At 57.0% G+C, this 57,671-nt stretch carries 46 protein-coding genes, 2 tRNA genes, 1 other RNA gene and 1 pseudogene (2 of these 50 running past the window's edge); 22 read left to right on the forward strand and 28 right to left on the reverse strand.

The genetic code is table 11. The annotated features are described in order from the left end of the window. From ssrA to AC3B5A_RS04310, 6 genes are all read left to right on the forward strand, one after another. Nucleotides 1-49: a transfer-messenger RNA gene (gene ssrA / locus AC3B5A_RS04285) on the forward strand (it extends 346 nt beyond the left edge of the window). A gap of 340 nt (nt 50-389) precedes the next feature. Next, on the forward strand, nt 390-1,301 hold the full coding sequence (locus tag AC3B5A_RS04290) for a hypothetical protein (protein WP_489799129.1): 912 nt from the start codon (nt 390-392) through the stop codon (nt 1,299-1,301). A 287-nt stretch (nt 1,302-1,588) separates the two neighbouring features. Continuing rightward, the gene (locus tag AC3B5A_RS04295; protein WP_489799131.1) at nt 1,589-1,963 is read left to right on the forward strand and encodes a hypothetical protein; all 375 of its coding nucleotides are present in this window, start codon (nt 1,589-1,591) and stop codon (nt 1,961-1,963) included. 306 nt (nt 1,964-2,269) lie between these two features. Beyond that, a complete protein-coding gene (locus AC3B5A_RS04300) occupies nt 2,270-3,436 on the forward strand; it encodes a LacI family DNA-binding transcriptional regulator (RefSeq protein WP_489799133.1) in 1,167 nt (388 codons plus the stop codon). A gap of 315 nt (nt 3,437-3,751) precedes the next feature. Continuing rightward, a complete protein-coding gene (locus AC3B5A_RS04305; protein ID WP_489799135.1) occupies nt 3,752-5,071 on the forward strand; it encodes an MFS transporter in 1,320 nt (439 codons plus the stop codon). A gap of 157 nt (nt 5,072-5,228) precedes the next feature. After that, nucleotides 5,229-6,770, forward strand: a complete 1,542-nt coding sequence (locus AC3B5A_RS04310) for a glycoside hydrolase family 32 protein (RefSeq protein ID WP_489799137.1) — start codon at nt 5,229-5,231, stop codon at nt 6,768-6,770. Nucleotides 6,771-7,060: 290 nt separating this feature from the next. Here the strand turns inward: AC3B5A_RS04310 and AC3B5A_RS04315 are convergent, their stop codons facing one another. The 6 genes from AC3B5A_RS04315 to AC3B5A_RS04340 all read right to left on the reverse strand — a co-directional run bounded on the left by AC3B5A_RS04315 (nt 7,061) and on the right by AC3B5A_RS04340 (nt 15,757). Next, complete coding sequence (locus tag AC3B5A_RS04315; RefSeq protein ID WP_489799139.1) at nt 7,061-8,116, reverse strand: Abi family protein; 1,056 nt, start codon at nt 8,114-8,116, stop codon at nt 7,061-7,063. A 392-nt stretch (nt 8,117-8,508) separates the two neighbouring features. Further along, the gene (locus AC3B5A_RS04320) at nt 8,509-9,357 is read right to left on the reverse strand and encodes a type 1 glutamine amidotransferase (protein WP_489799141.1); all 849 of its coding nucleotides are present in this window, start codon (nt 9,355-9,357) and stop codon (nt 8,509-8,511) included. After that, nucleotides 9,354-10,787 (reverse strand): MurT ligase domain-containing protein, encoded by a 1,434-nt coding sequence (locus AC3B5A_RS04325; RefSeq protein WP_489799143.1) that lies wholly within the window; start codon nt 10,785-10,787, stop codon nt 9,354-9,356. Before AC3B5A_RS04325 ends, AC3B5A_RS04320 begins: the two co-directional genes overlap by 4 nt. A 1-nt stretch (nt 10,788) precedes the next feature. Next, a complete protein-coding gene (dnaB, locus tag AC3B5A_RS04330; RefSeq protein ID WP_489799145.1) occupies nt 10,789-12,234 on the reverse strand; it encodes a replicative DNA helicase in 1,446 nt (481 codons plus the stop codon). 234 nt (nt 12,235-12,468) lie between these two features. Continuing rightward, a complete protein-coding gene (locus AC3B5A_RS04335) occupies nt 12,469-13,812 on the reverse strand; it encodes an MATE family efflux transporter (RefSeq protein ID WP_489799147.1) in 1,344 nt (447 codons plus the stop codon). 37 nt (nt 13,813-13,849) lie between these two features. After that, entirely contained in the window at nt 13,850-15,757 is a 1,908-nt protein-coding gene (locus AC3B5A_RS04340; RefSeq protein ID WP_489799149.1) for a DUF6541 family protein, read from the reverse strand. Nucleotides 15,758-15,886: 129 nt separating this feature from the next. On the opposite strand from AC3B5A_RS04340, the gene AC3B5A_RS04345 reads away from it, so the two are divergent. Then, nucleotides 15,887-17,242: an FtsX-like permease family protein gene (locus AC3B5A_RS04345; protein ID WP_489799151.1), complete on the forward strand. Its 1,356-nt coding sequence runs from the start codon at nt 15,887-15,889 to the stop codon at nt 17,240-17,242. A gap of 1 nt (nt 17,243) precedes the next feature. Beyond that, a complete protein-coding gene (locus AC3B5A_RS04350; RefSeq protein ID WP_489799153.1) occupies nt 17,244-18,299 on the forward strand; it encodes an ATP-binding cassette domain-containing protein in 1,056 nt (351 codons plus the stop codon). A gap of 61 nt (nt 18,300-18,360) precedes the next feature. On the opposite strand, the gene AC3B5A_RS04355 is transcribed toward AC3B5A_RS04350, so the two are convergent. From AC3B5A_RS04355 to AC3B5A_RS04375, 5 genes are all read right to left on the reverse strand, one after another. Continuing rightward, entirely contained in the window at nt 18,361-18,816 is a 456-nt protein-coding gene (locus tag AC3B5A_RS04355) for a helix-turn-helix domain-containing protein (RefSeq protein WP_489799155.1), read from the reverse strand. Between the two features lie 52 nt (nt 18,817-18,868). Beyond that, nucleotides 18,869-19,396 carry a hypothetical protein gene (locus AC3B5A_RS04360; RefSeq protein ID WP_489799157.1) on the reverse strand — a complete coding sequence of 176 codons (528 nt, stop codon included), beginning with the start codon at nt 19,394-19,396 and terminating at the stop codon, nt 18,869-18,871. 82 nt (nt 19,397-19,478) lie between these two features. Beyond that, nucleotides 19,479-20,195, reverse strand: coding sequence for an HD domain-containing protein (locus AC3B5A_RS04365; RefSeq protein WP_489799159.1), 717 nt, complete (start codon nt 20,193-20,195; stop codon nt 19,479-19,481). Nucleotides 20,196-20,353: 158 nt separating this feature from the next. Continuing rightward, entirely contained in the window at nt 20,354-20,545 is a 192-nt protein-coding gene (locus tag AC3B5A_RS04370) for a hypothetical protein (RefSeq protein ID WP_489799161.1), read from the reverse strand. Then, nucleotides 20,542-20,712, reverse strand: coding sequence for a hypothetical protein (locus AC3B5A_RS04375; protein WP_489799163.1), 171 nt, complete (start codon nt 20,710-20,712; stop codon nt 20,542-20,544). The genes AC3B5A_RS04370 and AC3B5A_RS04375 overlap by 4 nt, the downstream gene beginning before the upstream one ends. A 578-nt stretch (nt 20,713-21,290) precedes the next feature. On the opposite strand from AC3B5A_RS04375, the gene AC3B5A_RS04380 reads away from it, so the two are divergent. The 7 genes from AC3B5A_RS04380 (at nt 21,291) to AC3B5A_RS04410 (ending at nt 27,884) form a co-directional block, all read left to right on the forward strand. Further along, nucleotides 21,291-22,259, forward strand: coding sequence for an SIS domain-containing protein (locus AC3B5A_RS04380; RefSeq protein WP_489799165.1), 969 nt, complete (start codon nt 21,291-21,293; stop codon nt 22,257-22,259). Between the two features lie 2 nt (nt 22,260-22,261). Next, nucleotides 22,262-23,089, forward strand: a complete 828-nt coding sequence (locus tag AC3B5A_RS04385; protein ID WP_489799166.1) for a PfkB family carbohydrate kinase — start codon at nt 22,262-22,264, stop codon at nt 23,087-23,089. Nucleotides 23,090-23,176: 87 nt separating this feature from the next. Then, nucleotides 23,177-23,890 (forward strand): GntR family transcriptional regulator, encoded by a 714-nt coding sequence (locus AC3B5A_RS04390; RefSeq protein WP_489799168.1) that lies wholly within the window; start codon nt 23,177-23,179, stop codon nt 23,888-23,890. Between the two features lie 75 nt (nt 23,891-23,965). Beyond that, a complete protein-coding gene (locus AC3B5A_RS04395; protein WP_489799170.1) occupies nt 23,966-25,441 on the forward strand; it encodes an amidohydrolase family protein in 1,476 nt (491 codons plus the stop codon). A 164-nt stretch (nt 25,442-25,605) separates the two neighbouring features. Then, a complete protein-coding gene (locus AC3B5A_RS04400; RefSeq protein ID WP_489799172.1) occupies nt 25,606-27,141 on the forward strand; it encodes a YfcC family protein in 1,536 nt (511 codons plus the stop codon). 204 nt (nt 27,142-27,345) lie between these two features. Next, nucleotides 27,346-27,615: a hypothetical protein gene (locus AC3B5A_RS04405; protein WP_489799174.1), complete on the forward strand. Its 270-nt coding sequence runs from the start codon at nt 27,346-27,348 to the stop codon at nt 27,613-27,615. After that, a complete protein-coding gene (locus AC3B5A_RS04410; protein ID WP_489799176.1) occupies nt 27,612-27,884 on the forward strand; it encodes a hypothetical protein in 273 nt (90 codons plus the stop codon). Before AC3B5A_RS04405 ends, AC3B5A_RS04410 begins: the two co-directional genes overlap by 4 nt. A gap of 74 nt (nt 27,885-27,958) precedes the next feature. On the opposite strand, the gene AC3B5A_RS04415 is transcribed toward AC3B5A_RS04410, so the two are convergent. From AC3B5A_RS04415 to AC3B5A_RS04440, 6 genes are all read right to left on the reverse strand, one after another. After that, nucleotides 27,959-28,032 (reverse strand) — tRNA-Gly (locus AC3B5A_RS04415). 107 nt (nt 28,033-28,139) lie between these two features. Beyond that, nucleotides 28,140-30,395 carry an exo-alpha-(1->6)-L-arabinopyranosidase gene (locus tag AC3B5A_RS04420; protein WP_489799177.1) on the reverse strand — a complete coding sequence of 752 codons (2,256 nt, stop codon included), beginning with the start codon at nt 30,393-30,395 and terminating at the stop codon, nt 28,140-28,142. Between the two features lie 290 nt (nt 30,396-30,685). Next, nucleotides 30,686-30,767, reverse strand: a tRNA-Leu gene (locus AC3B5A_RS04425). A 118-nt stretch (nt 30,768-30,885) separates the two neighbouring features. Beyond that, nucleotides 30,886-31,629, reverse strand: a complete 744-nt coding sequence (locus AC3B5A_RS04430; RefSeq protein ID WP_489799179.1) for a non-canonical purine NTP pyrophosphatase — start codon at nt 31,627-31,629, stop codon at nt 30,886-30,888. A gap of 80 nt (nt 31,630-31,709) precedes the next feature. After that, a complete protein-coding gene (rph, locus tag AC3B5A_RS04435; RefSeq protein ID WP_489799181.1) occupies nt 31,710-32,450 on the reverse strand; it encodes a ribonuclease PH in 741 nt (246 codons plus the stop codon). 91 nt (nt 32,451-32,541) lie between these two features. Further along, the gene (locus AC3B5A_RS04440; RefSeq protein ID WP_489760615.1) at nt 32,542-33,201 is read right to left on the reverse strand and encodes a Pr6Pr family membrane protein; all 660 of its coding nucleotides are present in this window, start codon (nt 33,199-33,201) and stop codon (nt 32,542-32,544) included. Between the two features lie 163 nt (nt 33,202-33,364). On the opposite strand from AC3B5A_RS04440, the gene AC3B5A_RS04445 reads away from it, so the two are divergent. Continuing rightward, a complete protein-coding gene (locus tag AC3B5A_RS04445; protein WP_489799183.1) occupies nt 33,365-34,684 on the forward strand; it encodes a nicotinate phosphoribosyltransferase in 1,320 nt (439 codons plus the stop codon). Here AC3B5A_RS04445 and AC3B5A_RS04450 read toward each other — a convergent pair. The 6 genes and pseudogenes from AC3B5A_RS04450 to dnaK all read right to left on the reverse strand — a co-directional run bounded on the left by AC3B5A_RS04450 (nt 34,668) and on the right by dnaK (nt 40,636). Continuing rightward, entirely contained in the window at nt 34,668-35,351 is a 684-nt protein-coding gene (locus tag AC3B5A_RS04450; protein ID WP_489799185.1) for an HAD family hydrolase, read from the reverse strand. The two genes, AC3B5A_RS04445 and AC3B5A_RS04450, sit on opposite strands and share 17 nt — an antisense overlap. A gap of 58 nt (nt 35,352-35,409) precedes the next feature. After that, the gene (locus AC3B5A_RS04455; RefSeq protein WP_489799187.1) at nt 35,410-35,772 is read right to left on the reverse strand and encodes a thiamine-binding protein; all 363 of its coding nucleotides are present in this window, start codon (nt 35,770-35,772) and stop codon (nt 35,410-35,412) included. 496 nt (nt 35,773-36,268) lie between these two features. Continuing rightward, a pseudogene (locus AC3B5A_RS04460) lies at nt 36,269-36,766 on the reverse strand (heat shock protein transcriptional repressor HspR); the annotation flags it as partial. A 72-nt stretch (nt 36,767-36,838) separates the two neighbouring features. Next, on the reverse strand, nt 36,839-37,870 hold the full coding sequence (locus AC3B5A_RS04465) for a DnaJ C-terminal domain-containing protein (protein ID WP_489799188.1): 1,032 nt from the start codon (nt 37,868-37,870) through the stop codon (nt 36,839-36,841). 127 nt (nt 37,871-37,997) lie between these two features. Next, nucleotides 37,998-38,759: a nucleotide exchange factor GrpE gene (gene grpE, locus AC3B5A_RS04470; protein WP_489760610.1), complete on the reverse strand. Its 762-nt coding sequence runs from the start codon at nt 38,757-38,759 to the stop codon at nt 37,998-38,000. 2 nt (nt 38,760-38,761) lie between these two features. Beyond that, complete coding sequence (gene dnaK, locus AC3B5A_RS04475; protein WP_489760609.1) at nt 38,762-40,636, reverse strand: molecular chaperone DnaK; 1,875 nt, start codon at nt 40,634-40,636, stop codon at nt 38,762-38,764. 517 nt (nt 40,637-41,153) lie between these two features. Between dnaK and AC3B5A_RS04480 the strand changes: the two genes are divergently transcribed. After that, nucleotides 41,154-42,668, forward strand: a complete 1,515-nt coding sequence (locus AC3B5A_RS04480) for a glycoside-pentoside-hexuronide (GPH):cation symporter (RefSeq protein WP_489799190.1) — start codon at nt 41,154-41,156, stop codon at nt 42,666-42,668. Between the two features lie 219 nt (nt 42,669-42,887). On the opposite strand, the gene AC3B5A_RS04485 is transcribed toward AC3B5A_RS04480, so the two are convergent. The 5 genes from AC3B5A_RS04485 to AC3B5A_RS04505 all read right to left on the reverse strand — a co-directional run bounded on the left by AC3B5A_RS04485 (nt 42,888) and on the right by AC3B5A_RS04505 (nt 47,928). Further along, a complete protein-coding gene (locus AC3B5A_RS04485) occupies nt 42,888-43,667 on the reverse strand; it encodes a hypothetical protein (RefSeq protein ID WP_489760607.1) in 780 nt (259 codons plus the stop codon). Further along, a complete protein-coding gene (locus AC3B5A_RS04490; RefSeq protein ID WP_489799192.1) occupies nt 43,664-44,470 on the reverse strand; it encodes an ATP-binding cassette domain-containing protein in 807 nt (268 codons plus the stop codon). Before AC3B5A_RS04490 ends, AC3B5A_RS04485 begins: the two co-directional genes overlap by 4 nt. A 58-nt stretch (nt 44,471-44,528) precedes the next feature. After that, nucleotides 44,529-45,458, reverse strand: a complete 930-nt coding sequence (locus tag AC3B5A_RS04495) for an HAAS signaling domain-containing protein (RefSeq protein WP_489760605.1) — start codon at nt 45,456-45,458, stop codon at nt 44,529-44,531. Nucleotides 45,459-45,516: 58 nt separating this feature from the next. Next, entirely contained in the window at nt 45,517-45,957 is a 441-nt protein-coding gene (locus tag AC3B5A_RS04500) for a PadR family transcriptional regulator (protein WP_489799194.1), read from the reverse strand. A gap of 228 nt (nt 45,958-46,185) precedes the next feature. Then, entirely contained in the window at nt 46,186-47,928 is a 1,743-nt protein-coding gene (locus tag AC3B5A_RS04505) for an MFS transporter (protein WP_489799196.1), read from the reverse strand. 375 nt (nt 47,929-48,303) lie between these two features. Between AC3B5A_RS04505 and AC3B5A_RS04510 the strand changes: the two genes are divergently transcribed. The 5 genes from AC3B5A_RS04510 to AC3B5A_RS04530 form a co-directional block, all read left to right on the forward strand. Continuing rightward, the gene (locus tag AC3B5A_RS04510) at nt 48,304-48,579 is read left to right on the forward strand and encodes a glutaredoxin domain-containing protein (RefSeq protein WP_489799197.1); all 276 of its coding nucleotides are present in this window, start codon (nt 48,304-48,306) and stop codon (nt 48,577-48,579) included. Between the two features lies 1 nt (nt 48,580). Continuing rightward, nucleotides 48,581-49,108: a class Ib ribonucleoside-diphosphate reductase assembly flavoprotein NrdI gene (gene nrdI, locus AC3B5A_RS04515; protein WP_489760601.1), complete on the forward strand. Its 528-nt coding sequence runs from the start codon at nt 48,581-48,583 to the stop codon at nt 49,106-49,108. Between the two features lie 239 nt (nt 49,109-49,347). Continuing rightward, nucleotides 49,348-51,507 (forward strand): class 1b ribonucleoside-diphosphate reductase subunit alpha, encoded by a 2,160-nt coding sequence (nrdE, locus tag AC3B5A_RS04520; RefSeq protein ID WP_489799276.1) that lies wholly within the window; start codon nt 49,348-49,350, stop codon nt 51,505-51,507. A gap of 1,388 nt (nt 51,508-52,895) precedes the next feature. Further along, nucleotides 52,896-55,499 (forward strand): YhgE/Pip domain-containing protein, encoded by a 2,604-nt coding sequence (locus tag AC3B5A_RS04525; RefSeq protein WP_489799199.1) that lies wholly within the window; start codon nt 52,896-52,898, stop codon nt 55,497-55,499. Then, nucleotides 55,496-57,671: the 5' portion of a YhgE/Pip family protein gene (locus tag AC3B5A_RS04530; protein ID WP_489799201.1), read on the forward strand. Its footprint extends 113 nt past the window's final position; 2,176 of the gene's 2,289 nt are visible here — the first part of the coding sequence; it begins with the start codon at nt 55,496-55,498; its stop codon lies off the right edge, out of view. Before AC3B5A_RS04525 ends, AC3B5A_RS04530 begins: the two co-directional genes overlap by 4 nt.

Here is a 57,671-nt window from a genome sequence, read left to right on the forward strand (position 1 = left end):
CTGCAGGTTCGGTTATCGGACCGGGGTTCGATTCCCCGCAGCTCCACAATAATGCAATCGCCACTTCGTAAGAGGTGGCGATTTTTCGTTGGTATTGCAAGAATTTTGTGCCTTTCTTTCGCAGCTTTTATAGCCCTGATTTTGTATTTTCTGTTGAGTTGCCTCATTGAGGGGGATTCTATTGTTTTTACTTCTTGAATCATGTAGTGTGATGTAGGTCACTTGATGTGGCAGAGCCAACTACAACAAACAGTGAGGCCATAAGGACTGTCTTTGAACTGATGAGGATTGTTGCTCTGTGATGGTGCGGCGGCGGTGCGTGATAATGCGTGGTGTCGCCGCATGGTCTTGACCGGTAAGGATGCTCCATGCCTATATGTGCTCGTCGTATGCCGCGGATTGTTCTCATTGTGGTTGCCGCCATCGGGCTGGTATGCATGTCTGGCTGTTCGTCGGCCAACTCTCCGGAACGGTCCGGCAACGAGCCGAAAGACGGCATCGGTCAGGCTGAAAGACGCGACGACGCCGAATCACGTGCCCAAAAGTTACAGGCAGGGCAAACGTATCGTTCGTTGTTCGCTGATCGTCAGCTCGCCGCTTGTGTTGCCAACAAACTCGATGTGGGCCTCGATGACACCGTGGATGAACAGCTCCTGGACTCGGTGAAATACCTGACCATAGACGACACCTGCGCGTCGGAGACGAACGACCGGGACTCCCGACCGGACGATGACGCGGCATCAGCGGAGCCCAAACTGCAAACAGACCCGGCACCACGACCGGAACCGTCCGCACCACCATCAACGGTTCCTATCGCCTCACTTGACGGCATCGAACACTTGCATAACGTTACCAATCTGAGCATGCACTCTGCGCAGGTTAGTGATATCAGGGTGCTGTCTAAGCTGCGTCTGCTGCGTTCGTTGGATTTGAGCGGTACGAGTGTGCGCGACGTGACCAGTTTGGCGGGTTTGCCGATAGGTGAGTTGCGGCTGCCCGACACGGTTGTTGATGTGTTGCCTGTGCTTCGACTGCCGAATTTGCACGCTTTGTATGTTGCTAATCCGCGTGCTGATATCTCGGTGTTGCGCGATTATCGTCCGGCTACGGTGGGGCATCGGGGTGGTGCATACGAGGCTGATGAGGGTGAGGGGCTTGTGGTTGAGATGCCCGAGGGTACCGCTCCATCGTTGGCGTCTCAGGCGGCCGGCGCGCATGTTGCGGTCAAAGTCTTCAAGCCCGCTGATGCCGTGTCTGCGTATGCTCAACCCGATGAGGCGTACGACTGGTATCGCCAGTAATCGTGCGTGCGTAGGTTTGGTGAAGGTTTTCTGCGATTCATAGTGGCGGCGGGTTTGGGCTTGTAAGCTGGCGGTAGCTTTGAGAGGCAGGCCCTTTATGTCCGCACTCAATATTGAACGTCACTATCACCTAGCTCGTGTCATCGTGGCATGGACGGCGTTGTCATTTTCTCCGTTTATTCGGTAGGAGGATTTTATCTTGTAAGTAGTCTCAATTTGAGTCACACTGGTTCATTGCATTGTGCGACTGTTTACCGTGCGTGATGAGTGAGAACAGAGGGAAGATTATGATTGATGAGGATAAAGCGGCGAATACGGTACCGCGCGGTTTCTTGGCGCGGCATCAGTATGCTGTTCGCCGTGTGTTGTGGTGGGCGGGGTTGATATTGCAGTTACCGGCACTGGCAATATGGCTCGACGGTGGTACTACTGTTCTGTATTTATTTGCTGAGTTCCCGACTCACGCTACAGACATCGATGATTCTGCTTCGAGAACAGGTCTTGTCCTGAAAATAGGACTTATATGCTGGTTTGTCGTGCTCACTTTGCGGGCAAAATTTGAGAATCCTGACGAGCTTGCTGACAATAGACAGGTATTTGTCATACTACTAACTGCTGCGACGGTATTTTCCACGTGCGTTGCATTATTTATTGCGTCCTAGATCTATCGCGATAAAGCGAGCGATGCGCGCCAATGTTGCTTGGCGCGCATCGCTGAGGTAGAGTCTAGACACCGTCACACACGAGGATTATTTAGGAATGCGGCGTATGCACGTGCCAACTGATCTGCCTCGCCTCTAGTGGGAAGGCGATCGGCTTTCGACGCTTTTGCTAATAGCTCTTTTAGAAAAGGAATTTGCTTGAATGAGCCGATGTTGACACCTTCAACAAGAGTTTGAAAAGCAGTAACGACGTTATCAGAGGTTATACAGCACCATTGACCACCACATTTATATAATTGAACTAGTATGACTACCATCAAAGAAGTGGCCAGAGCGGCCGGAGCATCAGTGACCGCAGTTTCCATGGTGCTCAATCATCGTGAAGCCGGACATGTCAAAACCGAGGTCGCCGAGAAAATTCGCGAGACCGCACAACAGATGGGATACAAGCCAAATCCCCTGGCCAGGTCTCTGCGTACCAGCAGAACGCGCACCATTGGATTTGTGAGCGAAGAGATTGCCACCACACCATACGCCGGCGAAATTGTGCTCGGTGCACAGGATGCCGCCAGCGAACGCAGTTACATGCTCCTTCTGGTAAACACTGACGGCAAAGCAGACGAAGACGACGAGCTCGCCGGACTGAAACGCTATGGCGTGGATGGCTACCTGTACGCCAAGATGTACGATCGATCCACACAGCTGCCATCTGCCCTCGAAGGCAACCCTTCGGTTATCATCAACGCGAACGACAAGAGCCACACTGTCCCCAGCATCACACCGGACGAGGTGCTCATCGGTCTCGACGCCACCCGTCGGCTCATCGACGCAGGGTGCCAGCGCATCGCCTACATCGGCTGCTCCGACCCACTGCTCGCCGAACCATTGCGCCGCCAAGGCTACGAGCAAGCACTACATGAAGCCGGCATGGAAGTAAACCCCGCACTGGAGATCGCAGTCCCCAACAAAACCCCGTCCTTAAAGGCAGTGACCGCGTTATATGAGCAAGAGAAACCGGATGCGTTCTTCTGCTTCAATGACGCTCGCGCCTGGTCGGTATACGAGTGCGCCGCACGTCACGGTCTGACCATCGGCAAAGATATCGCCGTAGTGGGCGTGGATAATCATCGTGTCTTTGCCGAAACCTTGTCTCCCAAACTCACCACCATCGCCCTACCGCACTACGAGATGGGCTACTGGGGAGCATGCAAGCTCATCTCGTTGATCGAAGGACGCGAATCGACCGGCGCAGGCACCGATGCCAGCGGGAGCAGAGACGACAACGCCAAAACCGCAGATAGCGCGAACAGCAACGATGGTTCAGTCACCGATAGCGACGGCGACAACGCTACCAACAACGGCGAAGTCAGCGGCATCCGTCGTGTGCATCACATCATTCCGCCGATTGACGCGCCCGACCCGGTACGCATTCATTGCCCCCTCATCGAGAACGATTCCGTACCACGCCACTGATTCGGTGCCGATTCGAGCCGTCTTCGACGGTAATTCATGTTAGAGAATGGCCATATTCTGCGGATTTCATATCCCACCAAACCACCGACACCAACAAAGTACTCACAGAACGCGCAAACATGGTGATTGTGCCGCACAAACGTGATATTTCGAGCGTTGCGGCAGACTTGACGACACGTGAAACGTTTCCAGCTTGACGTAAAACGTTTCTCCTCATATGATTAACCCAGCAGTCACGAATGCAGCAGCGCCGCACTTCGTAAACCGCATTTCCTACACGCCGCGCCGAGGCGCCGTGAAACGAAAGGGTACATAATGGCAATCAACGCAGCCAAAACATACCGGAATCCCTCGTACCTCGAGAGTTCTTCCGGAATTTTCATGTTCTTCTGCTCCTGGGGCATCTGGTGGTCCTTCCTCTCCCGGTGGCTCACCGATCCGGTTCACGGACTTGGCATGACCGGCGCTGAACAGGGGCAGATCTATTCCATCAACTCATTCGTCGCCCTGTTCATCATGTTCGGATATGGCGTCATCCAAGACAACCTCGGCCTCAAGCGCCGCCTGGTCGTCATCATCTCCTGCATCGCCGCGTTCATCGGCCCCTTCGCCCAGTTCATCTACGGCCCCATGCTCGCCGCCGGCGGCACCACACGCTTCATCGGCGCGCTGCTCGGTTCCCTGGTGCTCTCTGCAGGCTTCATCGCCGGCTGCTCTTTGGTCGAGGCACTCACCGAACGGTACAGCCGCAACTTCGGCTTTGAGTACGGCCAGGCACGCGCTTGGGGATCCTTCGGCTATGCCATCGTGGCGGCCATCGCAGGCCCGCTGTTCAACATCAACATGTACCTGAACTTCTGGCTCGGGTCACTCTTCGCCATCGGCATGCTGTGCATCTACCTGTTCTGGCGCCCGGCCGAGCAGAAGGAAGCCCTCAAGAAGGAAGCCGATCCAAACGCGCCGCGAACCAACCCCACCGTCAAGGAAATGATTTCCGTGCTGGGCATGGGTTCACTGTGGGCACTCATCGTCTTCATGTTCTTCACCAACACGTTCTACACCATCTTTGACCAACAGATGTTCCCGAACTACTTCACCTCGCTCTTCTCCACACCCGAGACCGGCAACACCACATACGGCGCATTGAACGCCATCGAAGTGTTCCTTGAGTCGGTGTGCATGGGCATCGTCCCGGTCATCATGGACCACATCGGCGTGCGCAACTCACTGCTACTCGGTGCTTTGGTGATGTGCGTGCGCATCGGCCTGTGCGGTCTGGCCACCGAGCCAGTTCTCATCTCCGTGGTCAAGCTCTTCCATGCCATCGAGACCCCGCTCTTCAGCCTGCCCGCGTTCCGCTACTTCACCCTGCACTACAACACGAAGCTTTCGGCCACACTTTACATGGTCGGCCTGCAGATTGCCTCTCAGCTGGGACAGGTCATCATGTCCGGCCCGCTGGGCAAGCTGCACGACGTCATCGGCCCGCAGAGGACGTTCTTCGCCATCTCCGGCATTGTGTTCGCAGCCCTTGTCTACGGTTTCTTCATCATCAAGAAGGACGATCAACAGGTGGGCGGCGATCCGTTCATTCGGGTCAAGGACCGCAAGAAGGCCGAAGCGGCACAAGTCTGAGACCAGCCACCGCACCATGCGACCCTAAGCAACGCCTTTGCACCGCACCCCCAGTGCCGGTGCAGGGCGTTTGCCGTCTCAACATCGCCGTTCACAACAGCACAATCCGCCGTCAGTCACCGATACGCGTGACCGTCATCAACACGAAGGAAACATCATGAGCAACCCTGTGTTCCACCAAATCCACGACCACGACCAGGAACTCGCCAAAGCAGAGGCGAGCGTCGAAGAACTCGCTCTGGAGCGTAACGACCGCTGGTACCCCAAGTTCCACATCGCCTCCAACGGCGGCTGGATCAACGATCCGAACGGCCTGTGCTATTACAAGGGACGTTGGCACGTCTACTACCAGCTGCACCCCTACGGCACCCAGTGGGGCCCGATGCACTGGGGCCACGTCTCCAGCACCGACATGGTCACCTGGCGCCGCGACCCGATCGCCATGGCACCCAGCCTCGAAGAGGAGAAGGACGGCGTGTTCTCCGGCTCTGCAGTCGAGGACGACGAGGGCAATCTGAAGTTCTACTACACCGGCCACCGTTGGACCAACGGCCGCGACGACACTGACGGCCAATGGCAGGTCCAACTGCTCGCCGAAGCAGCCGACGACGATGCCACCAAGCTGGACAAGAAGGGCATGGTCATCGACTGCCCACGCGACAAGGTGGATTCCCACTTCCGCGACCCCAAGGTGTGGAAGCAGGACGGCGTATGGACCATGATTCACGGCGTGAGCACTTCGGACAAGAAGGGTCAGATCTGGGTCTACACCTCCGAGGACATGATTGATTGGAAGTTCTCGAACGTGCTCTACGAAAACCCCGATCCGGACGTGTTCATGCTTGAATGCCCCGACTTCTTCCCCCTCACCGCCCCCGACGGCTCCGAGAAATGGGTAATCTGCTTCTCCGCACAGGGAGCCCGTCCCAACGGCTATATGAACCGCAACAAGGACAACGCCGGGTACATGATCGGCACATGGAAGCCGGGTGAGGCCTTCCAGCCCGAAACCGAGTTCCGCCTGTGGGATGCCGGCGCCAACTACTACGCGCCGCAGTCGTTCGAGGCAAACGGCCGGCGCATTATGTACGGCTGGATGAGCCCGTTCGACGGCAATGCACCCATGCAGTCCGACGGCTGGTGCGGGCAGATGACACTGCCGCGCGAGGTGTTCCTCGGGGAAGACGGCGATGTGCACACCGTGCCGGTGCCCGAGATTGAGCGCCTGCGCATCAACACGTTCAACCACGTACCGCGCACCATCGAGACCAACGAAGAGGCTTTGGTGGACGAGGACAAGGAGGCCGTGGAGATTGAACTGAACATTGACCTGAAGCACTCCACTGCCGAGCGCGCCGGACTGAAGGTGCACGCCACCGACGACGGCTCGTACACCTATGTGGCGTTCGACGCGCAGGCCGGCACTGTGGTGATCGACCGCGCTGCAGCCGCACGTGGAGACCGCGGCTACCGCGCCACCAAGCTGACTGAAGAGGAGCTGAATGCTGACGAGCTGAAGCTGCGCGTGTTCGTGGATCGCGGCTCGGTTGAGGTATACGTCAACGACGGCCACTACACGCTAAGCTCCTACTCCTACCCAAGCGAAGGCCCCCGCGCCATCAAGCTCACCAGCGAGTCCGGCGTGCTGGCGGTCAACCAGCTCACCGTGCACGATCTGCGCAGCATCGGCCTGGAGTAAGGGTTGACACGTTGTCTTGTGTCGTCCGGGGTTGTAGGAACTAAACGTGATGTTTAAGTTCCTATAACCCTGCTAGCTCGCGTTGTAAGCAGTACGAGACAGTACGAGACTGGTTTAAACAAGCTGCTGGACTTGTGTAAGCTTTGCTGTTGCTTTGTCTTCGCAAGGCAGAGCGGCGTAAAACTAACTCAACACCATACAATCCGCCCAGCTGTCGCTGACTTTTAGTAGAACAGCGCCGGCTGGGCGGATTTGTAATTACTAACTAAGACAGTTTTGCCTATATTCTTCTAACCTCTATATGCATATGCCAATACCGTCCATACTGCCCAGCTACGGTATGAAGTGTAGGGTGCCATTCTGATGAGGGGTATATCTTGCTCCTCATCAACATATTGTACAAATCTTTGTGAAAGCTGAACCAAGCACCCGAGCGTATTACGAAGATAAAGGCAACTGGCATTGCTTGCGTAGTGCGTTTTGTAATTGCGAAGTATTCTGGTTGCAATAATTCCCACTTTGCTTGCAGCTTCCCTACGAACTGGTATGCTTTCACAGACAATCAGGAAAATCGACAGTAGGCCTGCGTAGTCATATACTAGTTGTGATTTACTCGCTGTACTAGGAATCGGCTTAGGAACGTCACCGCCGAATAAGTCACGCAAACACGATTGCACAAAATCTTTTGGATCTGAGCGATTCCGTCTTAGTGTGCCAACTAGCAAAGGCATGCTGTGAGAAGAAGCATTGCGGAGTCTACGAAAATTACCAAAGAGTTTGGTAATTTTGTCCTCACGCTTTGACTGCTTTAGATACATCTCATACGCGTCCATAAGCTCAGCAAGGCTAAACACTTCCCACAAATTCCATATTTCCGGCTCTCTAAAGTACCGTTCAATCAGTGCATCTGAGTATGGGGAATATCGTAGACCGCCTCCTTTATCAGTAGCACGATTGCTGTACGACCCATTAAACACAAACTTATGCTTTGCATCTACGAGTTCAGCAACGTCACGACCGTCATCGACACCATCTCGCATCAGCATATTATTGAATCGCATTTTCAATCCGTGTTCAACATTGCTCGCTATATAACTGATTGCAAGACGAAGCTCGTAATCAATGACGGCCAAATCTTTGATAACAGCAAAGTCTAAATCGTTATACAATCCATCATCATCTTTAGAGAAATTTGATGCGTACCGTTTAATCCGAAACAAATAGGTATTCGTAATGAGGTATTGACGAGCTTCAGTCTCATCACACATTTTGAATGTTACGCCATCGTCTTTGAGGTTGCGTATCTGTGCATCTAGAGCAGTTTCAATTGGAACCATCGCACTCATTGCAACCTCCTCCAAATAAACTAATAGGGCATCCGTCAGAGGCAATTACAGTCTCCGACGCTGCCCTATTAGTGGAAATCACAAACAGTGTTCACAATTTCTTTTTTTCGTTGTAGGAGCATATTATCAAATATTTCATCACTACACGCCCAAATTCGCAATGCCATAGCAGATTCTAAGGTAACACATTTAGTTCCTATAGGCCGACAATCTTACTTTCTCAGCGCGCAATAATTAGGAGTTATCCACTTTGGTGTGTATCCTCTTAAATACGGATTGGGAGTACCCGGTCGGCAAGAGGATTCAACAGTTAGCACGTTGAATCCTCTTGCTTTTGGTAATTACCCTCGTTGCAGCTGAAACCATTTTGTGAATATGTATCCACACAGCCCTCACCTCGGCCGGGCGGCGGCTGTGGTGCGGGCTTGGGCGGCGGTGCGGTCTAAGTGCGCCAGCTCGGTGCGTTGCGATTCGCTTTGGGTGGGGACGAACGCGCCATAACGATGTTCGGCGGCGGTGCGGATGAGAAAGTCGGCTACGGCTGGGTTTTTGGGCAGCATGGAGCCGTGGAGATAGGTACCGATGACGTTGTTGACGCGAGCGCCTTCGGTGTGGTCCTCACCATTGTTACCTGTACCTTCGGCATCCACATGGCCCAGCGGCGTGGTATCCGTCCCCTTGCTGAGGAACGTTTGACCGGAATGGTTCTCGTAGCCGATGATGTCGCCGAACTGGTCGGAATGGTCTACCAAGTTGCCAATCATGCGCTGCTCGCGGCCTTGTGAATACACTCCCAGAATGCCGATACCATCCAGCTTGGTGCCGTCGACGGTTTCGAAATAGTCACCGAACAGCTGGTAGAGGCCGCAAATCATGAGCATGGGAACGCCGTCTGCTGCCAGCGAGCGCAACGTATCTGCTCGTTTGAACAGGTCGTCCGAAATGTTTTTCTGCCCGGTGTCTTGCCCGCCTCCGCCTAGGACCAAGTCCACCTGCTCGGGCCAGGTGTCGCCTTGATTGTAGTGGTGTATGCGCGGCTCGTAGCTGTACAATGCCAGCCGGCGCTGAACGGTGAGCAGGTTGCCCCAGTCACCATAGATGTTCATGTCGTTGGGGTAGAGGGAAACCACGTCGATAGGGCGAGGCGACGAATGCAGCGACTGCTGCCGCCCGTCGACAGCACTGCTATCAACGTTCCTGTCGCCACTCTTGACCGAGTTCGCATCTTGCACATCGCTCATTTCCCTACCCCCGCGTCACTCACATCTGCCATGGTCGCCAATTCGGCTCGCACCCGCAGCATAGCGGTGTACGTGCAGTACACGCGTTTCGGCTTGCCTAAGCCGTCGGTAACGAACCGGCGCACCGCGCCTTCCAGATCGGTATCGACGCCGTTCACCGGCACCTGGTCATATTCCAGTCTCAACGCCATATCCCAGGCGCGCACGCCCGACACCGACTCCACGCCGCTCGGCCGCAACGCGGTGAAATCCACATCCCACAGCCAGCTCATGTCGCGCCCGTCGGCGTATTCGTCATTGATGGCGATCATGGTTTGCGTATTATCCGCTACGGCAGCGGCTCCGGCCAAAGACATGCGGAAGCCCATCGGATTTTTGACCAGCAGCAACTCGACCGGAGCTCCGTTCACCTCAATGACTTCGCCACGCCCGAATGCCGGGGTGACGTGCGACAGCACCTGCATCAGACGTTCGTCTTGCGCTCTGGGTTCGCTTTTCACCTCGCGCCCCGCGTTCACGTCGGCCATTACGGCCCGCACCACAGCGAGCGCCGCAGCAGCGTTGAAGAGATTGTGCAGCCCTTCAAGCCGCACGTCGGTGTCGAAGAGTGCGTCGTCCATGACGAATTCGGCGTGATGATCCCCCACTGCTTTGAGCACTACGTCAGCAGTGCAGCGGGACTGTGCTTCGCTTTGTTCTGCGCTGACTTCCCCGCGCGCCACATCAGCAATGTTGGGAGGCGTACCAGCATCCGCACCCTCACTAGAGGCATGCATGTCGTCGTCCGTAGGGAACTGTGCCCGCAACGAGTTGTCTAAGCCGAAATACCGAGTCTGTGTGCCTGACGGAGCATGCTCGGCGAGCGCTGAGATGCGCCGGTCTTCCCGGTTGAGCACGAGCGTGTCGGTGGTGGCCTGCGCCACTTTGCCCAGCAGCCGCGCAGTGTTGTCGATTTCGCCGAACCGGTCCAGCTGGTCGCGCATCACGTTGAGCAGCAGGGCGTAACGCGGTTTGCATTGACGTACAAAATGTACGGCATACGCTTCGTCCAGTTCAAGCACGGCGATGTCGGCGTTGAGTTTACCGTCCAAGCCCACCTCGGTGAGCAGCGCGGAGACCACGCCTCTGGTGAAGTTCGACCCGGTGGGATTGGTGAATACCCTGAGCCCCAGGTCGGAGAGCATGGAGGCAACCATGCGGGTAGTGGTGGTTTTGCCGTTGGTTCCCGAGACAAGCACAACACCGTAGGGCAACGTTCCGAGTGTACGAGCCAAGAACCCAGGATCAATCCGTTCCACCACTTTGCCAGGGAAGGCGCTGCCACCATGTTTGAGCAGTCTGGAGGCTGCACGGACGGCTTTGCCGATGGCCGGGGTGGCGAAGGAGTTCCACTGGCGTTCCCCTGTCTGCTGGTTAGCCGTAGTGTTCATCTCACACCCCCTGCTGGTAGTCCTGCGGCATGTCCTTGAACTTCGAACTGGCGCCGAGGAATGCCAGATTGAAGGTGTCGGTGGGGCCGTTACGATGCTTGGCCATGATGATGTCCGCCTCGCCCGGCCTGTCTTCCTGGTCGTAGAAGTCTGGGCGATGAACCAGAAACACCACGTCGGCGTCCTGCTCGATGGAACCGGATTCTCGCAAGTCGGAAAGCTGGGGTTTGCGGTCGTTGCGCATCTCGGGGCCACGGTTGAGCTGGGAGAGGGCCACCACGGGCACTTCGAGCTCTTTGGCAAGCAGCTTGAGCGCGCGGGAGAACCCGGACACCTCTTGCTGGCGGCTTTCCTCGCGCTTGCCTGAGCTCATAAGCTGCAGGTAGTCGATGACCACGAGTTTCAAATCGTTGGTTTGCTTGAGACGACGACATTTTGCGCGAATTTCCATCAGGCTCATGTTTGGGCTGTCGTCGATGAAGAGCGGCGCCTCCTGCATTTTGCTCCAGAAGTTGTTGAGCGTGTTCCACCGGTCGGGAGTGATGTCTTCGGCGCGACGCATGGCGGTGAGCGGAATGTTGGTTTCTGCGGAGATAATGCGCTGCGCCAGTTCCACTTTGCTCATCTCCAAGGAGAAGATGACAGAGGTCATGTTGTTGTGGAGCGCGGCACTGCGTGCAAAGTCCACGCCCAGTGTGGATTTGCCCATGGCCGGGCGTCCTGCGACCACGATCATCTGGCCAGGCTGCAAGCCTTGGGTCACATCGTCAATGTCTCTGAATCCAGTGGGTACGCCTTTTTCCAGCTCACCGTTCTGCAGCTTGTCAAGCTGTTCGAGCGTATCTTGAACTACCGGGCCGATGGCGCTGTAGTCCTGCCGCACCTTGCCGACGCTCATCTCGTAGATCTCAGACTGCGCCAAGTTGACCACATCTTCGGCCTGCGAGCCTTCGGCCGAGTAGCCCAGCTGGGCGATTTTCGTGCCAGCTGCAATCACGTTGCGCAGCACGGCACGCTGATGCACGATTTCGGCATAATAAGTAGCGTTGGCGGCGGTAGGCACCGAGGCGACCAAGCTATGCAGATAATCTGCGCCACCTACCTTCTCCAAGTCGCCGGACTTGAGCAGCTCGTTGGCCACGAGCACGGCATCCACCGGTTGAGATGCGGAGAAGAGGGTGATGATCGCTTCATAAATGGTCTGATGCATGGGCTGGTAGAAGTCGGCCACATCGATGGTCTGCGAGACCTCGCCGATGGCATCCTTGCTCATGAGCATGCCGCCGAGCACCGCCATTTCCGCGTCGTCGTCGTGCGGAGGGATACGGTCGAACAGCGGCGAGCCGGCGCCGATGCCTGCGGCGTCCGCATGCGAACGATTCGCGTTCGACGTATATCCGTTCGAACCCGATGCCGAGCCTTCATCCCAAGAATTTCCATCTGCCATGCCTCAAGTATAAGAAGAGCTACGAAACTTGGGCTGCAGGAGGAGGACACGCACGGGCTGCGCAATGTGGACAGAAAAATAAGTTATCCACATTTAGGCGCAGACAGCGGGGATAACCGCGCAAGTTATCCACAACATGGGTATAACTCTGTGCACAACTTGGGGATAGTTTCCACACCATCATCTTTTGGTTGCGCAATGCGCTTCGATATGCTACAGAGCGGAACAAGCGACTCAGAGATGCATCCACTGCTCGCCGCGCGCACGCAACCCGTTGAACAACGAACGCCCGCCGATAAACACCACGCCAAACACCGCCCACAGCAATACCATCGCCACACTGTCCCCGATGTGTACGGTCTTGCACAATGCATCCAACGCAAACAGCAACGGCAGATACGCCACGGTGACCACCGAACAGGTCACGGCCAAATACATGTAGTCTCCAGCACCGATGAGAATGCCATCAAGCGCCCACATCCAGCCGGCAAGCGGCAGCGCTAAAGCAACAACCACCATGCCGACACGGATAAGCGACTGCACACCTGGCACCGAACTGAACATAGGTGCAGCCAACTCACCGAACAGGGCAGTCGCCACGCCGATGGCCACACCACCCACCAGACCGGCCTTCGCGGCAATATCAGTCAGCGCGCGTGCCCGGGCGCGCTGCCCTGCCCCAAGTTCAATCGCCACAAGCGCCTGCCCGGCAATGCCGATGGCATCGAGCATGTTGAGCACGAAATTCCATGTGGAATTAACAGCCTGATAGGCGGCAAGCACTTCGGTACCCATGTGCGTGGCAAGCACCACCGTGGCCACCAAGCAGATACGCAACGCCAACGTGCGGATAAACAAGGGCAGTCCGTCGCTGGCCGTATGCATGATGCCCGCCACACGAGGCGCCAAACGTGCCCCCGACTGACGCGCCCACACCAAAGCCGGCACAGCCAAGAACAATCCCATGAACCATTGCGCCACAAACGTAGCCAAACCCGAACCGGCCACGCCCCAGTGGAACACGAAAATGAAAAGCACATCAAGCACAGTATTCACCACGGCTCCGCTCACCGCCGCCACGAGGGTGATACGAACCTTTTTCAAACCACGGAAAATACCGTTCGCCGCATAGACCAACAGCATGCCCGGCAACCCTAAAATAACCGCTCGCAAATAACTCACTGCATTGATCAGCACCTCCCCGCCGGCACCCATGGCCTGGCACAGCGGAGTAGCAAACCCGAACAGCAACGCCGAAACCACCACACCGATGACCAACGCCAGCCACATGCCGTCCACACCGGTTTCGAAGCCCTCGCGATTGCGCCCGGCCCCCATGAGCTTGCCCACACTGGACGTAGTGCCATAGGCCAAAAAATTGCACAGACCTGCTGCGGTGAGCATGATGGTGCTGCCGATGGACAGACCCGCAAGAGCCGCCGTACCGATATGACCGACCAACGACGTGTCGATGAGTACGAATAGAGGATCGGCAATAAGCTGGCCGAACGTGGGCACCGCCAAGGCGATGATCTGCCGGTTGATGCTGCTGCGTTCTGCGGCGTCTATGGTCTGCATGGCCTCAACCATAGCGCATCAGCCAAGATTGAGACGGTTAATTTCCACAGGTGAAACGGTACAGTGCCCAACCTTCGGATTCGGGTGCCACATTACCGAAGTCCTTCACTTTGACCAGCGTGCCATCCTCCACATACCGGTCTATGAGCCGTTGATCATGGAACACGTCGTACTGCTGCTTGAAGGTAAACAACCCCAAGCTCGGCGCTTGAGGCCCCATGGAGAGGAAGTAGACCGGACCGTGCGCAGACTTTCCCAAATCGGTACGACTCCCTGAGCCGTCAAGACCGACAGGGCACACCGCACCCAGCGCCTCAGCGCCCTTGCCCGAGCCAAAGGCATCCTCAACCCGGCCGAACACCGCACCATTCTGCTCGTGCATAGCGTTGTAGATGGGGTACAGCATATTCGCGCCATACATTGCCTGAGCGTACATCGAACCATTCATGGGATCGGAAATGATGAGCGCGTCTGTGCCGGCGATATCTACGGTCTGGCGCAACACCTTCACCTTGGCCGAAGTGAGCTGGTCATCCGGAGCCTTACGATCCAACTGCATGTTGTAGCCCACCGATTCGCTCAGCTGCGTGCGTGTGACGTTACCGAACTGGACTACCAGCGTCAGCGCCACCAGCAGCACGGCAGGAATGGTCATGCCCCACGAACGCTCGCGAGTACGCACGCCCCGCACAGCAGGCACGAACCGTTCCCAATCCAGCTTGGCAAGCGCACTGACAGCGAAGACCAGCAACGGCACCAGTGCGATCGGCAGCATGGTGAGCGGACGGGTCTCGGCGCGGTACCAGGCGGCCGCCACAATGTTGGGGAACCATCCAGTGAGTGCAGCCGAGCACACGTACACCAGGCACACCAGAGCTACGTCCATCAGCATAGCGAGAGCATCCTTACGCACGCGCACAGTTGAGGCAGATGAAGCAGAGGTGGAGGCGCCAGAGGCGGAAGTAGGCCGCACCATCACCTGCGGTCGAACCACCAGCATCAGCACCACCGCCAGTGCCACCACCACTGCCACAGCCATGGCCCCTCCGGCAAACCCGGGAATGTTGTCGGAGACAAAGACTTTCAACGCCTCACCGAGGCTGCGCGAAGGCGTATACGTGTGGAACCAGCTGGAGGGGTCAAGGTAGCGCGTCGACGTGTAGTGCGAAGTCATGTAGCCGTAGAATGCCACCGCCAGCACCGCCACCGCCGCCACCGCACCTGCGATGAGCTTCCACGGCAGACGCAGCAGAATATATGGCGCCATGAGAAGCAGCCAAGTGAAGGCAATGCGCGGGTGGGCGAAGATGTCCAGCGCACCCAACGCCACTACTGCAGCAATCCAGCGCACGCGATTGCGTCGCTCGGCAATTGCGTCAAAACAGCGCAATGACACATACAGCCAGAAGGGCAGCAGTGTGGTGGCCAGACCGTAGGAAATCAAAGGCCCCTGCGCCAACATATAAAAGGGATGACTCGCGGAACTCACCGCCAGCACCGGCACGGCGAGCATCATCACACACGAGAACGGCCGCCAGTCGCGCGCTTGCCCGTCAACTTTCCTCGTCCAGTATGAGGCCAACAGACTCATGCCGACAGGCCACAGCACACCTGAAGTGAACAGCCATACCACGTTGAACGCTGCATAGATGCTGATGTGGGCGCCGAATAGGTTACCAAGCTCGATCAGTCCCGCCGCCGCAAGATGGAACATGGGCGGGTAGTAGGCATCGTTGGGCCACAGGTGCAGCGCCGCAGCAGGACCGAACTTCAGAATCTTGCGAATAAAGTAGTAGTGAGCCGGCGCGTCAATCTGCTGCAACGGTTCGTTCCATGCACCGGAGGCGTTGGGAAACCATGCGATAACGATGCACAACGCGATGCCCACGCCCAGCACGGCGCTCAACGGCAAGGAAAGGGATTTGAGACGACGGGTCAGCTTCATACCGCATATCCTAGCCGAAACGAGGCACACGCGCCTTCCCAGCGAGCGCTCACCCAATTCCAAGAATTTCTTCTTATACTGGCCAGCAGGCACAATAGAGGTTTTGAAAGCACACGAGAAGGAGCCCGCATGTTTGTTGTCAGCAACGCTTGGGAAGCCTTGAAGCGCCACCCTTGGCGCAACCTGTTCACCGCAGTGCTGGCCGCTCTGGCCATGTTCACTGGTGTATTCGCACAATCGACGCACGCCGCCGACGCGCAGGTGCATGGCGACGAATACAACGCTCAGCAGACCACGGCGGTCGTCCGACCCTCGGCACAGACCTTGGCTAAACGTGACGATGCCGACCCGAACACCACGAAAAGCTATCTGACGTACAAGAAATACTCCACGTACGCCTCGGCACTCGACCAGGCAGGAGTACAGGCACAGTACAGTTTCGCGGAATCGATGCCAGTGCGCCAGAACGGCAGTGTCAAGGCCGTGTCCGGCACCGCAGACCAGCCGTCTGATCGCACCGGAGGCGAGTTCACGCTTACCGCTCTGTACGACAAATCCGGCATCTCCATCAACAAGCTCGGCCGGTTCACCATCAAGCAAGGCAAACAGCTCGATTTCCAGTCCGCAGGCAAATCTGACGCGCTCGTGTCCACTGCGCTGGCCGAGCGCAACCATTTGAAAGTCGGCTCCACCTTCACCGTGGGCGCCCCCAGCGATGCCGGAACATCGTATGATGTCAAGGTGGTAGGCATCTACCAGTACACCGATCCTGCGCCGGCAGGACGTGACGATTCAGCGAAGCTCGCCAAGAACAATCGCGACAATGCCATTTACACGTCCGGCACCTTCCCGATTTTCGCCACCTCCAACGACTCGGTCGACGATTCCACAGCCAAAGGCTGGGACGTCCCTGAATTCGATATCGCGTTCACCATGCAAAGTGCCGACCTGTACCCCACGTTCGAGAAGACGGTGAAGCAGCTGGGCATGCCCAAGGGCTATGAGGTCAGCTCCCCCACGCTGGAGCGCTACAACGAGTCAGTGGCGCCATTCACCAAGTTCGCCGTCAACGTGCGTTCTGCATCCACTGCAATATATGTGCTGGCCGGACTCGCGATGCTGGCGTTGCTGGCTTGGAACTTAAGTGGGCGACGAGACGAAATCGGCATGGACATGGTCATCGGCGTAACCCGCCTGCGTATCGGCTCGCAACTGGCGCTTGAAACATTGCTGCCAACACTGCTGGGCATGATCGTAGGCGGCGTGGCAGGTGCGCTGAGCGTCAAACCTCTTGGAGGCGCACTGCGAGCCGGACATGACATCACACTCACCGGTGATTGCTGGATGGCGATGTGGTACGGCCTTGGGTTCGTTGCCATCGTTGCCATCATCGCTTTTGCCAGAGGGTTGGCGGCACGCACCGACCGTCTGTTTGATACAAGAACGACACCCGACGCAGCACAAGACGACAACGAGGAGGCCTGATATGAGCGACGATACCAAGGACAACATCGAACCGACCTCCGCCGAACACGAAAGCGAAGAAACCCGTAAGGACGAAGGCTCGGTCAACAACGAAGGCTCAGCTAAGAACGAGGATGCAGCCACGAACGAAGCCAAGGGTGCGAGCACCAGCGAGCAAGCGAGCAGCGAAACCACCACGCCGAAGGCTCCCGCATTCACCGTTGACGACGACTACGAGGACGACCCCTACACTGTTGTCGAAGAGACGAACGACAGCAGTCTTGACAGCTTTGCGCAGGAAGCCTCGGCACTGTTCAGAGCAGCTCCAGCGTTTACGTTTGACCACGTGACCATTACCGACAAGAAAACCGGTCGCAGCCCGCTAAGTAATGTGTACTGGCGGTTTGAAACTGGCAAACTGGTGGCGCTCACCGGTGCTGCCGACGATCAGCGACGCGCATTCATGGCTGCGGCCGGCGGATTCATCCGGCCGAACCAGGGCCAGGTCATGCTCAAAAGTGCCAGCCTTGCCGACCTGGAAATCAACGAAATTCGTGGGCATCGGCTTGCGCTCATTCCACAACAGTACGCGGTGTGGGATGAGCTCGATGCGCTGAGCAACGTCACCCGAACCATGAAGGCGTCCGGCCGCACGTTCCTCAACCCCATTCCCCAGATTGCGCGTCAACTGTTGAAAACGGTGGGGTTTGACGAGGCAGTGACCGGTGTGCCGCTGATCAAGGTCAGCGAACTTAACAGACGGCGCGTGGCTGTGGCCCGTGCTATCTCGTGCGATGCCACGGTGATCATCGCCGACGATCCGTTGCACGGTTTGGAGCGCGAGGATCAGAAGACGCTGTTGGCGCTGCTCAAGCGTTTGGCTCATCAAAAAGATCCGCGCCGCTGTGTCATCGTTCTGGACGAAATGCAATCTGATGATGTGGCGCAGACGGACACCAACAGCGACGGCTCCTCCGAGTCTGACGCAGACACCACCGCAGACCGCAGCACAGCACAAAACCGGCCGACCAGCCTGCTCGCCGACAACTGTGATCAAACGTTCGCCTTCGACAACTAGCAACTCCTTCCCACCAGCACGCGGTCAGCCTGAAGCACCACCCGCAAAGAGGCACCACACTTCAGGCTGGCTGCGCAACTGGCAAAACACGAGATTCAACTACCTCGTTCCCTGCCAATGGTGAACGCGCAGGCTCATCTACGTTCAACTTATGCACATCGCCCTCACTCCCTACTGCACCGCTCACAGACTTTCGCTTTGACGCATGCTGACGATATCTACTACCCTCAACCATGGTAGCTCGGCTTCCGCGAGATTGTTCTTCGGCCGGGTGCAACGCATATTCGATACGTACCCCTACCTCAAGCGCATAATCGGTCAGTAACGATACCAGCCCAGTTTTGCCCGTTTCAATTTGCGATATGGCAGACTGAGTCACACCCATTTCCTCAGCCAAATCAGCTTGCGTCATGCCGCGCTGTTTACGCATCGCCACCAAGTCGCGTAACAGGTCGTCGCCCGCCTGATACAAGTCATACGCCAGCTCACGATAGTCATAATCGGTCTCGAGAGTCATCTCTACCCCTCCCCAATATTAGTTATTCTTATAAATCTACCACAACCTCATATCACCGCACCTCCGCACACTTTATATACCGTTCACACACCCGCATAGCGACATCGATTTCAGCATTCTGCCTCGCACGAATCACCGCATCATCGCCACGCACATCTTTGATATGCATATGCAATCCCACAACTTGCGCTGGCATTGGAAGCGGCTCGTACACATAGTGCCTGATTTGCTCCGACACAGCACCACGCAACAGTCTCATGTCACGGTAGAACCTCAACTCAAACATGGAAATTCCGTCATATGCTCTCACAAGCGAGCAAACCTCGTTACCTGGGACCACCCCGCCTCTTACCACACTATCGAGCTTCGCCTCAATAAACGCTTCGGTTCTCAAACGATACTTATCAAACCACTTCGTCCCCAGCCGCCCCCATGCAAATTCTTGATTAGCAGCCTTCAAGGCAAACCATACAGCTAGAGCATGCTGCCAGCTCTCGCCCAAACTGCGAGATACCGGCTGACCTGCCCAAACATAGCGCACCGGCTTACCGCCTGAACAACGACAACCAAACTTCTCCATACGTCCTCCCGTCTTACATCAGTACAAGCCGAGCCTAACCTGCATAATCAAGACCTTGGGCGGACAGGTGCAATATAAGTAATCACTGTTCTAGTTGCATGTTGAAGCGTGCTGCGAGCGCCGGAATATCTGGGGTACCGTATTGACGAACTAGGTCAAGCCACTGGCGCTCGTTCGCCTCGCCAAACCTGGCAGCTTTACGTGCGTAGGCCTGCGCGGTCAGGAAGCGCGGCGGTATGGATTTGCTGTTGTATTTATCGGCCACCATTACCACCTCCTGCTCGAGGTTCATCGGCACATAATCATCCACCGGCAGCGGCAAGCCCTGCGCTTCCACCTGCTCGCGAGTAAGCCCCACGCCAGTATGGTTGCGTGCAAACTGCGCTACTGATTCATCCACACCCTGCTCGAGCAGCCACCGGTAGCCTCGCAAACCATGCAGCACATAGTTTGGCCCGTCGAACTTGAGCTCTTGCCCGTCGGTACCGTCGTTCGCCAGCACCAGATAGGTGCCGATGTCATGCAGCATTGCTCCCACCACAGCAAGCGACTCATCCAGCAAGCGCGGCGGCATCTGACCGCCACTCACCCCGTCCGTTGCCGGCACGGCATCGCCTTGTGCGCCGGCCGGCAACGTGCAGCGCCGCACAAACAGCGCGTTCTGCCGCTGCACCAGCTGCCTGGTAATCGTGGCCACCACCACACAATGGCCATGAATCAGATTATACGCAGCCTGTGAAGGAGCGATGCGATGGTGCAGTTCATCAGCCTGCGCCAATGTAGGAACGAAATCAGTCATGCTGTTTATTGTAGGCACACTGCTCGCGCATATCACGCGCGTCAATCAACCATACGCCCGACAACACACCAACAACAATATCGAGTGACAGCCATCCGCAGAACGACACAACTTGATTCTCCCTGCAGCAGCGCTGTCACTCGTGAACATCACAGCGATTACTCATCACTGTTCTTATGTTGATCTGCGATATGCTCCAATGCCATGACGATAATCATAAGTAACCACACAACCGGGTAAGCAAATGCTCCCCAGAACTGCGAACCGGTAAGCCACGACACGACGTGAGCACTCACCAACGCCAAGCCGAAGAAGCCAACAGCAATATAGATTGTTGCATTATTTTTCATAGGAGGCACCCAGCAACATCGGCACCATGCTGAGCAGTTTTTGCAATGACTTCAGCCTCATCCATGGAATTCACTGTCGAGGCAGCGGCCGTACCTGTGCAAAGCGCAGGGATAGTTAAGACTGCAACCGCAGTCGCGATTTTATACTTTAGCGGGATTTTTTTCATGGCGGTCTCCTTGCCGTCGTATTTATGTACACGTCATCTGTGTACATAAAACATAATATACCTAATGAGCAATTTTAGGGGCAGAATTCCAAATCACGCAGAAGATCTGCTAAAAATAACCGTAAACAAACTTTACACATCTCCAGCTGAGAGCCTTATCCCGTTCGCTATTCCCAAACAACAACCATCCAAAACCGCCGTACCAACTCCTACTCGTCATCTACGCCAACCATCTGACACAAAGATTCCTAAACAGCGATACAACCAGTCAGCAGCAAACACTGAAAGCCTCTCACGGATCTCATACGCATACATTATCCACACACCCTACTAATTCTAAGAGCTCATCCAAGGAACACTAAAGACAAGAGATATGTGCCAGAAGTTGAGAGATCAGCAAACATCAGCCATATCCTAAATGAATGAGCCACTCAGATCGAAATCAGAACCACACCTGCACTCATCGTCATGCAAGCAAGCTGCCACCATAAGGAAAATCAACTTGACAAACAACCGCAATGTGCCATATTCTATAGGCAATACGTCATGTGACGTTATGCCATAACAAGGAGGTATGCATGGACGTGCAGAAGTGCGCATCACAACTGGTCAAGAGCACCGACAACAAGCTGAGCGAAGTCTACTTCGTAGCCTGCGGCGGCTCTCTGGTGGACATGTATGTGTCGGACTACTTCATCAAAGCGGAATCGAAGAAACTGACAAGCGGCCTGTACACTGCGAACGAATTCGTTCACGTGCCGCCTGCCAAGCTCGGCAAGAACTCGGTCGTCATCCTCTGCTCGCACAGCGGCGGCACCCCTGAGACCTTGGAAGCCGCGCGCGTGGCCCACCAGGCCGGGGCACAGACCGTCGGTCTGACCTACAACCAGAAAGCCGATCTGCTGCCGCTGTCGGATCACTCGTTCGTCTACGAGTGGGGCGACGAGAAGAGCGTGCACAACAACCCGATGGCCATCATGCTCGACCTGACCGTCTCACTGGTCAACGAGGTTGAAGGCTACGCACATTACGAAGCCTTCCGAGGCGCCATGAACATCATCGACTCCGTGGTCGCCAAGGCCGAGGACGCAGTCGTGCCCCGCACCAAGGCCTTTGCCGAACGTTACAAAGACGAACCCATGTTCTACACCATGGCTTCGGGCGCCTCCTACGGCCACGCGTACGGATTCTCCATCTGCTCGCTTATGGAGATGCAGTGGCTCGACGCCGCACCCATCCACTCGGGCGAATTCTTCCACGGCCCGTTCGAGGTGACCGACAAGGACACTCCGTTCATCCTGGCCATGGGCTTGGGCCGCACGCGCGAACTTGACGAACGCGCCTTGAAATTCCTCAACCAGTACGCCGAAAAGGTCGAGGTTGTGGACGCCAAGGAGCTGGGGCTCGACGCAATCGACGACTCGGTTAGCGAGTACTTCAACCCGGTGCTCTTCTACAGCGTGCTCAGCAAGTACCGTTACGCACTCTCCATCGTACACAACCACGATTTGGACTCACGGCGCTACATGGGGAAGGTGGAATACTGATTATGACAGGCACAACAAAGGTGTTGGGTCTGGGAGACCAAGTCGTCGACCAGTACGTCAACCTGAACGTGATGTATCCGGGCGGCAACGCCCTGAATTTCGCAGCGTTCGCCAAACAGCTCGGGTACGATTCCGCCTTCATGGGCGTATTCGGCGACGACCGTGAAGCCCAGCATGTCAAAGACAGCATCGACAAGCTGGGCATCGACCGAAGCCACTGCCACACCGAACATGGCGAGAACGGCTGCGCGAAAGTCAACATCGTTGACGGCGACCGTGTGTTCGTCGGCAGCAACGAAGGCGGCATCGCCGGCGAGAAGCCGATTGAATGCACGCAGGACGACCTCGACTACATCGGTTCGTTCTCCCTCATTCATATGGGCATCTGGGGCAACAGCGATCATATGCTACCGCAGATCTCCAAGCTGGGCGTACCGATCTCGTACGACTTCTCCGACGAGTTCACCAACGACACACTCGAGGCGCTGCCGTACGTGCAATACGGCTTCTTCTCGCTCGACATGCCCGACAACCAAGTGGAGGTGCTGCTCAATCATCTCTTCGCCCCGTCCAACAAGGTGCTGATGGCCACACGTGGTTCCAAACCCACCATTGCTTACGACGGCGAACGCTTCTACGAGATGGCTCCGCACGTGGTGAAGGCGGTCGACACCATGGCCGCAGGCGACTCTTCGCTTACTGCGTTCCTGCTCTCCCACGAGATCGAGGGGAAGGGGGTCGAGGAAAGCTTGAAGGACGGTCAGCGTTTCGCCGAGCAGGCGGTGCAGTTGAACGGATCCTTCGGCTTCGGCACGCAGATTCACGAGTGAGGGATACGGCTAGACTGTCCGGCTGACTTCGACATTGCGCCCCTCTTGGTATCATGAAGTGAGAGTTCATATATGTGAGGGGTCAACATGCTCGAAGGCAGTGCTGCGGTGCCGATGTACCTTCAGCTCAAGGCCTCGCTGCTGGCCGACATTCGTTCCGGCCGCTATCAGCAGGATGAGATGATCCCCTCAGAACCAAAACTCGGCGAACTCTATGGCGTCTCGCGCATCACCGTACGCAAGGCGGTATCCGAGCTCGTCGAGGAGGGATATCTGGTCAAGCGGCAAGGCAAAGGCACCTTTGTGCGCCACCACACCATCGATCGGAAAATCGCCTACGTTTCGGGATTCAGCGAAAGCGCCGAACAGGCGGGGTTCACGGTTTCATCGGTGTTGTTGCGCTGCGAAGAAACCCCAGCCACAGACGACGTGGCCCACAAGCTGCAAGTCAGTCCCGGACAGCCGGTGCTCTATACCTGCCGCAAGCGGATGGCGGACGGCCGACCGGTGATGTTGGAAAACAACTACTTCCCACTTCCCCGGTTCGACTTTCTCAAACGTGAGGATCTGACCGGTTCGTTGTACCGTCTGTTAACAGACAAGTACGGTATTGAGCCGATACATCCCAAAGAGACCACATTGTCCATGACCCTCGCCGATGCGGACATGGCCCGGACCATGGATACGCTGCCCGGCACCCCTTTCTTCAAAGTAGACACGTTTATCTGCGACCAAGACGACAACCCCATTCATGCGGGTTGCCAATATTTCCTAGGCGAACTGTACACGTTTAGCATCTGAGAATTTCGGTTTGGCGATCGCCCGTTGGCGCAGCCATACCTTCTACGGTTCGCCTCAATCAGCGAAGGAGCTGAAATGAGAACCATAGTCAGGTCCCGTCATATCCTCGACGGGACAGGAACCGAGCCCTACCAAGGATACTTGGAGTTCAATGGACCGACATTAACCAACGTCACGAAAGGATGGAAATACGGCCCCGTTGACGACGGCACCACCGTGGTCTGCGCGGACGACGGGTTCGTCATGCCCGGCATCCACGACAATCATGTCTTCTTCTCTGGCTGGCTCGCCGCCAACTGTGGGGTAGACCTCTCTCACGCCGCAACTGTGCAGGAGGCCGTTGACATCTTCGCAGACCAGCTGAGGGCACATCCGGATACGCCGGTGTATGCACATGGGTGGGATTCGAATGCTTGGGCAGAGCAGGTGACCCGAACCATGCTCGACGAAGTTTCCGCCACAGTACCGTTGCTGGCCATCAGCCAAGACCGATCCACATATTGGATGAATACCGCAGCAGTCGAGCGTTACGGTTTCACCGAAGGCGATGCCGCCGCAGAAAAACGGCACCGGCTCATCGCCGAGATGGTCCAGGACAAGGCTTTTGTGAACACCGGGTGGAACAAGTTCCAACACATGCTCCTATCTCGCGGAGTGGTGTCTTGCAAAGACATCGTCTTCGACGATTGCACGGTGCACGAAGCCATTGACGACCATCAGCTCGCAGTGACCATGACCATCGAGGCGGTGGCACATCCGTTCGACCCCGATGCCCTGCAACGTCTGAGTAATCGCGACTTTGGCTCGCACTTGCAGTTTGGCGGCATCAAGTTCATGGTTGACGGTGTGGTGGCCGATGGCACAGGCGACATCTACGGCGAATACCGTGACGGTTCCACCAAACCTGCCATCGACTACACCAAACTCGAAGACAGCGTCGCGCAGTTGGCCGAACGCGGCATCTCTTGCTGCCTTACCGCCGAGGGCGACCGGGCAATAGATATGTCAGCCGACATGCTGGCCAAGCATAGCAACGAGAACACACACCATTCAATCAGCGATCTGGAAATGGTCACGCATCATGCGGCTCTGACCATGGAGCAGGCCGGTATCACCGCCGAGATATACCCGCAGATTCTGGGCCTCAACCCCTCGCTCGACGAGGCCTATATGAGCCAGACCATAACAGGCGAAGACGGTGGCAATTTCTACCGCTACACCAACCTGACCGAAGCCGGCACCGCAGTGACATGCGGCACGGATTGTCCACTGTTCGTCACATCAGTACCGCAGTCACTACTGCGTGCCAGTCGCAGGCGCTTCGACCACGGCGACGAACGCTGGTTCCCACATCAGGCCATGCCCACCCTCGACCTGCTTGACGCATGGACGCACACAGGGCGCGGCGATGAACATCACGAGCTGAAAGAGGGCGCCCCATCCACCTTCGTGATATTCGACCATGACCTTGCCGGATGCAGCGACCGCGAACTAGGCACCACCCGCGTGCAAGCCACATACGTCGACGGAGCACTGGTCTACCAAGACTGACGCGCCCGCAGCGGTGCGGCTCGACCGACGGTGCATCGTCACCTCCATGCCACGATGCACCATCACCGTGCCTGCCCGGCACCGCCGATTCCGGCAGTCACCGCACCGACACTTCAACACTTCAACAATCAATCAATGACAACGAGAGAATGCAAGGAACAACAATGAAGAAATTCATAGAGAAAATAAGGCATATCGGTTTTCCACACAGTTATGCGCTCATGTTCATACTGCTGATTGTGGCGGCAGTACTCACTTGGGTCATCCCCAGCGGTGAGTTCGACACCAAAAGCGTGACCGTAGACGGCAACGCCCGCGACGTGGTGGTTCCCGGAACCTACCATCAGATTCCCAAAGAGGGCCATACGCAAAGCCTCTGGCAGGTACTTGAAGCACCGAGCAACGGCATTGCCGCCGCCGTCGATGTGATTGCGTTCGTGCTCATCCTGGGTGGTGCCTTCGGCATCATTTTGAAAACCGGCGCCATCGACCGCGGCCTGCGAGCGCTGTCCGACTTCCTTGGCAGCAAAGGCATCCTGGTCATTCCGCTCATGATGATTCTGGTCTCGCTGGGTGGTTCCACATACGGCATGAGCGAGGAACTCATACCGCTGTTTATCATTTTCATCACCTTCATGCTGTCGCAGGGATTTGATTCGCTGACCGCCATCCTCACCCTGTTCCTGGCCAGCCAAGCCGGCTACATCGGTTCCACCATCAACCCATTCAATGTGCTCATCGCCCAGGGAATCGGCGGCATCCACGGCAATCCCCTACTGTGGATGCGCATGGTGTGCTGGGTGATCATCACGGCAATCTCCATCGCCTTCACTATGCACCACGCCATGAAAGTGCGCAAGAATCCCGAATCCTCCATCGTCTATGACACCGACCAAGCACTGCGAGCAAAGCTGAGCGATCACGGGACCAACAAGAACGGGGAACTGTCGAGCGACAACGATGAATTCACCACCAACGACAAAATCATCATCGCCATCTTCGTGGCCGGACTGGTGCTCATGGTGTACGGCATCCTGGCGCAAGGCTGGTACATGACCGAAATCAGCGCGCTGTTCTTGGCCATGGGCATCATCATCGGATTTGTCGCCCGTTTCAAGGTCAACGAAATCTGCGACAGTTTCGTCGCCGGTTGCGCCGACTTCGTCTACGCGGCCGTCATCATCGCGCTGGCTCGCGGCATCCTGGTACTCATGGAGAACGGTGCCATCATCGACACCATCCTCAACGCGCTCGCCGGAGCACTCGGTGGCCTGCCCAAGCCGCTGTTCACCACCATCCTGCTGGCCGTGCAGAGCATCATCACGCTCTTCGTGCCTTCCTCCTCAGGGTCCGCCGCACTCACCATGCCGGTGATGGGGACCGCTGGCCGACCTGGTGAACATCAACCGCGATGTCATCGTACTGAGCAACCAGTTCGGCAACGGCTTGATGAATATCATCAACCCTACCGGCGGCGTAATGCTCGCAGGACTTTCGGTAGCCGGTATCGGGTTCGGCAAGTGGCTGAAAATCGGCAGCAAGATCTTCGGCATCCTCTTCGTCGTCGCAGCAGTACTGCTCTGGGCCGCCACACTGGTGATCTAGCAAGCGGGGGTGCTGCGAGAAAAGTTTGTACGACGAAAAATGTCGTTCATGCTTCCCACAACACTCAATCCCAACACCATGCAGATACCCTATAGACCAAGTTGAGTGAGCGGTGGGCGGATAGTTTCCGTCCACCGCTCACTGTATTCGCACATCAAAGACTGCGATTGGGAAAACTTGAACGCGGAAATGTGTCCACGTTCCCCGCAGTACCCCAATCTCCGCACTACGCAGAGTGTTGTGCTTCTTCATCGCCTGGTCTGATTGCGGCCAAACCGTAGAGTGTTATACTGTATGTCATGCGCATCGTAATACACCCTCACGCCTATAAGCACGGTCTGTCAGAACAGCAGATCGTAAGCGCCTATGAGACAGGGAGCCACGGCATGCGTATCAGACAAAGAGACAGAGACGCCGACCCGCCACGATGGGCGATGATCGGTTTCGATGCACAAGCCAAACCCATCGAACTGGTCGTCGTCGAGGGCGCCGGCGACACGAACATCGTCGTCCACGCGAACTACCTGACCCAGGGGTTCCGAGATGAATTGGAAAGGAGCAGATCATGAACAACAACAAATACATTGCCTCGGATGGCACGGTCTTGACCGACGCACTGGTCGAGAGACTGGCCGGGGAGGCCGAACAGGGCTTCCCGAACAGCGAATTGACACCGGTCACAGGCAGACCATGGGAGGCTCCACGCGAACCAATGCGCAGCCACGCCATACGTATGCCCGACTCACTATGGGAACTCATCAAGCGAGATGCCGACCGTCAAGGCATGAGCGCCAGCGACTGGGCAAGACAGACCCTTGCAAGCGCTTTGGTCAAGTAAAGACGATTGTGAAGTTTGAGCACCCACTCGTTTCTCGATTGTCTTGTTTTCGCTGGTCTTTCAGCGTTTCGAGATGGAGCGGATGACGGGAATCGAACCCGCGTAATCAGTTTGGAAGACTGAGGCTCTACCATTGAGCTACATCCGCGTGCCGCCGTGTACCGGCAGCAAAGTCATTGTACACGACCCCCAGGTCAGTTGCACAAGTACCGTATCCTCCCCGCACTTGGCAAGAGAGGATACGGCCACAAGTCACTACTGCTGGCTGACGCGCTCATACTCGGCAAGCGCGCGGGACGACAGATCCTTGGCCACGTCAGCGCCGACCATCATGGAGATACCACCCAAGGGTGCGGTCTTGAGGAACATGACAATAAGCTGGCTTTCGGGGATAACCGGACGACCATACTGCTCGTCGAGCTCGGCGATGACCTTGTCAATCACTTTGGAGCCAACCGGATCGGCCTGCCACTCGCCGAAGGTGGACCATTCGGTGAGCTTCATCTTCTTGCCGTCGTCGTCCAGATCCACAATCACCGTATCGGCGATATCTCGCGAAGAGGTGCCGACTTCAATGCCGTAGGAACCGCCCTCGACCTTCCAATCTTCAAACTGCTCGGACCAGTAGGCAAAGGCGCGCGAGTCCAGCTCAAACTCGACTTGGGCGGACTCACCGGCTTCAAGATGCACCTTCTTGAACGCCTTGAGTTCGTGCACAGGGCGAGCCACCTTGCACTTGGGCGGTGCCACATACAGCTGCACCACTTCAGCACCGGCCTGCTTGCCCGTGTTGGCAACGCGCGCAGTGACACGTGCCGTCTGCCCGCCGGTCTTCTCGGCATGCACATCGCCGATTTCGAATGTGGTGTAGCTCAGGCCGAACCCGAACGGGTAGGCCACACTCTTGTGGAACGTGTCGTAGTATCGGTAGCCCACGAACACGCCCTCGCCATAGTCCACATGCCCTTCTTCGCCCGGCCAGTTCATCATGGTCGGATCATCGTCCAGGCTGTTGATAACGCTCTGGGCGAGCTTGCCGGACGGGCTCACATCACCGAAGACGACGTCGGCGGTGGCAGCGCCACCGGCTTGGCCGAGCAGCCAACCTTCGAGGACGGCTTTGGCGGAACCGGCCCACGGCATGGATACCACGGAGCCGTTGGAAAGCACCACGACCACGTTCTTGTTTACGTCGGCAACAGCTTCGAGCACCTCGACCTGCTTGGCCGGGATGTCGAGCGTCTCACGGTCGAAGCCCTCGGATTCGGCTTGTGCAGGAAGCCCAAGGAAGAGCAACACGGTATCGGCGCTCTGTGCGGCAGCCACCGCCTCGTCTGTCAGGGCAGGATCCTGCTGAGCATCGTCGAGTGTGAAACCGGGAGCGAACCGGGCTTCAACCCCACGGTCTTCGAGCGCATCAAGGAAGCTGGTGAGCTTGTTGGGGTTAATGAGCGAGGAGCCGGCACCTTGGTAACGCGGAGTGCGAGCGAACTCACCGATCACAGCCAAGCTGGCACCTGGCTGAATCGGCAGCAAATCGTCGTCGTTCTTCAGCATGACAATGGATTCGCGAGCGGCTTCACGTGCCACCTCGTTGTGTGCATCCACGTCGTAACGGTAGCCGGCAGCACCCTGTTCCATTGCCGGACGAGCTTTGTTAACCAGATCAATCATGCCTTGAGCCATACGTTCCAGCTGCTCGGCACTCATTTCTCCGTCGCTCACTGCATGCACAATCTCGTCGTCGGTGCTGGTAGGCGGCATCTCCAAGTTGAGCCCTGCATTCAGTGCGGCCGTGCGGTTGTGCACTGCACCCCAGTCCGACATAACCAGGCCTTCAAAACCCCACTCCTTGCGCAGCACGTCGGTGAGCAGCCAACGGTTTTGCGAGGAGTATTCACCATTGATTTGGTTGTACGAGCACATGATGGTCCACGGCTGGGCTTCCTTGACGATGTGTTCGAAGGCAGGGAAGTAGATTTCGCGCAAGGCACGCTGCGAGATGTTCGCACTGACGCGCAGGCGATCGGTCTCTTGGTTGTTGGCCGCAAAGTGCTTGACCGATGTGCCGATGCCTTTGGACTGGATGCCCTCAACCTCGCCCACAGCCTCATGACCGGTCAGGTACGGGTCCTCACTCCAGAATTCGAAGCACCGTCCGCCGAGCGGATTGCGCTTGATGTTGATGCCAGGCCCCAGAATGACTGCGACCTGTTCCTGCACGCACTCCTCGCCCATGGCTTCGCCGGTGCGCTTGATGAGTTCGGGGTTCCAGCTGCTGGCCATGCCCGCCGCGGGCGGGAAACAGGTGGCAGGAACAGCCGCATCCACATCCATGCCCTCGAGGTTCTGGGCTTTGCGCAGACCATGAGGCCCGTCGGTAATCGTGTAGTTAGGCAAGCCTTTGGCTTCTACCTTGCCGATGCTCCAAGGGTTGGTGCCGCTGGTCAGCGCCGCCTGTTCCTCGATGCTGAGATCGCTTGCCTTCGTTGTAGGGTTCTGATTGCTCATATCTCGCCTTTCGTGAGATTCGTGGACGCATTCTCCATTGAGCGCCAAGCCCACCGATGTGTTCATGGTTGCTATTCCTGCTGCATGCCTGGCACCACCTGTCCGAACCGAAGGAACGGACCGTGCAACCTCGCATCAGCCGAAATATTAGGCTCAGTCTAGCAACACTAACTGCGCACCGCAAGCGTGCTCGGCATAGCTCACATTATATCTGTGAGAAATATCCATAAAGACCAGCTAGCAGTAGGGTTTACGCGATATAGCAACATTGCTCAACCACACTCCACAAGTGCGCGCAAAGGGACTTGAACCCTCACGACCTAAGTCACAGGAACCTAAATCCTGCGCGTCTACCAATTCCGCCATGCGCGCGCGAACTTAAATCTATCAGCCAGCCAGGAATTCGCCGCCGCCACATGAGTCAGCAGGTATCCGGCGAGCGCCAACCGCCACACGAGCCAGCAGTCGCCCATCGAGTATCAATCGCGGCCTAGCCTTCTTGATCCCACAACTCTGCCTCAAGCAACCGAACCACCGACGGAGCCAAAGCCTCAAACGCGCGACGCCGATGAGATATGGAATTCTTGACTTCCGCACTCATCTCCGCGCTGGTAAGCGGCGGTTTGGCACGTCCGTCACGCACACGCCCGGGCTGAACGTCAGGGACAAAAATCGGGTCGTAACCAAACCCATGACTGCCTCGCGGCTCGCGCACAATACGCCCCGTCATTTCACCGGTTGCCACCGTCTCGTCGAACTTTACTGCGGAAACCGGCTGCCGAGGCATCTCGCCCGTCTCATCCAGCCAGTCCTCAGAACCACCGAACGCCTGCGTCTGCGGTACAGCGAGCGCTGCAGCGCAGCGGAAGCGCGCCTGGCGCAAATCGTCGGGAATGTCGGACAACTGATTGAGCAACAGGGCCGTATTCGCCTGATCGTCACCGTGCTTGCCTGCCCATCGTGCCGAAAGAATGCCCGGCGCGCGTCCCATCACGTCCACGATAAGACCGGAATCGTCCGCAAGTGCAGGCAGACCGGTACGTTCGGCCACATCACGCGCTTTGAGCAGCGCGTTTTCTTCGAAGGTGACCCCGGTCTCCTTGACGTCCGGCAGCTTCAGAGCGCCGGCCGAGACCAGCTCCACGCTGCCGGCCTTGTCTCCCAACGCCTCGTTGAGGATGGTGAGAATTTCAGGCAATTTACCTTCATTGTGCGTTGCTACGACAATTTTCATGATGTTCCTGTTCTCGATGCGTTGACGGCGCGTGCAAGATACCACACGAATCAGCTGGATACGGGCTCGGCGCCTTCGTGCTAATCCTGTGCAAGTGCAGCGCGCTGCGCCTCCTGCAATGCTTCGTTGCCCTGTTGCGCCAAGTCCAACAGCTGTGCCAATTCTTCGCGCGTGAAGGGCTTATGCTCGGCGGTACCTTGAATTTCGATGAATGCTCCGGAGCCGGTCATAGCCACGTTCATGTCGGTCATGGCGTTGCTGTCCTCCGCATAAGGCAGGTCAAGCATGGGAGTGCCGTCGACAATACCCACGGAAACCGCGGAAATTTGATCGGTCAGCACACGCTGCGCCGAAGGGATCTCATGATGGCGTTCCGCCCAACGCAGTGCATCCACCAACGCCACATAGGCACCGGTCACCGAAGCGGTGCGCGTCCCCCCGTCTGCTTGCAGCACGTCACAGTCGATTTGAATCTGGTTCTCTCCCAGCGCTTTGGTGTTGATCACACCGCGCAGGCAACGACCGATAAGACGGCTGATCTCTTGCGTACGGCCGCCTACTTTGCCTTTGACAGACTCACGCGGCGTACGCTCTGAGGTGGCGCGTGGCAGCATGGCGTATTCTGCGGTCACCCAACCCAAACCGGAATCCTTGCGCCAGCGCGGCACTCCGGGAGTGAAGGTGGCCGTGCACATCACACGCGTATTGCCGCAGCAGATGAGCACCGAACCTTCGGGATTGTCAGTGAAATGGCGGGTGATGCTTACCGGGCGCAGCTCGTTCGCGCGCCTTCCGTCAGGCCTGTTCACAGTATCGTTCATCGTTCCTTCTTCCCTCAATATCTACCGTCAATCTAGCATCACACGCTAACTGACAGTCGGCCGCGCCGCACGCGAATCGCCCACGGAACGCTTACCGACGCTTGCCTGCCTTGACGGTTTTCACTTCACCGAGCAGCGGTTTCGCCGGCAGTACCTTATCGATAAGGAAGAGGAAAAGACCGAGCACAATGAAGAAGACGACACACATGACGCAGTTGACCACCAACTGCTCCCAGCTGATTTGCGTCAGGTCGATGAAGCCATATGGGTAGGGGTTGCCTTTCGGTTCGGGGCCGGAGTGGGGCCACAGCGCTGCGCGAATAAGAACGAACGCAAGGTAGAACGGGAAATAGATGAGCCAGGAGAAAATGTAATGCCATTTGAATCGCCGATGCTCATCGAAGAAGATGAAGTCGATGGTGGCCATGATCGGCACCACCATATGCAGGATGGTGTTGGTCATCACGCCAAACACGTATTTTGCGGTGGCCGGATCGGTCGGTGGCAGCACGAAGAACGCGATGAGACCGGTGACGAGGATATACAGCGTCAGCACACCCTTCAACCATGCCGGAGGCTGCTTGAGACCCGCGATCGAAGCGATGCCGGCCCACAGCATTACCAGCCCCAACACGAAATTCGTCTGATAGGTGAAATACACCCAGAAACTCAGGTTCCCCCAAGCAATGCTCGTCCAAGTCAAAGCAAGGACACCGATAACAATACGGTACAGTCCAACGAAATATCTCATAATGCCACCATTCTACGAACCAGCACCGAGATGCGCCTACCTAAAGCTGCGTTCACGTCGCTCTGCCGCCATAAAATGAGGCCAACAAGACAACGACACACGGCGCCTCGGGCGGCAATAGCCGAACCGTATGATCGCAGGCACCGGCACGAAAGGGACAGCAATGGATTACTCGCCAGCGTTGATGACCGATATGTATGAGTACACCATGCTGGATGCCGCGCTCAAAGACGGCACAGCGTCGCGCAAATGTGTGTTCGAGGTGTACACACGCCACCTGCCCGAAGGCCGCCGCTACGGCGTGGTGGCCGGAACCGGTCGCATCCTCGATGCCCTGGAGCACTTCCACCTGGACGAAAAAGACCTTCGGTTCCTTGCCGATCAGCACATCGTGAGCGCCGAGACCATCTCCTGGCTCGAGCATTTCAAGTTCACCGGCTCCATACGCGGGTACCGTGAAGGAGAAATGTTCTTCCCCGACTCCCCCATCCTGCAGGTAGAAGGCACATTCGCCGAATGCACACTGCTGGAAACGCTGGTGCTTTCCATTCTCAACTACGATTCCGCAGTGGCGTCAGCGGCCTCGCGCATGACGACCGCCGCCAAAGGGCGCCCTTGCATGGACATGGGAGGACGACGCACCAACGAGTGGGCAGCCGTCGCAGCCGCCAGAGCCTCGGCAGTGGGCGGATTCAAAGGCACCGCAAACCTTCTCGCCGCACAAATGTACGGCCTCAAACCCATCGGTACGGCGGCGCACTGCTTCACTCTGCTGCACGACAGCGAGCGCGAAGCATTCCAGGCGCAAATCGACGCACTGGGCACCTCCACCACCCTGCTGGTGGACACGTACGACATCGAGCAAGCAGTGAAAACCGCTGTGGACGTAGCCGGGACCGAACTCGGAGGCGTGCGCATCGACTCAGGAGATTTGGCCTCAATGGCGCAGCGTGTACGCGGCGAACTCGACGCTCTGGGAGCCACCAACACGAAAATCACCGTGACCAATGATTTGGACGAGTATGCGCTCGCTGGGCTGCAGGCCGCTCCGGTGGATTCCTATGGTGTGGGCACCATGTTGGTGACCGGTTCGGGAGCTCCAACTTGCGCCATGGTCTACAAACTCGCCGAGCGCGAGGGAGCGAATGGGCGCATGGAGCCGGTCGCCAAGAAGTCAAAAGACAAGGCCAGCGTGCCCGGTCGCAAGCTCGCCTGGCGTTCGTACGAATACAATCTGGCGAACGCCGAGCATGTGGTTTCCGGCTCCGAGGAGGCATTGCAGGCTTTTCAACCGGAAGACGATTGGCGGGATTTGCTGGTGGACTTCATGCGCGACGGTCAGGCTGACAGCCAGTTCCAAGGGCATGAGGCCATTGCCCAGGCTCAGGCGCATCACGCTAAGGCTCTGGCAGCACTGCCTATTACTGCACAGTCGCTGATGAAGGGCGATCCCGCTATTCCTACGGTTATCGACGTGCTGTAAGCCGCTGCGCCACGTAGGTTTCCAGCGCCGCCGCATCAACGCCGTCATAGCCATTGATGACGGCAAACTGGGGGCCTTGCGACACATCGGAATTATTGAAACCAATCTGCGCAAGCGTGGTGGCCCCCGAGCCGGCGGCCGCAGCAAGGCCTGCAGGCGAATCCTCGACCGCAACGCAGTGCGCCATGTCTTCTGGAGCAATGCCGAGCAGCTTGCCGGCTGCAAGATACGGTGCAGGATCAGGCTTCTTGGGAAGGTCGTCCGAACCGCTGACAAACCCCACGAACGCCCCTTGCGGCGCCTGTTTAACCAGGTTCTCCGCCATCACACGGGGCGAGGCAGTAACCAGCACTGAGGGGATGCCCGCCACAATGAGCGAATGCAGCACGTCGAGCACGCCCGGCGTCCACGGCATGCAACGCATCTCTTCTTCGAACACCGTGGTAATCAGGCTGTCTTCAATCTCTTCAATCGGCATCTTGGTGCCGCGTTCTATCATGCGGGCAGCCACCACTGTGAGGGGCTTACCGGCATTCTCCCAAGCCAGTTCCTCATCCCACTCGCCGCCATGGGACACAGCCAACTGCCGTTCGGCCTCGTGCCAAATCGGCTCAGAATCAATCAGTGTGCCGTCCATATCCCACAGCACAGCTTTGAGCAGCCCCATGCCGCCTCCTCATCTCTCATATTGCGGCACACGGCCAGAAACGTTTATGTTGTTTACCTTAGCGTCGCTTAAGAATCTCGTCCACCAGCTTCGCTTTTTCGTGTATCTGACCGGTAAAGCCAGGGCGAATATCAAGTTTGAGCGTAACACCGGTACGGTAGCCCTGAGCCGCAAGCTTCATGGTAGCGTCGCGAACCGTTTGCAGCACCTCGTCAAGATCTCCTTCAATGTTGGTAAACATGGCGTTGGTCTCATTGGGCAGTCCGGACTCACGAATCACCTCAATGGCCTGCGCCACAGGCTCGCTCAGTTCGGTACCCACGCCGCTTGGGGCAATAGCCACTGCAGCCACCGTATTGATGTAAGGTTTGCCGGTTTCCGGGTTGTTCGGCACGTCCTGCCGTTCTGCGTTTCTATCCATACTGGACACTCTACTCAGTGCGCATCGATTTGGGAAGCGCGGCACCACCATACGGAAAGCGATACCGAAGTTCACGTCAGCGGGAGGCACACCCATACGGCGAAGACCACCCATGCGGCACTACATCAGCGTTACAGCAGTGCTACATCAGTGCTACACCAGCGATGCCTCACGCGATGAAGTTGTGCCACAGCACCAAGGCCCTCGCGTCGGCAAACGCATCGCGCACTTGGGAATCCGCATCGGCACCGCCGGCCGGATTGGCATGGCGGCCGTGCGGCCTGTAGCCCAGAGCCTGAGCAACGTTCTCGCTCCCCTGCTCGGCCGCCATACCCCGCCGTGCGCACGCGAATTGAGTGCGATATGCACTGTCGCACCGCACGTCCATGTTGTGATCGCCATCGTTATCCCCGTCACGCTCTGCACTACCGGCACTGAACCCGACCGTGTCATCGTCAATGAGCAGATCTTCATCAGAGGTCTCGGGACTCCATGGCCGCATGGGCAGCTCGCGTGTCCTGCCACGTACCTCATCACGCCAGTGCCGCGCCTGACGCGAATGCTGAATCTCGGTGATACCGCCATCCGCATCGGCTGCGAAAATGCTGGGCTGGGACGCGTTTTTGAGCCGCTGCAGCTCACGAGTGAGCTGCCGGTTCTCCTCTTGCAAGCGCAGGATGTGTGCTATACCTGCCAGGTTGATGCCTTCATCCTGACTCAGCCGCTGAGCTTGCACCAGTCGATCAACATCACGCAGCGAGTAGCGACGAGCACCACCCTCAGTGCGCTGCGGAACCACAAGCTCCTGCCGATCATACTGTCGCAGCGTCTGCGGATGAATATTAGCCAGCTGCGCCACCAAGCCTACGCTGAACACGGGCAGATCAATGTCGAAGCCCACATCGTCAGCACCATCCAAGTCGGCTCTGCGTTCCACCAACGCCACTGCGCATAAACCATACAGCGTACGCATCTGTTGCGTTACCCGTGCCACTGCTCACAGCCACCTTTCATCACGTTCCGCGCTTCGCGGCAGATATTTCAACATGCCCCTATGGGGATTGAATCATTCACGTTCCTGAGCCACTCGATCAACAAAATCAGCGGAATGCTTGTCAAACTCCTTGGCATCATGCTTAAGTTCCATACTTGGCTTTGACGGGACGCGGATTTCCACCCGACCCACAAGGTCACCATCACGGCCAGGCACGCCTTTGCATCGCACGCGCACTTCAGTTCCGCTCGACGTACCCGCCGGCACACGGAAGGTTTCCGTTTCACCGTCAAACCCGACAGCCTTCACCCTGGCTCCAGCCACGGCCTGCCCGACCGTCACCGGCAACGGCATCACAATATCGTTGCCCTCCATAGAGAACTTATCGTCCTCAGTCACCGTGATATGCAAATACATGTCACCCGCAGATCCGCCGTTCACACCGCTTTTGCCTTTACCGGGCAAGCGTATCTTCTGACCGCTTTTCACTCCGGCCGGCACGTGCGCCTTAAAGGTCTTACCATCTGCTTTGAGCGAGACGGTAGCTCCCTTTACCGCTTGACGGAACGTCAGCGTGATCTTCGAGTTACGGTCGGCACCGCGCACCGGCTCCTTAGGCTCTTGGTACCCGCGGGCGTCTCCATACTGACCACCAGGCGCGGCACCATATCCGGCACCGGTTCCGCCTGGGGCACCAGAGCCGAACATCGAGAAGATATCGTTCAGGTTCCCCGGCCCGCCGCCGGATGTGGAGAATCGCACGTTTTGTCCGTTCCCGCCGCCGAACATGGAGCCAAACATGTCGGAGAAGGCATCGGAGCTGAATCCGCCCTGGCCGGGGCCCGAACCTCCCGCGAACCGAGCACCGCCCATGCCGAACTGACGGATGGCATCATACTTCTGACGCTCATCTTTATTGCTCAACACATCGTACGCTTCGGAGATATCCTTGAATTTCTCCTCGGCTTCCTTGGTCTTGTTGAGGTCGGGATGATATTTGCGTGCCAATTTGCGATACGCTTTGGTAATGTCACTCTCGCTTGCGTCTTTTTCAACGCCCAAGGTTTTATAAAAGTCTTTGTTTAGCCATTCATTCTCAGCCATTGTTCACCTCTCCAAGGTTCACTATCCCAACCCAACGGGATCTCACCGCCACGTAACAGAAACGGGCACAACTTCTTGCCTTCCCAGCAAGAGAGACTGCGCCCGTCCATGACTTGTACGGAAACCTCTATGCCTGCGGGGAAGCCACCACAACGCGAGCCGCGCGAATCACGCGATCACCGATGCGATACCCTGCTTCCACGACGGCATCGACCGTCTCGCAAGTGGCCTGAGCATCAGGTCTGTGCAGCACGGCCTCATGGCGGGTGGGGTCAAATTCCTCGCCCTTCTCGCCGAACTTCTCTACGCCGAACTTCTCGAAGGCTTTATCGATCTTCGCAGCTACAGCGGTAAAGGATTCATCCATCTCGCTGTGCTCACGAATACGATCAATGTCGTCGAGAGCGGGAAGCAGCGCGGTGAGCACGTCGATAATGCCGTGTTCACGGAAGCGGCTCTGCTCTTTTTGCGATCGGTTGCGGAAGTTGACGAACTCGGCACGCTCACGTTGCAGAGCGTCAAGATACTCAGCGGCTTCCTTTTTGGCCTGCCCTAGGGGAGTCAAAGTATCCCCTTCTTCAGAGACACCCTCACCCTGGCCATCACCTTCGGTTGATGCCGTCTCGTCTTGAGTCGTCTCTGCCACAGATTCCTGACCTGCAGCGTCACCAGCACAGTCGCCCGATGCTGCACTTTCTGCCTCGGCAGCATTCTGGTTCTCGTCAACGTTATCGTCAGACATCTTCACCTCCTGTTCACCGGTCGGCTCAAACCGACTACGAGAGTCTGCCAGAGACCCGTCCGATGCTGCGGCGCTCGGCGCGCGCAGCATCGGATCATCAGGATCCGGCAGATCCCTCAAGTAGTCGTCCTTGTCGAACCCGGACATGGTTACTTGTTGTCCTTATCGTCGTCATCGTCCACGACTTCGGCATCCACCACGTCGTCGTCAGAGGAGGATGCAGCGCCGTCCGAAGAGGCATTTCCTGCGCCAGCGGCATCTTCTGCACCTTGCTGAGCATAGAGAGCCTGGCCGATCTTCTGCGAGGACTCGGTCAGCTTGGTCTGCGCGGACTTGATCTTCTCAATGTCCTCGCCCTTCAGCGTTTCCTTCAGCTCGTTGACGTCGTCGGTGACCTCCTTCACCACGTCGTCCGAAAGCTTGTCCTTGTTGTCGGCAACCATCTTCTCCATCTGGTAGGCGAAGGATTCCGCTTGGTTGCGCGTTTCCGCGTCTTCCTTACGCTGCTTGTCCTCAGCCTCGTGCGCTTCGGCTTCCTTGACCATGCGGTCGATCTCTTCCTCAGGAAGGCTCGAACCGCCGGTGATGGTCATGGACTGTTCCTTGCCGGTGCCCTTGTCCTTCGCGCCGACGTGCACAATGCCGTTGGCATCGATGTCGAAGGTGACCTCAATCTGAGGAACGCCGCGAGGAGCCGGGGCGATGCCAGTGAGCTCGAAGGTACCCAGCGGCTTGTTGTCGCGAGCGAATCCACGTTCACCCTGATAGACCTGAATGAGCACGGAAGGCTGGTTGTCTTCTGCGGTCGAGAAGACTTCCGAACGCTTGGTGGGGATGGCGGTGTTGCGGTCGATGAGCTTGGTCATGACGCCGCCCTTGGTCTCAATGCCGAGGGAAAGCGGAGTCACGTCGATGAGCAGCACGTCCTTGCGGTCACCCTTGATGACGCCGGACTGCACAGCAGCGCCGACAGCCACGACCTCGTCCGGGTTCACGGACTGGTTCGCTTCCTTGCCGCCAGTCAGATCCTTAACCAGATCCTTGACAGCAGGCATACGGGTGGAACCACCGACGAGCACCACGTGGTCGATGTCGTTCACGGAGATGTTCGCATCGCTGAGCACATTGTTGAACGGGGTACGGCAGCGGTTGAGCAGGCCGGAAGTCATCTCCTCGAAGTGAGCACGGGTCAACGTCTCGTCAAGGTGCACCGGAGTGCCGTCGGGAGTCATGGCCAAGTACTGCATCGAAATCGAGGTCTCGGAAGAGCTGGACAGCTCCTTCTTGGCCTGCTCAGCAGCTTCCTTCAGACGCTGCAGCGCAATCTTGTCCTTGGCCAAGTCGACGCCGTACTTGTTCTTCACCTGGCTTACCAGCCAATCAATGATGGCCTGATCCCAGTCGTCGCCGCCGAGCTTGTTGTCGCCGTTGGTGGCCTGCACCTGAATGGTGGCGAAACCGTCGTCGTCCTTGCCGATCTCCAGCAGGGAGACATCGAAGGTGCCGCCGCCCAGATCGAAGACCAGGATGCGTTCGTCTTCCTTGCCCTTCTCCAAGCCGTACGCAAGCGCCGCGGCAGTAGGCTCATTGATGATGCGCAGCACGTTCAGGCCCGCGATCTTGCCCGCGTCCTTGGTGGCCTGACGCTGTGCATCGTTGAAGTATGCCGGGCAGGTAATGACCGCATCGGTGACAGGCTCGCCCAAGTATGCTTCCGCGTCCCTCTTGAGCTTCATGAGAATCTGCGCGGAAATCTCCTGCGGAGTCCACTTCTTGCCGTCAATCTCCACGCTCCAGTCAGTGCCGATGTGGCGCTTGACGGAGCTGATGGTGCGATCCACGTTGGTGACAGCCTGACGCTTGGCCACCTCGCCAACAAGCACCTCACCGGACTTGCTGAACGCTACCACGCTCGGCGTGGTACGAACGCCTTCAGCGTTCACGATGACGGTGGGCTCGCCACCCTCAAGAGTTGCGATGCATGAATTTGTAGTACCCAGATCGATGCCTACTGCACGTCCCATTGTTAATGCTCCTTCTATGTTGAAGTCTCTGTACGGTCTCGCTCGGCTTGGCCCGCACGTCTGTGCAGATGTGACGAACCGATATCCGTTTCACGTTCCAAACCTGAGCCTACATCACTCAACTTTCGATTGTCAACTTTTATTCCCATTTCCCCGAAAGAAAGTTGAGCCAGGGGCACTCATGTTTGAAAAATCGCAGTAAATCTATATTTTCAAAGAAATCGCACATCTTTACACGTCACAATTTCCGCCCAAAGACGAAAATAACCAACCACAGACACACCACCTCTCGCGAACTCCCTTGCAAACGTTCAAAATCCTTCGCCGGTACAGATATTCGCAGCACAACATTCCAAATGTTAACTGAACAAAAATTAACACAACTTTTCATTTTCACTCAATTTTTGAGTTATGATATGCACACGACTTTCACACAGGGCAATGCAGCTGCCGAAAGTCGAGCACGCTGATCCACGCTCGTGAACGAACACTTGCGTAGAGACACACGAGGAGAACAATGAACAAGTTCAAGCAATCAATATCGTATGCGGCCGGCGCGTTCGGCCACGACGCCTTCTACGCGGCATTCGCCACGTATTTCGTCACGTTCGTCACCAGCCAACTTCTGGAAGACAAAGACGGCGGCCAAAGCAACGTATGGCTTATCGGAACCATCACCACACTGATGGTGACCATCCGCATCATTGAAATCTTCTTCGACCCGCTCATCGGTGCCCTCATCGACAACACCCACACCCGCTGGGGCAAGTTCAAGCCTTGGATCATGGGCGGGGCAATCGTCAGCTCACTGGGATTGGTACTGCTGTTCACCAACTTCTTTGGGCTGACCGAATCAAGCCCCGTGCTGTACCTCATCCTCTTTGTGATTGTGTTCGTCATCGTAGACTTCACCTACTCCGCAAAGGATGTGGCGTTCTGGGGCCTGCTGCCTTCGCTGAGCCTCGAGTCGTCGGACCGCACCAACATCGGCACCGTAGCCCGCTTCGGCTCGACCTTGGGATCGACCGGCGTAGCCATCGTGCTCGTACCCATCAACGTCTGGTTCTCCCAACATTTCGCAGGAACCACCGGTGACACACAAACACGCACCGGCTGGCTCGCCTTCGCCATCATCATCTGCGCCGTCTCGCTCATCGGTTCCTTCCTCACCTGCTGGGGCACCAAAGAAGGCGAAAGCGAGATTCGCAAGAACACCAAGAGAACCTCGTTCAAGGACATCTTCCACATCCTGAGTTCCAACGACCAGCTCATGTGGGTGTGCGCCTCCTATCTGCTCTTTGCGTTGGGCTGGAGCGTGGCCAGCTCGCTGCTCGTATACTACTTCCGTTACGTGCTCGGCCACCCCGAAGCATATTCCGCAGTAGGCGTCATCCAAGCCATCCTGGGTATCCTCTCGGTTGTCTCATTCCCCACCCTGCAGAAAATGTTCACCCGCAAGCGCGTGCTCGTCGGTTCCATCATCGTGATGATCGTCGGCTTCGTATGCCTCTTGCTGAGCGGCAACAACGTAACGATGGCGCTCATTTCCACTGGCGTGCTCTACGTAGGTCAGCCCCTCATCTTCCTCTCCGTGCTGATGACCATCACGGATTGCGTGGAGTACGGCCAGCTCAAGAACGGTGTACGCAACGAGTCTGTCACCCTTACCGTGCGGCCATTGCTCGATAAGCTCGGCGGCGCAGTAGCCAACGGCGTGGTGAGCATCGCCGCCATCGCCGCAGGCATGACCGGTTCCGCCACAGCCGCCGACATTTCCGCCAGCGGGGTTGCGACCTTCAAGGTCTACATGCTCTACGCGCCCGCCATTCTCATCATCATCTCCGCAGTCATTTTCTCCGCCAAAGTGACGCTCACCGAGAAGAAGCACAGTGAGATTGTGAAGCAACTCGAAGAGAAGTTCGACAACAAGGACACGGCAGCCGCAGGCGACAGTGAACCCGTTGCCGCCGACACAAGCGCCACCGACAGCGGAAACGCTGCCCCAGCGTCACAAGCTGCCACGAAAGCCTAGCCAAACATAGGAAATTCACAAGATGCCTGACCGAGTGCTGCACTTGGGTCAGGCATCTTGCATATCAGGAGATCTGCAGACCACAGCCCCCCCACGCAACCATCGTCCGCACGTGAATCAGCCACAAGGACCACCCATGGTTTGGGTGCGTTGTACTCCGACTGATGACATCGACCCCACCACAAGGACCATGCACATCAATCAGCCGCCAGCCCGCAACTATTTGATGTAACTCAATTTCAGCCGAGGCACTACGAACCGGCGGCCAGCGAGCGCCAGGATCAGCACCACCACATTGGCAATCACAGGGGCCGCCCGCACCGTACTTTGCGCCGTCACCGTCGTTGAAGCAGACCCATCCCAAACCATTACCGGCAGAATATTGACAAACTGACTCGCCCCCGCAAACTCAGAATTCACGCCAATCGCAAAGTCAACTCCGTTTGAACGCACCGCCGGCAGCAGAACCACACACCCCTGAATCACACTGAACCCCACATACATCAACAGCGCCGCCACTGCAGAGACCACTGGCGACCGGAATACGGCCGCCACACACGACACCACAGCCACCATGCCCAATGCCGCAGCAATACCCAGCAGCCGCGACCCCAAATCGTAGCAAGCCACACCCGGAACCGCAGATGTTTCAACGCCACTGGACGACAACGCATGCCAAGTGAAGGGAAACTCGACAAGTGTGGCTGCCAGCAGTATCACTGCATACGCACCCACTTTGACGTCAAGACCTGCCAACGGCCCTTGCGGAAGCGTCAACAGGAAATAATCATTGCCCCCATTGGCATAACGGTACAACTCCCACGCAAAGAAACAAAACAGCACACACCAGTCCACCATGCGCACCATGCTCGCCACTGAAACCGCCACCATTTGACCGTTCGCCGCCACGTTCACCACATCACATGCCAGCAGCACCGCAATGGCACCAAGTGATGGCGCCACATACCGGCGCAGCTGAATCAACACCTCGGCAATCATGACCGCTCCTCAACCTCATAGTGACTCATATGGTCCTTAAACGCCTGTTCCAGACTGCCGGATTGAGCACGGAACGTCTCCACCGGACCACTGGCTATGATGTGACCGCCCTCAATCATGATGACTTTGGAAAACACCGATTCCACTTCCGCAATGATGTGCGTGCTCATAAGAATGGTCGCACCATCGCCCGCCGCTTGGACTATCACCTCCAGCAGCTTGTCTCGCGTATACGGGTCCACGGCAGCAAGCGGCTCGTCCAACACATACAGCGGGCAACGGCGCGCAAACGACAGCACCAAGTGCAACTGTTCGCACTGGCCTTTCGAGAATGTGCCGATCGGACGGTCGAGCGGCAACTTCAGCCAACGCACCAAACGATGTGCTTTGGCCTCATCGAAATCCTCATACCGCCGCACAAACTGGCGTATGCATGAGGCCGCCGAGAGGAAAGGATACAGGTACGGTGCATCCGGAACATAGGCGATGCTGGCAGATGCCGGAGCACTTAACGTGCCGGAGAACCGGTTCGACATGCCGGCGAGCACTCTGATAAGCGTTGTCTTACCTGCACCGTTGGGGCCGAACAAGCCGATGACATTGGCGCCGCCCGTTGAAGGAGTCTTGCCTGCGCTTGTGGTCGAAGCGCAGGAAGCATAACCATTACGAGCGTTTTGCCCGACGTCCGGCCGCTGCAACGAGAAACTTGCGTTCGGCACGTCCACAACCACACGCCTGCCGTAGCGCACCGAGAAATTCTCGAATCTGACTAGGTCCTCGCTATCAATACGATGTGCACCCATGATCACCCCTAATATATACGTATGCCTTACTGCGTTACCGCCCTACTGCGTTACCGCGTTACCGCCTGGCGGATATTGCATTCGCTATGTTGATCTCACCAAAAGGAAGACGCTGATTGAGTGCAGTGATGTCAAACCCGGCCAGCGCAAAACCGATAAGAAAGACCGCGATGCCGACCGTCAGCAACACAGCGGCCCTCAACCATTCCCGGCGCGTCATAGACCAACGGCGCCGCTTCTTGTCCCGGTTGTCTCCTTGACGCCGAGATCCGTCATGTCGCAGCGCATCCCCATCCCCGCGCTTGATGAACAGCATCAATATTCGCTGCACCACCTGCCAGGAAATCCTCGCAAAGAACACGGTAACCGAGAGTACGGGGGACACAAACAGCGCCGTCAATGCCAGCAATGTCAAGCCCGCACCCAGCATCATCAGCATGAAGACAACGTTCCCACGAAACAGCCCCCACACCGCAGCGGCAATGCCGAACAATCCAGCAGCGAACCCTGAAACCAGTACGCTCCACACCAGCAGTGCGACCATCCAGATCAAGACATACACGCATAAACCCAGCGCCACAACCGAGAAAAGAGCCGACGCCCAGAAGGGCGAAGCAAGCACCAGCAGCACCCAGAAAACCGGATCGCTCAGGCGAGCACCCCACGATAGCGTTCGCGGGACTACCGGCAACTCGGCAATAATAGAGGCCGCAGCAGCCTCCGGAGATTCCATGCCCGCAATGATTTCGGCCTCAGCCAACGCAGCCCCGCGCGGCAGCGGTACCACAGCAGACGGCGCATCTCCGGGCAACAACGACGGGTTCGGCTGCACATTGAGGGAAGACTCACACAGGTCACTGATAATCTCGTCGTAATATCTGAGCGCATCTCGCCGCTCTCGCCTAGGGCAACGACGTAACGCCCGGTTGAGTCGCCCCAAGTATTCACGTTTGGTGCGCGGCTGGCCTAATTCATCTTTCGTGCCCATATTTCCGTTTGAGACACAAGCACCACCAAGCCCCATTTCCCGTTGCACATGCATGCCCTCACCTCTTATCAAGCGAATACGGAGTGCGAGCGTCATCGCTGCCAGCCGCTTGTTCCCTGCGATGTTCAACCGCCGCTACAGAGGCCTGAAGCTCACCGTCGGCACCACTCTCATCCTGCATGCCAGCGAGCGCGCCACCGGCTTGCACAAAGTCATAGACGGCACGCACTTGGGAGCGACTCTCCAAAAATCGCGCAATACGTTCGACGCCCGATGGCGTGATGCTGTAGTAGCGCCGCAATCTGCCATTATGCTGAGCGGAACGCTGAGAAACAAGACCGTCAGAGGCGAGACGACGCAGCACCGGATACAGTGTGGATTCTGTCATGCCCAAGGATTCCGGCAAGCGTTTGACTATTTCATACCCATACGATTCTTGCCTGCGTACCACGGCAAGCACGCACGCCTCGATAAGACCATGTTTCAACTGCGAATCCACATTTCCCTGCTTTCAACGACTCTCGTCGCCTTTTCATACTACACAATAGCATATACTATATATTACATAGTATATGTACGCAAGCCGCCCCTCCGGAAAATATTTCAAACCCTCGCCACCCACACCATCACCCACACACGTGACGATTACGTTCCACTTCCCATACAGGGCTGCCGCCACACCGAATCGCTCGGCGCGGCGGCAGCCCCATAAAGTTCAGTACAGCATTTAGCGCTCTGCACCACGCTTTACCGCACGCGCAATCCATACCGAAGCAAGCAGACCAATCAGCAGCATCACTATCGACGACACCAACGTCCACTGCCCTGCCTCAATGAAACCGCTACGCAACTCCTCAACCACCTGCGGCCCAAGAGACCCGAGACGGCCATGCGTACCCTGCGCGGCAATGCCCGGAATCACCGAACCAGCCGAGTCGCTGAGTGAAGCAGTAAGCCCAATCACCGCACCGGCCGGAAGACCAGATATCGCCACAAGCTTGGCCGGCACAATGCGACCGATGGCAATGGCCAGCACGGCACCGGCCACCGCCGAGCCCACACCCGTACCCAGCTGCCGCACCATGGACTGCGTAGCCGATCCTTCTCCCGACTGCGCCACAGGCACACCCGAAAGCACAAGACTCGTCAACTGCGCCGAAGCCAAGCCCAATCCAAAGCCATAAAGCAACATAGACACCAGCATCGCAAGCACCGGTACCCCAGGATTCATCAACACCAGCGTGCCTGCCACACCAAGCGTCTCCAACACCAACCCCAGCTGCACCGTTCCCGCCGCGCCAAGCTTCTTCGTGAAAGCACGCGCCAACGCGCCGGAAACAATGGATCCCAGCCCCATGCTCGCCACCAGAGCGCCGGTGGCCATCATCCCCAAGCCACGCGCATTGATGAGATAGAGAGGCAGCACAAAGATGACCGCGAACTGACCGGCAGCAATAGCACAAGCGGCAATGTTGCCCAAGCTGAACGTAGGGATACGGAAGAGCGTCAGATCAAGCATGACCGGCTTACCCTTGGCGGCGCGACCGTTTTCGGTATGGATGAACAGAGCGAAGAAGAGCACGCCCAGAACGATGCAGATAGGGATGACCGAAACCGGCCACGATTGACCCCATTCGAAGCCACCAATGGAAAACTTGCCGACTGGTTTCCACCATCCATACGTTTCGCCTTCGATGAGACCAAAGATGAGGAACGCCGCCCCCAGCGCAGAAAGAGCCACTCCCGCCGGATCCGCAAAACGTTGCTTACTTGTGCCCTCCTGAGCGTCACCACCAGTGCCACCCGCAGCGACCGCAGCAGTGCCGGCAGGCGCAGGGCGACGAGCCACGCCACCGGTCTGCGGCACAAAGAAAATGGCGCCAATAAAGACAATAAGACCCAACGGCAGGTTCACCAAGAATATCCAGCGCCAGCCAATGGTGGAAGTAAACAAACCACCAAGCAGCGGCCCCACAGCCGCGGCAGCGCTCATCACCGAACCCCACACACCAAACGCAATAGCCCGATTTTTACCGCGGAACGACGCAGAAACCGTCGAAAGAGTGGACGGCATAACAAGCGCGCCACCAACAGCCTGCACCGCACGCGCCGCCAACAGCAACACCACGCCATGCGAGCACGCTGCCGCAATGGAACCGGACACGAAAATCACCACGCCCACCTGCAGCGTCGTCTTGCGCCCCCGAATATCCCCAAGCTTACCGAACGGCAACAGTAACGCAGCAAGAACGATGTTATAAAGCGACGTAACCCACTGCGCATCAGTCAGATCGATGTGAATCTCACGAATCATGGTAGGCATGGCCACATTGACAATGGAACTGTCCAGCACAATCATTGCCAACCCAAGCGCCAGCACCCATAGCGCGTTCCACGGAGCCGGCTGAGCGTCATCCTTTGGCGTTTCTTTGATTTTCGCACCCTCAGAGGGCTGTATACCATCACTCATCATGCCTCAATCCATTTCTCCTCTGCAGCACACACGGTAAAAATCGGTGCCTTAACCTCTCGAGCCTATACGACGGCACCGCAGACCGCAAGCGGCGGAGCAATACCCGCTCTCAGCAAACTCTATAGCCCCGTTTGTCTATTTATGCCACCCCTTTTTAGGCATCTAAAATTCGTAGTGTGACCTCTGCTACATTAGACCAGTTTCACCTAACTTGGATTTTCCGCGCAGGCACTAGGGAACCTTGGATTACGCCACTATATGTAGTGTTCGACGGTGCGACACGACACTACAAACAGTGTTTTCTTTGGAAGCCCACCCGTGTAGGCTATGTACTTGAACACGATAAAGCAAGAACAAACCATGGAGGCCACGATGACTGTAACCGTATTTTCCAAACCGCATTGCCCGCAATGCATGGCCACCATGCGCCAGATGAAGCGTCAGAACATTGCGTTCGAGACCGTCAACCTGGCAGAGAACCCGGAAACGCTCAAGCAGCTTATCGAAGCGGGCTATCAGCAGGCGCCCATCGTCATCACGCCCAACGCCTCATGGAGCGGTTACCGCCCAGACCTCATCCGCGAGCTCGGCGACGGGACCGAACAGTCCTCCACTACCAACAAACAAGCTGAGGAAGTGCTGGCCTGACATGACGCAAGACAACCAAGCAGCCACTGCAGCGGAGATTGATTCCACGGCATCCGTCTCTCCCAGTGCACCGGAACATCCCGCACAGGGCGAGCACATCGGCTCGGTTGTCTACTTCTCGTCAACCTCCGGCAACACGGCACGGTTCGTGGAAGCCTGCGGATTCCCCGACGAGGGCATCAATGTGTACCGCATCCCGCTGCGCCCCAAAGAAGCGCCGCTGGAAGTGCGCGAGCCATATATTCTTATTGTGCCCACGTACGGCGGAGGCAACATCGCCAAGGCGATACTGCCGCAAATCCGCAAGTTCCTGAATGGGCACGAGAACCGCAGCTTCATTCGTGGCGTCATTTCCTCCGGCAATCGCAACTTTGCCGATGCGTTCTGCGCAGCGGGAGACATCATCTCCCGTAAGTGCCACGTGCCGTTCATGTACAACTTCGAGCTGCTCGGCACGCCAGACGACCACCGCCAGGTGCGTGAAGGCGTCAAAGACTTCTTCCTGCAGGCGCAGAAGAACGAACAATAACCGCGCCGCGCAAGCGCAAGATGCATCAACGCAGGCACGCTGCGCCAGTACTTGACACTGCGGCAATGCACCAAAATTCGCGGTGAGCCAAGCCGCGCAGAGCGGACGCGTACCCTTGAAACGCGCAAACCGCCACCAATATTTCAATATCGATTCACAATCAGGGCCGCCGGACCATTCCGGCGCCACACACCGAAAGGGAACACCAACCAATGGCCATCAACGACAGCGCGCTGGACATGGACAACACCAGCGAAGCCGAGGCGTTCGACCCGGAGCACGACTACCACTCGCTCAACGCGATGCTGAACCTCTACGACGAGAACGGTCAGATTCAGTTTGATGCCGACGTGGAAGCCGAGCGCGCCTACATCGAGAGCCACGTGGAGCCCAACACCATGCACTTTGCCTCCACGGCCGAGCGCATCAAATACCTCGAAGACAACCTGTATTACAACAAGGCCGTCTTCGACCAGTACTCCGCAGAGTTCCTCGACAAGTTCTACCAGCACATCGACTCCTTGGGCTTCGAGTTCGAAACCTTCCTTGGTGCCTTCAAGTTCTACCGCTCCTACGCGTTGAAGACCTTTGACGGCAAGCAGTATCTCGAGGACTTCCCCCAGCGCAGCGGCGCCGTGGCACTCGAACTCGCCGCCGGCGATGAAGACGCAGCCATCAAGTACGCAGACGAGATCATCTCCGGTCGCTTCCAGCCCGCCACCCCCACCTTCCTGAACTTGGGCAAGGCGCAGCGCGGTGAGCCGGTAAGCTGCTTCCTGGTGCGAGTGGAAGACAATATGGAATCCATCTCACGCGGCATCAACTCCGCGCTGCAGCTGAGCAAGCGCGGCGGTGGTGTGGCACTTCTGCTCACCAACCTGCGTGAACAGGGCGCCCCCATCAAGCACATCGAGAACCAGTCCAGCGGCATTGTGCCCGTCATGAAGCTGCTTGAGGATTCCTTCTCCTACGCCAACCAGCTGGGCGCACGCCAAGGCGCCGGTGCAGTGTACCTCAACGCTCACCACCCCGACATCCTGCGTTTCCTTGACACCAAGCGCGAGAACGCCGATGAGAAGATTCGCATCAAGTCCCTGGCTCTTGGCGTGGTCATCCCCGACATCACGTTCGAGCTGGCCAAGCGCAAAGAGAAGATGGCGCTCTTCTCCCCCTACGACGTGGAGCGCGTGTACGGCAAGCCATTCGCCGACATCTCCGTGACCGAGAAGTATGACGAGATGCTCGCCAACGACGAGATCCACAAGACCTACATCGATGCCCGTGAGTTCTTCATGACCCTGGGCGAGGTGCAGTTCGAGTCCGGTTACCCATACATTCTCTTCGAAGACACGGTCAACAAGGCCAACCCCATTGACGGCCGCGTCACCATGAGCAACCTGTGCTCCGAGATTCTGCAGGTCCAGGAACCCAGCACCTACAACGACGACCTGAGCTACGACCACATCGGCCGCGACATCTCCTGCAACCTCGGTTCCCTCAACATCGCCAAGGCGATGGACGGCGGCTTGGCAGATCCGGTCGAGGCAGCCATCCGCGCACTCACCTCGGTTTCAGACCAGACTCACATCGACTCTGTGCCGTCCATCAAGCGCGGCAACGACGAAGGCCACGCCATCGGTCTGGGTCAGATGAACCTGCACGGCTTCCTGGCACGCGAGCACATGCACTACGGCAGCGAAGAGGCACTGGACTTCACCGACATGTACTTCATGACGGTGGCCTTCCACGCCTACAAGGCTTCTCACAGCCTGGCAGTGGAGCGCAACACCAAGTTCGCCACTTTCGACAAGTCCGATTACGCCAAGCCTGCAGGTGCCGGCAACTACTTCGACAAGTACACCGATGGCAGCCGTTCGCTTGAACCGCGCACGCAGGCCATCAAGGATCTCTTCGAGCGTTTCGGCATCGCCATTCCTACAGTCTCTGACTGGGAGCAGCTGCGTGACGAGATTCTGCGCGACGGCATCTACAACGAGTACCTGCAGGCCGTGCCGCCCACCGGTTCGATCTCCTACATCAACCACTCCACGAGCTCGATTCACCCGATCGCCTCGAAGATCGAGATCCGCAAGGAAGGCAAGGTGGGTCGCGTCTACTACCCGGCTCCCTACATGACCAACGACAACCTCGACTACTACGAGGATGCCTATGAGGTCGGTTGGAAGAAGACCATCGACACGTACGCCGAGGCCACTCAGCACGTCGATCAGGGCCTGAGCCTGACGCTCTTCTTCCCTGCCGAAGTGACGACCCGCGACCTGAACAAGGCGCAGATCTACGCTTGGCGCAAGGGCATCAAGACGCTCTACTACATCCGCATCCGCCAGCAGGCGCTGGAAGGCACGGAAATCGAAGGCTGCGTCAGCTGCCAGCTGTAAGGCTCTTCAGTAGAAGCCCATACTGCACAGTGGATTTCCAAGTATGCGCCGAATGGCGTGGTAACGCCTGCAGTATGAGCTGAACTACAATTGGCCCTGTGACAACCTTATTGGGTTGGCACAGGGCCAATCTAGTATCAACACGTTCTTCAGCACGGCACCTTTCAACACACCATTTCTCAACACGAATTTCTCAGCGCACCATTCCTCAACACAAACCTCCCGCGTAACATCTTTTAGCACGATTCTCCCAACGCAACATCCCTCAACACGCCATTTATCAACGCAAGATCTCCCAACACGAATGTCTCAGCACAGCATCCCTCAGTGCAACATTTCTCAGTGCAAGACCTCTCAAGACGAACCTCCCGCTCAGCATCTTTCAACACGAACCTATCAGCACAGCATTTCTCAGCGCAACATCTTTTCAGCACGATTCTCCCAACGCCATATCACCCAATTAAGCCACGTTTAGTTCCCATATCCCAAGTAATGAGCGAGCTACACATATATGAAAACACTCGATTCCCTCATCAGCAAGCGACGCTTCTGACGCGCACAACGCACTGACCGCTACAAAGCCGCCGCTCATACACGTCCAGCGTCGGTTCAGTCGCAATTACTCTGCCTTACGCAACAGAACCGACTCCCGCGCACACTCAACGACGCTTTAACCGCAACCGCCCCCACCTAACGCAACCAAACCGACACCCATCAACATTCAGCGACGGTTTAGCCGCAATCACCCCGCAGCACGCAACAGAACCGACGCTGAATACACGTAAACGACGGTTCTATTGCGCACAACGCATCCAAAGCAACAAAACCGACGCTGAGCGCCGGCAAGCGACGGCTTGGTTGCTTTTACCATGCCACGCGCTACGAAACCGACGCTCATACACGCTCAGCGACGGTTTAGCCGCAGCCACCATACCCAACGCAGCAAAGCCGACGCTCATGAAAGTTTAGCGTCGGTTTAGTTGCGATTGCTCTGCCTCACGCAATAAAGCCGACACTCACACACGTTTAACGACGGTTCAGTTACGATTGCTTCTGCCTCACGCAACCAAACTGACGGCCCATACATGCCCAGCAACGGTTTAGACGCAATCACCCCACCAACGCAACAAAACCGACGCTCATGAACGTTTAGCGTCGGTTCAGTTGCGATTGCTCTGCCTTACGCGACCAAACCGACACTCACGCGCGACAAACCGATGCCCGCGTCTTGGCAATGACCGCCCTCTACCCCAACAATTGTGCCGCAAGCAAAAAGAACAGCTTCTCAGCAGTCGTGCGCCGTATCCCTCCCAGCCCACATGTTAAGGTGACCGAGGACGCTCAACAAGTTGGCACTGAAGAGTTGGCACTGAAGGTTGGAGGCCAGTATGAGGCGCGCATTTGCGGTGGTGCGCCGGGACTTAAAGCGTATGCTCAAGGTTCCGGCGGCCTGGATTATCTTATTCGGGCTTGTGTTCATCCCTCCGCTCTATGCATGGTTCAACATCGCCGGATTCTGGAACCCGTACGGCAACACCAACGGCATCAATGTAACCGTGGCTAACAATGACCGCGGCACTTCTTCACCACTCACCGGCAGCATGAACTTGGGGAAACAAATCACCAGCCAGTTGAAAGCCAACCATCAGCTGGGATGGAATTTCGCCGATGAAGACGAAGCCTTGTGTAGGGTGGAATCAAGCGAAAGCTACGCCGCCATCATCATTCCCAAAGATTTCAGCTCACGCATGGCAGGCGTGGTCGCCGGCAAGGAAAACCGCCCTAAACTCGAATATTACGTGAACGAGAAAGCCAACGCCCTCGCCCCGCGCATGACCGACACCGGTGCCTCTACCGTGGAAACCCAAGTCAATGAAACCTTTGTATCCACTGTCAGCAAAGTGGTTTCAGATACACTCAACAATGCCAACAGCAGCATCTCACAGGCGAGCAATACCGCCACAGCACAAACCATTGACGATCTGACCCATGTGCGGAGCACCGTGACTGCGCTGCATAACGATATTGCCGACCTCAAGACCCACCTGGATGCCGTCCCTTCCAACACCACTAAGGCAAGGGGCAGTTTGGCAAAGTTGAGCCGACAAGGCGCTCAGGCCGGCAAAGATCTCAAGCAAACATCCACCACCATCACCGATTCACAGCAAGCGCTCAACGACTTCTCCGCACATGCCGGCTCCACACTCGACGAAAGCGCAAACTTGCTCTCCAACGCCACGCAGAAAGGGAATATGGCGGTCAACTCGGTGGCAGGCGGGCTGAACGTTGCCAACAGTACCGTGTCATCGTCACTGGCGAGCGCCAAAACCATCGTGGCCAACAACACCCAACTCATCTCGCAGTTGGAAAGCCTCAACCTGCCCAACGGCAGCACCCTCGTCTCCACACTCAGGCAGCAGAACGCACAGTTGAACGATTCAATCAATGCGCTCACCAAACTGAACACCGACAGCGGCACAGCTCTCACCGACACGCAGAATACCGCAAACAGCATCACCACCGCCGCGCAGACCACGCTCGACCAAACCAGCAAAGCACGCCGAGCGCTCATGTCGGGCGCTCTGCCCAAACTCAGCACAGGGTTGAACTCACTGGCGTCAAGCGCATCACAGGTCGGCTCAGGCCTGGAATCACAACGTTCCCTTATCTCGCAATCCACGCTGGTGCTTGACGAGCTCGACAGAGCGGTCGCCAATGCCGAGAGTGCGCTCGATGGTACCAGTTCAGGACTGGACACCATATACAACCAGCTGGGCACGCTCATCACCGACATTCAGGCGATAAGCGCTTCGTCCACACTTGAGGGAAGCGGGCTGCTCGGCAAAGTCACCGGCTCGAACGGCGAGCTCGACACCGCCAAGGTCGCTTCATTGATGCTTTCACCAACCGTGCTCGACACCAAAGTGGTGTATCCGGTCAAGACATACGGCTCGGGAATGGCGCCGTTGTTCACCAATCTGACATTGTGGGTGGGCGCGTTCATGCTGGTGGTGCTGCTCAAGCTGGAGGTGGACGACGATGAGATTGAAGGGCTCACATCGGCGGAACGGTACTACGGAAGATGGATGTTGCTCGCTCTTATCGGCGTGATGCAAGCCGTCGTCACGGTACTGGGCGAGCTCATCATCGGCGTGCAGTGCCAGAGTGCACCCATCTTCATCCTGACCGCCGTGCTGGCCTCCCTAGTGTATGTGAGCATCACCTACGCGCTTTCCACCACGTTCATGCATGTGGGCAAGGCGCTGTGCGTGGGGCTGCTGATTGTACAGATCCCCGGCACTTCCGGCCTGTACCCTATCGACATGGTACCGGGATTCTTCCACGCGATGTATCCTTTCTTCCCCTTCACCTATTCCATCAACGCTTTGCGCGAGACCATCGGCGGGTTCTACCGCTACGATTGGGGCATCAACATGGGCAAGTTGCTACTGTTCGGCGTGCTGTTCTTCGTGGCGGGCATGGCTCTGAAACCGCTGATGGGCAACGTGGCGCAACTGGTCGACCGCGAACTCAAGGCCAGCGACATCATCGTTTCAGAGACCCCGCTGCATAAACCTAACGAGTATCCGCTGTCCCAGGCAGTGCGGGCGCTGGCGGACAACGAAGAGTACCGCGAGTCCATAACCGAGCAGGCCAAGCGTTTCGTTCGTCTGTACCCCAAGCTCATTCATGGTGGATTGGCCGTAGGCCTCGTGATACCGGCCGTGCTGGCGCTGGTCTTCTCGCTCACCACCAGCACCAAGGTGTTTGTGCTGGTGGCCTGGATCGTGTGGTTCCTGCTTGTCATCATCTTCTTGCTCACCGTGGAGGTGATGCGTGACAGCTTGATGCGCCAAGTGCGTTTGGGCTCGCTGGACGAGCGGGATGTGCGCGAGATGATCAACGATTACCACAAATCCAAGCGTCGCAGGCCGCACGGGAAAACAACCGAGAGAGCCGTGCCGCAAACGCAGGAAGGAGACGCACAATGAGGACCATGTGGAAACTGTTCACTGGCGATGTACGCAGAATGACCTCCAACGTCGTCTCCATTATCATCATGATCGGTCTCGTGGTCATTCCGCCGCTGTTCACCTGGTTCAACGTGACAGCCAGCTGGGATCCGTTCGGCAACACTCGAAACCTGAAATTTGCCGTAGCCAACACGGACAAGGGCTACAAAAGCGATTTGGTGCCCATCAAAATCTCCGTGGGCGATCAGGTGGTCAGTCAGCTGCATGAGAACAGCCAATTGGACTGGACGTTCACCAGCAAAGACGAAGCCATCGAAGGCACAAAGTCCGGCGAATACTACGCAGCGGTGATTATTCCATCCGATTTCAGCAAGACCATGATGACGCTGTTCTCTCCCGGAGCCAAACACGCCACACTTGGCTATTACACGAACGAGAAAAAGAACGCAGTGGCATCCAAGGTGACCGGTCAGGGCGCCGACAGCATTGCCAAGCAGGTAAACCAGATGTTCTCGCAGACCATCACTACCGCCGCGCTCGCAGTGGCCTCGGGTCTGATCGACGAAATGAACGAGCCGCAAGCCAAGCAGCGCATGAGTTCGTTCAGCACCAATATCACCGACTTTTCAACCCAACTCACCCAAGCTGCAGCCAATGTGCACGCTTACGGTTCACTCACCACCGCCACCACCGGGCTGTTGGAAGATTCGAATCAGCTGCTTCACACTGCCAACAGCGATGCAAAACACGCATCAAAGCAGCTCAGCGGCACCGGTTTAAATGTCAAAGATGCAACTAGCGCGCTTGATCTCGCAACAGCAGCAACAACCAATGCGCTCAGCGCGAGCACATCCAGCTACACCGCTGTGCGCAACAACGTGGACCAGGCGTTTGCTTCCACTGGGAAAATGGCCGGTGACCTCTCAGAGAGCCTGCGCAAGCAAGCTGGGCTGGTGGGCAAACAGGTTGGGCAATACCAACAAGTCCGCACCGCTCTGGCGGCCCTGCACACCGACGATCCCGCCGGCTTACATGCTGTGCTCGCCGCCTTGGATGCTGTCATCGATCAGCAGAACGACTTGCAGCACTCGCTTGAGCGCACAGCCAACTCGTTGGCCAGCACCAACGCCGACGCGCAAAAACAGCATGATGAAATCATCACGCTCACCAAACAGGCGCAAAACAACATCACTGAGCTCAACACCAATCTGAGCGATACCCTAAAGCCTCAAATCAAGAAGATTTCAGGTACATTGAGCCAGGTCAACACGATTCTGGGACAGAGCGCGGGAACACTTGACGACAATCTGGACACCCTCGATTCCACCACCGGGAAGGCCGCCGGCAAGCTCACTTCCACACAGCAGCAGCTGAACGAAATCTCACAATCGCTCATCACAGCCAGCGACCGCCTCTCTGACTTCAACACCAAACTGGTTCAGGCGCTGAACAGCGACGACATGAGTCAAGTGAAGAAACTGCTGAGCGGCGATACCGAACAGCTGTCCGGAACGCTGGCCGCTCCCGTTGAGCTCGAACGCAATGCCGTCTACCCTGTAGAGAATTTCGGCACATCACTCACACCGTTCTACACGTTCATCCCGCTGTGGGTAGGGTCGCTGCTCATGGCATTGACGCTGCAAACCACAGTTTCACGTAAAACCAAGCGTCAACTGGCTCAGGAACGCACCGGTTGGCATTGGGCGCATGTTCGCGCAAAACAAGCACGCCGAGACCGCGATAACGACCTTGATAAGACGGCCAGTCTGACGGTCGATCAGGCCGGTACACTGTTCGATGAGCCGAAATCCTACCAACTCTTCCTCGGCAGGTTCGGCATTTTCGCACTGATATCGCTGATGCAGAGTACGGCATCGTCCGCCGGCACACTGCTGTTCCTGCGAGTTCACGCCGTTCACCCGTTGCTGTTCATGTTCTCCGCCTGGGTTTCGGGACTGGTGTACGCCTTCATTATTTACACTCTGGTTGCCTGCTTCGGCACCATCGGCAAAGCAGTGTCGGTCATCATTCTTGTCATGCAGGTTTCCGGATCTTCTGGATCGTACCCCCTACAGGTGCTGCCGAAGTTCGTGAGTGCAGTCAATCCGTTCCTGCCGGCAACTCACTCCATTCAGGCTGCTCGTGCCGCTATAGCGGGCATATACGACGGGGATTACTTCAAAGAGCTGG

It is taken from the genome of Bifidobacterium sp. ESL1133 (assembly GCF_058107325.1).

What these genes read in the sequence shown, in the direction of transcription:
- AC3B5A_RS04290 (WP_489799129.1), top strand. Translation starts at nt 390, where the DNA reads ATGCCGCGGATTGTTCTCATTGTGGTTGCCGCCATCGGGCTGGTATGC.
- AC3B5A_RS04295 (WP_489799131.1), top strand. Translation starts at nt 1,589, where the DNA reads ATGATTGATGAGGATAAAGCGGCGAATACGGTACCGCGCGGTTTCTTG.
- AC3B5A_RS04300 (WP_489799133.1), top strand. Translation starts at nt 2,270, where the DNA reads ATGACTACCATCAAAGAAGTGGCCAGAGCGGCCGGAGCATCAGTGACC.
- AC3B5A_RS04305 (WP_489799135.1), top strand. Translation starts at nt 3,752, where the DNA reads ATGGCAATCAACGCAGCCAAAACATACCGGAATCCCTCGTACCTCGAG.
- AC3B5A_RS04310 (WP_489799137.1), top strand. Translation starts at nt 5,229, where the DNA reads ATGAGCAACCCTGTGTTCCACCAAATCCACGACCACGACCAGGAACTC.
- AC3B5A_RS04315 (WP_489799139.1), bottom strand. Translation starts at nt 8,116, where the DNA reads ATGAGTGCGATGGTTCCAATTGAAACTGCTCTAGATGCACAGATACGC.
- AC3B5A_RS04320 (WP_489799141.1), bottom strand. Translation starts at nt 9,357, where the DNA reads ATGAGCGATGTGCAAGATGCGAACTCGGTCAAGAGTGGCGACAGGAAC.
- AC3B5A_RS04325 (WP_489799143.1), bottom strand. Translation starts at nt 10,787, where the DNA reads ATGAACACTACGGCTAACCAGCAGACAGGGGAACGCCAGTGGAACTCC.
- dnaB (WP_489799145.1), bottom strand. Translation starts at nt 12,234, where the DNA reads ATGGCAGATGGAAATTCTTGGGATGAAGGCTCGGCATCGGGTTCGAAC.
- AC3B5A_RS04335 (WP_489799147.1), bottom strand. Translation starts at nt 13,812, where the DNA reads ATGCAGACCATAGACGCCGCAGAACGCAGCAGCATCAACCGGCAGATC.
- AC3B5A_RS04340 (WP_489799149.1), bottom strand. Translation starts at nt 15,757, where the DNA reads ATGAAGCTGACCCGTCGTCTCAAATCCCTTTCCTTGCCGTTGAGCGCC.
- AC3B5A_RS04345 (WP_489799151.1), top strand. Translation starts at nt 15,887, where the DNA reads ATGTTTGTTGTCAGCAACGCTTGGGAAGCCTTGAAGCGCCACCCTTGG.
- AC3B5A_RS04350 (WP_489799153.1), top strand. Translation starts at nt 17,244, where the DNA reads ATGAGCGACGATACCAAGGACAACATCGAACCGACCTCCGCCGAACAC.
- AC3B5A_RS04355 (WP_489799155.1), bottom strand. Translation starts at nt 18,816, where the DNA reads ATGACTCTCGAGACCGATTATGACTATCGTGAGCTGGCGTATGACTTG.
- AC3B5A_RS04360 (WP_489799157.1), bottom strand. Translation starts at nt 19,396, where the DNA reads ATGGAGAAGTTTGGTTGTCGTTGTTCAGGCGGTAAGCCGGTGCGCTAT.
- AC3B5A_RS04365 (WP_489799159.1), bottom strand. Translation starts at nt 20,195, where the DNA reads ATGACTGATTTCGTTCCTACATTGGCGCAGGCTGATGAACTGCACCAT.
- AC3B5A_RS04370 (WP_489799161.1), bottom strand. Translation starts at nt 20,545, where the DNA reads ATGAAAAATAATGCAACAATCTATATTGCTGTTGGCTTCTTCGGCTTG.
- AC3B5A_RS04375 (WP_489799163.1), bottom strand. Translation starts at nt 20,712, where the DNA reads ATGAAAAAAATCCCGCTAAAGTATAAAATCGCGACTGCGGTTGCAGTC.
- AC3B5A_RS04380 (WP_489799165.1), top strand. Translation starts at nt 21,291, where the DNA reads ATGGACGTGCAGAAGTGCGCATCACAACTGGTCAAGAGCACCGACAAC.
- AC3B5A_RS04385 (WP_489799166.1), top strand. Translation starts at nt 22,262, where the DNA reads ATGACAGGCACAACAAAGGTGTTGGGTCTGGGAGACCAAGTCGTCGAC.
- AC3B5A_RS04390 (WP_489799168.1), top strand. Translation starts at nt 23,177, where the DNA reads ATGCTCGAAGGCAGTGCTGCGGTGCCGATGTACCTTCAGCTCAAGGCC.
- AC3B5A_RS04395 (WP_489799170.1), top strand. Translation starts at nt 23,966, where the DNA reads ATGAGAACCATAGTCAGGTCCCGTCATATCCTCGACGGGACAGGAACC.
- AC3B5A_RS04400 (WP_489799172.1), top strand. Translation starts at nt 25,606, where the DNA reads ATGAAGAAATTCATAGAGAAAATAAGGCATATCGGTTTTCCACACAGT.
- AC3B5A_RS04405 (WP_489799174.1), top strand. Translation starts at nt 27,346, where the DNA reads ATGCGCATCGTAATACACCCTCACGCCTATAAGCACGGTCTGTCAGAA.
- AC3B5A_RS04410 (WP_489799176.1), top strand. Translation starts at nt 27,612, where the DNA reads ATGAACAACAACAAATACATTGCCTCGGATGGCACGGTCTTGACCGAC.
- AC3B5A_RS04420 (WP_489799177.1), bottom strand. Translation starts at nt 30,395, where the DNA reads ATGAGCAATCAGAACCCTACAACGAAGGCAAGCGATCTCAGCATCGAG.
- AC3B5A_RS04430 (WP_489799179.1), bottom strand. Translation starts at nt 31,629, where the DNA reads ATGAAAATTGTCGTAGCAACGCACAATGAAGGTAAATTGCCTGAAATT.
- rph (WP_489799181.1), bottom strand. Translation starts at nt 32,450, where the DNA reads ATGAACGATACTGTGAACAGGCCTGACGGAAGGCGCGCGAACGAGCTG.
- AC3B5A_RS04440 (WP_489760615.1), bottom strand. Translation starts at nt 33,201, where the DNA reads ATGAGATATTTCGTTGGACTGTACCGTATTGTTATCGGTGTCCTTGCT.
- AC3B5A_RS04445 (WP_489799183.1), top strand. Translation starts at nt 33,365, where the DNA reads ATGGATTACTCGCCAGCGTTGATGACCGATATGTATGAGTACACCATG.
- AC3B5A_RS04450 (WP_489799185.1), bottom strand. Translation starts at nt 35,351, where the DNA reads ATGGGGCTGCTCAAAGCTGTGCTGTGGGATATGGACGGCACACTGATT.
- AC3B5A_RS04455 (WP_489799187.1), bottom strand. Translation starts at nt 35,772, where the DNA reads ATGGATAGAAACGCAGAACGGCAGGACGTGCCGAACAACCCGGAAACC.
- AC3B5A_RS04465 (WP_489799188.1), bottom strand. Translation starts at nt 37,870, where the DNA reads ATGGCTGAGAATGAATGGCTAAACAAAGACTTTTATAAAACCTTGGGC.
- grpE (WP_489760610.1), bottom strand. Translation starts at nt 38,759, where the DNA reads ATGTCCGGGTTCGACAAGGACGACTACTTGAGGGATCTGCCGGATCCT.
- dnaK (WP_489760609.1), bottom strand. Translation starts at nt 40,636, where the DNA reads ATGGGACGTGCAGTAGGCATCGATCTGGGTACTACAAATTCATGCATC.
- AC3B5A_RS04480 (WP_489799190.1), top strand. Translation starts at nt 41,154, where the DNA reads ATGAACAAGTTCAAGCAATCAATATCGTATGCGGCCGGCGCGTTCGGC.
- AC3B5A_RS04485 (WP_489760607.1), bottom strand. Translation starts at nt 43,667, where the DNA reads ATGATTGCCGAGGTGTTGATTCAGCTGCGCCGGTATGTGGCGCCATCA.
- AC3B5A_RS04490 (WP_489799192.1), bottom strand. Translation starts at nt 44,470, where the DNA reads ATGGGTGCACATCGTATTGATAGCGAGGACCTAGTCAGATTCGAGAAT.
- AC3B5A_RS04495 (WP_489760605.1), bottom strand. Translation starts at nt 45,458, where the DNA reads ATGGGCACGAAAGATGAATTAGGCCAGCCGCGCACCAAACGTGAATAC.
- AC3B5A_RS04505 (WP_489799196.1), bottom strand. Translation starts at nt 47,928, where the DNA reads ATGAGTGATGGTATACAGCCCTCTGAGGGTGCGAAAATCAAAGAAACG.
- AC3B5A_RS04510 (WP_489799197.1), top strand. Translation starts at nt 48,304, where the DNA reads ATGACTGTAACCGTATTTTCCAAACCGCATTGCCCGCAATGCATGGCC.
- nrdI (WP_489760601.1), top strand. Translation starts at nt 48,581, where the DNA reads ATGACGCAAGACAACCAAGCAGCCACTGCAGCGGAGATTGATTCCACG.
- nrdE (WP_489799276.1), top strand. Translation starts at nt 49,348, where the DNA reads ATGGACAACACCAGCGAAGCCGAGGCGTTCGACCCGGAGCACGACTAC.
- AC3B5A_RS04525 (WP_489799199.1), top strand. Translation starts at nt 52,896, where the DNA reads ATGAGGCGCGCATTTGCGGTGGTGCGCCGGGACTTAAAGCGTATGCTC.